The 57671-nt window shown below is 40.3% G+C and carries 54 protein-coding genes and 2 tRNA genes (2 of these 56 running past the window's edge); 19 read left to right on the top strand and 37 right to left on the bottom strand.

The window, feature by feature from the left end:
- Nucleotides 1–662, top strand: the 3' portion of a protein-coding gene (locus DBR40_RS01870; protein WP_124558103.1) for a fumarate reductase/succinate dehydrogenase flavoprotein subunit. It extends 1318 nt beyond the left edge of the window; 662 of the gene's 1980 nt are visible here — the last part of the coding sequence; the start codon falls outside the window, past its left edge; it ends in the stop codon at nucleotides 660–662.
- Between the two features lie 66 nt (nucleotides 663–728).
- A complete protein-coding gene (locus DBR40_RS01865; RefSeq protein ID WP_124558102.1) occupies nucleotides 729–1499 on the top strand; it encodes a succinate dehydrogenase/fumarate reductase iron-sulfur subunit in 771 nt (256 codons plus the stop codon).
- A 510-nt stretch (nucleotides 1500–2009) separates the two neighbouring features.
- Here the strand turns inward: DBR40_RS01865 and DBR40_RS01860 are convergent.
- The 9 genes from DBR40_RS01860 to DBR40_RS01820 form a co-directional block, all read right to left on the bottom strand.
- Nucleotides 2010–2708, bottom strand: a complete 699-nt coding sequence (locus DBR40_RS01860; RefSeq protein WP_124558101.1) for a TonB family protein — start codon at nucleotides 2706–2708, stop codon at nucleotides 2010–2012.
- Nucleotides 2709–2902: 194 nt separating this feature from the next.
- Nucleotides 2903–3637, bottom strand: coding sequence for an energy transducer TonB (locus tag DBR40_RS26960; protein ID WP_124558100.1), 735 nt, complete (start codon nucleotides 3635–3637; stop codon nucleotides 2903–2905).
- A 26-nt stretch (nucleotides 3638–3663) separates the two neighbouring features.
- On the bottom strand, nucleotides 3664–4305 hold the full coding sequence (locus DBR40_RS01850; RefSeq protein ID WP_124558099.1) for a TonB-dependent receptor plug domain-containing protein: 642 nt from the start codon (nucleotides 4303–4305) through the stop codon (nucleotides 3664–3666).
- A 17-nt stretch (nucleotides 4306–4322) separates the two neighbouring features.
- The gene (locus DBR40_RS01845) at nucleotides 4323–6311 is read right to left on the bottom strand and encodes a M56 family metallopeptidase (protein ID WP_124558098.1); all 1989 of its coding nucleotides are present in this window, start codon (nucleotides 6309–6311) and stop codon (nucleotides 4323–4325) included.
- Entirely contained in the window at nucleotides 6308–6685 is a 378-nt protein-coding gene (locus DBR40_RS01840) for a BlaI/MecI/CopY family transcriptional regulator (RefSeq protein ID WP_039472733.1), read from the bottom strand. Before DBR40_RS01840 ends, DBR40_RS01845 begins: the two co-directional genes overlap by 4 nt.
- Nucleotides 6686–6874: 189 nt before the next feature.
- On the bottom strand, nucleotides 6875–7516 hold the full coding sequence (locus tag DBR40_RS01835) for a response regulator transcription factor (protein WP_124558097.1): 642 nt from the start codon (nucleotides 7514–7516) through the stop codon (nucleotides 6875–6877).
- A gap of 4 nt (nucleotides 7517–7520) precedes the next feature.
- The gene (locus tag DBR40_RS01830; RefSeq protein WP_158673976.1) at nucleotides 7521–8174 is read right to left on the bottom strand and encodes a sensor histidine kinase; all 654 of its coding nucleotides are present in this window, start codon (nucleotides 8172–8174) and stop codon (nucleotides 7521–7523) included.
- 104 nt (nucleotides 8175–8278) lie between these two features.
- Nucleotides 8279–8974 (bottom strand): hypothetical protein, encoded by a 696-nt coding sequence (locus tag DBR40_RS01825; protein ID WP_124558095.1) that lies wholly within the window; start codon nucleotides 8972–8974, stop codon nucleotides 8279–8281.
- Nucleotides 8975–8977: 3 nt separating this feature from the next.
- Nucleotides 8978–9454 carry a hypothetical protein gene (locus tag DBR40_RS01820; protein ID WP_124558094.1) on the bottom strand — a complete coding sequence of 159 codons (477 nt, stop codon included), beginning with the start codon at nucleotides 9452–9454 and terminating at the stop codon, nucleotides 8978–8980.
- Between the two features lie 426 nt (nucleotides 9455–9880).
- Between DBR40_RS01820 and DBR40_RS01815 the strand changes: the two genes are divergently transcribed.
- The gene (locus DBR40_RS01815; RefSeq protein WP_124558093.1) at nucleotides 9881–10111 is read left to right on the top strand and encodes a response regulator transcription factor; all 231 of its coding nucleotides are present in this window, start codon (nucleotides 9881–9883) and stop codon (nucleotides 10109–10111) included.
- Nucleotides 10112–10210: 99 nt separating this feature from the next.
- Here DBR40_RS01815 and DBR40_RS01810 read toward each other — a convergent pair whose 3' ends face one another.
- From DBR40_RS01810 to DBR40_RS01795, 4 genes are all read right to left on the bottom strand, one after another.
- Nucleotides 10211–11779 (bottom strand): M28 family metallopeptidase, encoded by a 1569-nt coding sequence (locus DBR40_RS01810; RefSeq protein ID WP_233603761.1) that lies wholly within the window; start codon nucleotides 11777–11779, stop codon nucleotides 10211–10213.
- A 273-nt stretch (nucleotides 11780–12052) separates the two neighbouring features.
- Nucleotides 12053–12850 carry an ABC transporter permease gene (locus tag DBR40_RS01805; protein ID WP_124558092.1) on the bottom strand — a complete coding sequence of 266 codons (798 nt, stop codon included), beginning with the start codon at nucleotides 12848–12850 and terminating at the stop codon, nucleotides 12053–12055.
- A 1-nt stretch (nucleotide 12851) separates the two neighbouring features.
- The gene (locus DBR40_RS01800) at nucleotides 12852–13760 is read right to left on the bottom strand and encodes an ABC transporter ATP-binding protein (protein WP_124558091.1); all 909 of its coding nucleotides are present in this window, start codon (nucleotides 13758–13760) and stop codon (nucleotides 12852–12854) included.
- 5 nt (nucleotides 13761–13765) lie between these two features.
- Nucleotides 13766–14023 carry a hypothetical protein gene (locus DBR40_RS01795; protein ID WP_124558090.1) on the bottom strand — a complete coding sequence of 86 codons (258 nt, stop codon included), beginning with the start codon at nucleotides 14021–14023 and terminating at the stop codon, nucleotides 13766–13768.
- A gap of 260 nt (nucleotides 14024–14283) precedes the next feature.
- Between DBR40_RS01795 and DBR40_RS01790 the strand changes: the two genes are divergently transcribed.
- Together DBR40_RS01790 and DBR40_RS01785 are read left to right on the top strand one after the other, a co-directional pair.
- A complete protein-coding gene (locus tag DBR40_RS01790) occupies nucleotides 14284–15318 on the top strand; it encodes a sensor histidine kinase (RefSeq protein ID WP_233603760.1) in 1035 nt (344 codons plus the stop codon).
- 59 nt (nucleotides 15319–15377) lie between these two features.
- The gene (locus tag DBR40_RS01785) at nucleotides 15378–16127 is read left to right on the top strand and encodes a LytR/AlgR family response regulator transcription factor (protein WP_124558089.1); all 750 of its coding nucleotides are present in this window, start codon (nucleotides 15378–15380) and stop codon (nucleotides 16125–16127) included.
- Between the two features lie 107 nt (nucleotides 16128–16234).
- Here DBR40_RS01785 and DBR40_RS01780 read toward each other — a convergent pair whose 3' ends face one another.
- The 4 genes from DBR40_RS01780 to DBR40_RS01765 are packed head-to-tail and all read right to left on the bottom strand — an operon-like array spanning nucleotide 16235 to nucleotide 22613.
- Complete coding sequence (locus DBR40_RS01780; RefSeq protein WP_124558088.1) at nucleotides 16235–17002, bottom strand: lysophospholipid acyltransferase family protein; 768 nt, start codon at nucleotides 17000–17002, stop codon at nucleotides 16235–16237.
- Between the two features lie 58 nt (nucleotides 17003–17060).
- Entirely contained in the window at nucleotides 17061–17615 is a 555-nt protein-coding gene (locus tag DBR40_RS01775; RefSeq protein WP_124558087.1) for an NUDIX domain-containing protein, read from the bottom strand.
- A 27-nt stretch (nucleotides 17616–17642) separates the two neighbouring features.
- Nucleotides 17643–20072: an outer membrane beta-barrel protein gene (locus DBR40_RS01770; RefSeq protein ID WP_124558086.1), complete on the bottom strand. Its 2430-nt coding sequence runs from the start codon at nucleotides 20070–20072 to the stop codon at nucleotides 17643–17645.
- Nucleotides 20073–20126: 54 nt separating this feature from the next.
- Complete coding sequence (locus DBR40_RS01765) at nucleotides 20127–22613, bottom strand: outer membrane beta-barrel family protein (protein WP_124558085.1); 2487 nt, start codon at nucleotides 22611–22613, stop codon at nucleotides 20127–20129.
- Between the two features lie 241 nt (nucleotides 22614–22854).
- Here DBR40_RS01765 and DBR40_RS01760 point away from each other — a divergent pair, with 241 nt between their 5' ends.
- Together DBR40_RS01760 and DBR40_RS01755 are read left to right on the top strand one after the other, a co-directional pair.
- On the top strand, nucleotides 22855–23781 hold the full coding sequence (locus DBR40_RS01760; RefSeq protein WP_124558084.1) for an NAD(P)-dependent oxidoreductase: 927 nt from the start codon (nucleotides 22855–22857) through the stop codon (nucleotides 23779–23781).
- Between the two features lie 131 nt (nucleotides 23782–23912).
- Nucleotides 23913–24389 carry an OsmC family protein gene (locus tag DBR40_RS01755; protein WP_090769184.1) on the top strand — a complete coding sequence of 159 codons (477 nt, stop codon included), beginning with the start codon at nucleotides 23913–23915 and terminating at the stop codon, nucleotides 24387–24389.
- Nucleotides 24390–24601: 212 nt separating this feature from the next.
- Here the strand turns inward: DBR40_RS01755 and DBR40_RS01750 are convergent, their stop codons facing one another.
- The gene (locus tag DBR40_RS01750; RefSeq protein ID WP_124558083.1) at nucleotides 24602–26482 is read right to left on the bottom strand and encodes a M1 family metallopeptidase; all 1881 of its coding nucleotides are present in this window, start codon (nucleotides 26480–26482) and stop codon (nucleotides 24602–24604) included.
- Nucleotides 26483–26784: 302 nt separating this feature from the next.
- Between DBR40_RS01750 and greA the strand changes: the two genes are divergently transcribed.
- Both greA and DBR40_RS01740 read left to right on the top strand, forming a co-directional pair.
- Nucleotides 26785–27258 carry a transcription elongation factor GreA gene (gene greA / locus DBR40_RS01745; RefSeq protein WP_047798983.1) on the top strand — a complete coding sequence of 158 codons (474 nt, stop codon included), beginning with the start codon at nucleotides 26785–26787 and terminating at the stop codon, nucleotides 27256–27258.
- Between the two features lie 77 nt (nucleotides 27259–27335).
- On the top strand, nucleotides 27336–27734 hold the full coding sequence (locus tag DBR40_RS01740) for an HIT family protein (RefSeq protein WP_124558082.1): 399 nt from the start codon (nucleotides 27336–27338) through the stop codon (nucleotides 27732–27734).
- 63 nt (nucleotides 27735–27797) lie between these two features.
- Here DBR40_RS01740 and DBR40_RS01735 read toward each other — a convergent pair whose 3' ends face one another.
- A complete protein-coding gene (locus tag DBR40_RS01735; protein ID WP_124558081.1) occupies nucleotides 27798–28667 on the bottom strand; it encodes a hypothetical protein in 870 nt (289 codons plus the stop codon).
- A gap of 173 nt (nucleotides 28668–28840) precedes the next feature.
- Here DBR40_RS01735 and DBR40_RS01730 point away from each other — a divergent pair, with 173 nt between their 5' ends.
- Both DBR40_RS01730 and DBR40_RS01725 read left to right on the top strand, forming a co-directional pair.
- Nucleotides 28841–29479, top strand: coding sequence for an RNA polymerase sigma factor (locus DBR40_RS01730; RefSeq protein ID WP_233603758.1), 639 nt, complete (start codon nucleotides 28841–28843; stop codon nucleotides 29477–29479).
- Complete coding sequence (locus DBR40_RS01725; protein ID WP_124558080.1) at nucleotides 29476–30651, top strand: hypothetical protein; 1176 nt, start codon at nucleotides 29476–29478, stop codon at nucleotides 30649–30651. The genes DBR40_RS01730 and DBR40_RS01725 overlap by 4 nt, the downstream gene beginning before the upstream one ends.
- A gap of 7 nt (nucleotides 30652–30658) precedes the next feature.
- Here DBR40_RS01725 and DBR40_RS01720 read toward each other — a convergent pair whose 3' ends face one another.
- The 5 genes from DBR40_RS01720 to DBR40_RS01700 all read right to left on the bottom strand — a co-directional run bounded on the left by DBR40_RS01720 (nucleotide 30659) and on the right by DBR40_RS01700 (nucleotide 35107).
- Complete coding sequence (locus DBR40_RS01720; RefSeq protein WP_124558079.1) at nucleotides 30659–31537, bottom strand: pirin family protein; 879 nt, start codon at nucleotides 31535–31537, stop codon at nucleotides 30659–30661.
- Nucleotides 31538–32446: 909 nt separating this feature from the next.
- On the bottom strand, nucleotides 32447–33547 hold the full coding sequence (locus DBR40_RS01715) for an NADH:flavin oxidoreductase (protein ID WP_124558078.1): 1101 nt from the start codon (nucleotides 33545–33547) through the stop codon (nucleotides 32447–32449).
- 10 nt (nucleotides 33548–33557) lie between these two features.
- The gene (locus tag DBR40_RS01710) at nucleotides 33558–33860 is read right to left on the bottom strand and encodes an ArsR/SmtB family transcription factor (RefSeq protein WP_124558077.1); all 303 of its coding nucleotides are present in this window, start codon (nucleotides 33858–33860) and stop codon (nucleotides 33558–33560) included.
- Between the two features lie 299 nt (nucleotides 33861–34159).
- Nucleotides 34160–34645, bottom strand: coding sequence for a hypothetical protein (locus tag DBR40_RS26820; RefSeq protein ID WP_233603756.1), 486 nt, complete (start codon nucleotides 34643–34645; stop codon nucleotides 34160–34162).
- A 69-nt stretch (nucleotides 34646–34714) separates the two neighbouring features.
- The gene (locus DBR40_RS01700) at nucleotides 34715–35107 is read right to left on the bottom strand and encodes a winged helix-turn-helix transcriptional regulator (RefSeq protein ID WP_124558076.1); all 393 of its coding nucleotides are present in this window, start codon (nucleotides 35105–35107) and stop codon (nucleotides 34715–34717) included.
- A 96-nt stretch (nucleotides 35108–35203) separates the two neighbouring features.
- On the opposite strand from DBR40_RS01700, the gene DBR40_RS01695 reads away from it, so the two are divergent.
- Together DBR40_RS01695 and DBR40_RS01690 are read left to right on the top strand one after the other, a co-directional pair.
- The gene (locus DBR40_RS01695) at nucleotides 35204–35578 is read left to right on the top strand and encodes a DoxX family protein (protein ID WP_233603755.1); all 375 of its coding nucleotides are present in this window, start codon (nucleotides 35204–35206) and stop codon (nucleotides 35576–35578) included.
- A 143-nt stretch (nucleotides 35579–35721) separates the two neighbouring features.
- Entirely contained in the window at nucleotides 35722–37419 is a 1698-nt protein-coding gene (locus DBR40_RS01690; RefSeq protein ID WP_124558075.1) for an arylsulfatase, read from the top strand.
- A gap of 62 nt (nucleotides 37420–37481) precedes the next feature.
- On the opposite strand, the gene DBR40_RS26815 is transcribed toward DBR40_RS01690, so the two are convergent.
- Entirely contained in the window at nucleotides 37482–37658 is a 177-nt protein-coding gene (locus DBR40_RS26815; RefSeq protein ID WP_166208445.1) for a hypothetical protein, read from the bottom strand.
- Nucleotides 37659–37813: 155 nt separating this feature from the next.
- Between DBR40_RS26815 and DBR40_RS01685 the strand changes: the two genes are divergently transcribed.
- The gene (locus DBR40_RS01685; protein ID WP_124558074.1) at nucleotides 37814–38686 is read left to right on the top strand and encodes an oxidoreductase; all 873 of its coding nucleotides are present in this window, start codon (nucleotides 37814–37816) and stop codon (nucleotides 38684–38686) included.
- A 109-nt stretch (nucleotides 38687–38795) separates the two neighbouring features.
- Nucleotides 38796–39602, top strand: a complete 807-nt coding sequence (locus DBR40_RS01680; protein WP_124558073.1) for a helix-turn-helix domain-containing protein — start codon at nucleotides 38796–38798, stop codon at nucleotides 39600–39602.
- Here the strand turns inward: DBR40_RS01680 and DBR40_RS01675 are convergent.
- From DBR40_RS01675 to DBR40_RS01655, 5 genes are all read right to left on the bottom strand, one after another.
- Complete coding sequence (locus DBR40_RS01675) at nucleotides 39595–40791, bottom strand: gliding motility-associated C-terminal domain-containing protein (protein ID WP_124558072.1); 1197 nt, start codon at nucleotides 40789–40791, stop codon at nucleotides 39595–39597. The genes DBR40_RS01680 and DBR40_RS01675 overlap by 8 nt on opposite strands.
- A gap of 199 nt (nucleotides 40792–40990) precedes the next feature.
- Nucleotides 40991–41215 carry a CDGSH iron-sulfur domain-containing protein gene (locus tag DBR40_RS01670; protein ID WP_039472820.1) on the bottom strand — a complete coding sequence of 75 codons (225 nt, stop codon included), beginning with the start codon at nucleotides 41213–41215 and terminating at the stop codon, nucleotides 40991–40993.
- A gap of 59 nt (nucleotides 41216–41274) precedes the next feature.
- Nucleotides 41275–41985, bottom strand: a complete 711-nt coding sequence (locus DBR40_RS01665; protein ID WP_124558071.1) for a GNAT family N-acetyltransferase — start codon at nucleotides 41983–41985, stop codon at nucleotides 41275–41277.
- 68 nt (nucleotides 41986–42053) lie between these two features.
- Nucleotides 42054–42836 carry an alpha/beta fold hydrolase gene (locus tag DBR40_RS01660; RefSeq protein WP_158673975.1) on the bottom strand — a complete coding sequence of 261 codons (783 nt, stop codon included), beginning with the start codon at nucleotides 42834–42836 and terminating at the stop codon, nucleotides 42054–42056.
- A gap of 146 nt (nucleotides 42837–42982) precedes the next feature.
- Entirely contained in the window at nucleotides 42983–43273 is a 291-nt protein-coding gene (locus DBR40_RS01655; RefSeq protein ID WP_124558069.1) for a LytR/AlgR family response regulator transcription factor, read from the bottom strand.
- 335 nt (nucleotides 43274–43608) lie between these two features.
- Between DBR40_RS01655 and DBR40_RS01650 the strand changes: the two genes are divergently transcribed.
- Nucleotides 43609–43926, top strand: a complete 318-nt coding sequence (locus tag DBR40_RS01650) for a hypothetical protein (RefSeq protein ID WP_124558068.1) — start codon at nucleotides 43609–43611, stop codon at nucleotides 43924–43926.
- A gap of 178 nt (nucleotides 43927–44104) precedes the next feature.
- Here DBR40_RS01650 and DBR40_RS01645 read toward each other — a convergent pair whose 3' ends face one another.
- The 3 genes from DBR40_RS01645 to DBR40_RS27235 form a co-directional block, all read right to left on the bottom strand.
- Nucleotides 44105–45328, bottom strand: a complete 1224-nt coding sequence (locus DBR40_RS01645) for an efflux RND transporter periplasmic adaptor subunit (RefSeq protein WP_124558067.1) — start codon at nucleotides 45326–45328, stop codon at nucleotides 44105–44107.
- A gap of 8 nt (nucleotides 45329–45336) precedes the next feature.
- Nucleotides 45337–49722, bottom strand: a complete 4386-nt coding sequence (locus DBR40_RS01640) for a CusA/CzcA family heavy metal efflux RND transporter (protein ID WP_124558066.1) — start codon at nucleotides 49720–49722, stop codon at nucleotides 45337–45339.
- A gap of 95 nt (nucleotides 49723–49817) precedes the next feature.
- On the bottom strand, nucleotides 49818–50141 hold the full coding sequence (locus DBR40_RS27235; RefSeq protein WP_410522632.1) for a DUF6660 family protein: 324 nt from the start codon (nucleotides 50139–50141) through the stop codon (nucleotides 49818–49820).
- A gap of 359 nt (nucleotides 50142–50500) precedes the next feature.
- Between DBR40_RS27235 and DBR40_RS01635 the strand changes: the two genes are divergently transcribed.
- Together DBR40_RS01635 and DBR40_RS01630 are read left to right on the top strand one after the other, a co-directional pair.
- The gene (locus DBR40_RS01635) at nucleotides 50501–50869 is read left to right on the top strand and encodes a hypothetical protein (protein ID WP_124558065.1); all 369 of its coding nucleotides are present in this window, start codon (nucleotides 50501–50503) and stop codon (nucleotides 50867–50869) included.
- A 162-nt stretch (nucleotides 50870–51031) separates the two neighbouring features.
- The gene (locus tag DBR40_RS01630) at nucleotides 51032–51748 is read left to right on the top strand and encodes a DUF92 domain-containing protein (RefSeq protein ID WP_124558064.1); all 717 of its coding nucleotides are present in this window, start codon (nucleotides 51032–51034) and stop codon (nucleotides 51746–51748) included.
- Between the two features lie 41 nt (nucleotides 51749–51789).
- On the opposite strand, the gene DBR40_RS01625 is transcribed toward DBR40_RS01630, so the two are convergent.
- The 4 genes from DBR40_RS01625 to DBR40_RS01610 form a co-directional block, all read right to left on the bottom strand.
- Complete coding sequence (locus DBR40_RS01625) at nucleotides 51790–53457, bottom strand: alpha/beta fold hydrolase (protein WP_124558063.1); 1668 nt, start codon at nucleotides 53455–53457, stop codon at nucleotides 51790–51792.
- Nucleotides 53458–53534: 77 nt separating this feature from the next.
- Entirely contained in the window at nucleotides 53535–53954 is a 420-nt protein-coding gene (locus DBR40_RS26955; protein WP_233603772.1) for a hypothetical protein, read from the bottom strand.
- Between the two features lie 384 nt (nucleotides 53955–54338).
- A tRNA-Glu gene (locus tag DBR40_RS01615) sits at nucleotides 54339–54410 on the bottom strand.
- Nucleotides 54411–54439: 29 nt separating this feature from the next.
- Nucleotides 54440–54515: transfer RNA gene (locus DBR40_RS01610), tRNA-Met, on the bottom strand.
- A gap of 1433 nt (nucleotides 54516–55948) precedes the next feature.
- On the opposite strand from DBR40_RS01610, the gene DBR40_RS01605 reads away from it, so the two are divergent.
- Nucleotides 55949–57671, top strand: partial view of a PKD domain-containing protein gene (locus DBR40_RS01605; RefSeq protein ID WP_124558061.1) — the 5' end (the start) only. Its footprint extends 2189 nt past the window's final position; 1723 of the gene's 3912 nt are visible here — the first part of the coding sequence; its start codon is at nucleotides 55949–55951; its stop codon lies off the right edge, out of view.

The following is a 57671-nucleotide window of genomic DNA, read 5'->3' as shown; positions in this document are numbered from 1 at the left end:
CGGGTTTATATTGCACCGGAGAGGCTAACTTTTCTGATCACGGTGCTAATCGCTTAGGTGCATCGGCTTTAATGCAAGGTTTAGCCGATGGTTATTTTGTTTTACCTTACACCATTGGTGCTTATTTATCAAAAGAAATTTCTACCAAAGCTATTCCGACCGATCACCCTGCGTTTGTAGAGGCCGAAGAAAGAGCTGTAGGCATTTTAAATACCCTGATCAACATTAAGGGAACAAAATCTGTAGATCATTTCCACAAACGTTTAGGTAATATCATGTGGGAAAAATGCGGTATGGCCCGTAACGAGAAAGGTTTAAACGAAGCAATTCAGGAAATCAGGGCTTTACGCACCGAATTCTGGAGTAACGTTCGTGTACCTGGAACAGTTGATGAGTTAAACACTGAGTTGGAGAAAGCTGGCCGCGTTGCCGATTTTATCGAATTAGGTGAGTTAATGTGTATCGATGCATTAAACCGTAACGAGAGTTGTGGTGGTCACTTCCGCGAAGAATACCAAACGGAAGAGGGTGAGGCATTACGTGATGATGAAAACTACGCATACGTTGCCGCATGGGAATTTAAAGAAGGTGTAAATTTCGAGCTTCATAAAGAAGAATTGAAGTTTGAAAATATTAAAGTAGCACAAAGAAGTTATAAATAGCAGAGTGCATAGGGCAAAGTGTTGTAAAACACTTTGCCCTATGCTCCCCGCCTAAATCTCAATATCATGAGTACAGGAAATATGAACTTAACGCTAAAAGTTTGGCGTCAAAAAAATAACAATGCCAAAGGTGCTTTGGTTGATTATAAATTATCCGGTATTTCGCCAGATATGTCTTTCTTGGAGATGTTCGATGTGTTAAACGAAGATCTGATTAATAAAGGCGAAGAACCAGTGGTGTTCGATCACGATTGTCGCGAAGGTATTTGCGGAATGTGTTCGATGTTCATCAATGGTCGTCCACACGGACCAAAAGATCTGGTAACTACCTGCCAGTTGCACATGCGTTCTTTTAAAGATGGAGATACCATTGTGGTTGAGCCATGGAGAGCCGCGGCTTTTCCGGTAGTAAAAGATTTAACGGTAGATCGTTCTGCATTTGACAGGGTTATTGCTGCTGGTGGCTTTATTTCGGTAAATACCGGTAATGCACAAGATGCCAATAACCTGCCTATTCCTAAAATGCAGGCTGATGCGGCTTTCGAGGCGGCAGCTTGTATCGGTTGTGGTGCTTGTGTAGCTACTTGTAAAAATGCCTCTGCAATGCTTTTCGTATCGGCAAAGGTTTCTCAACTGGCATTGTTACCACAAGGTCAGCCAGAGCGTTATCGCCGTGTACAAAGCATGGTAGCGCAAATGGATGCCGAAGGTTTTGGTAACTGTACCAATACCGGTGCCTGCGAAGCAGAATGCCCTAAAGGAATTTCTTTAGAAAATATTGCCCGTATGAACCGCGACTTTGCTTCTTCGAAATTCATTTCAGAAGAAACAGTTTAAAAATATACTGTGCATCCAGTTTAACAGCTGGATTGTTAAGCCTCCACCTAGTGGGGGCTTTTTAGTTTAAAACGCTGGTATAAGCCACGTCCTTTTTATGCGCTTTGTCATTTAATAAATTGCTTTTAGAAGGTAAACCTGATTAAAAACATGATAAAACTGGTTAAATCGAAAATAATAATAATACAAATCCTAGTCGTTTTTTAACCAGCGGTAAAACTGAATTTAGCTATCGATTTAACATTTATGTGGTGTATTGAAAACATACGAAACGAGAAACCTTAAAATCGAAAGCTAGGGCAACAAACAGTCGACAAAATAAAAGTTTGCGAAACTGACAATAATTCTATGTATGCATATTAAAGTTTTGCCTAAATGGAAATTTTATTCTGTAATATTTGCATATACATTAAAGTTTTTCTAAATTTATTGCTCCGAGACAGGAGAGAAAACATAAAACCCCGGCAATTTTTTGCTGGGGTTTTGTGTTTTTTAGGTTAGGAATGGTAATTAGTTAAGTGCGAAATTAACGTTGATGTTGTATTTTACACGTACCGGTACACCAAACTGAATACCTGGATTCCATTTCGGTGAACCTGAAATAACCCTTATGGCTTCTTCGTTAATGTCGGCGCTAACTCCGCGCATTATTTTTACGTTGCTTAACTCACCATCTTTTTCTACAATGAACGATAAAAATACCCTTCCCTGAATCTTATTCCTTGCCGATTCTTTTGGGTATTTGATATTAGCGCTTAAATACTGATAAAAAGCTTTTAAACCGCCCGGAAATTCAGGTTGTTTCTCTATGCTAACGAAGTCGAATGTTCCTTTGGCAATCGAATCTCTCGAGGGGTTGACAGTTTGGCCTGCCTTCATTACCATATCGGGTTTTGTTGCAATATTAAGCTTAGCTATCTTTTCTTTAAGGGCAATATTTTCGGCGGTATTTTGTTTTGCCCTGGTAAATACAATGAGCAGGCCATTGTTATCGTTAATTCCAAACAGGGCAGTTTTATTTCTGTCTTTTAAAATGGTTGCAGATTCAATGTCTTCTTTTTTAAATTTACGCAAGGTATCCATGCCGTTTAATAATAGTTTGCCATCCAAAATAACGGATGGTTTAGCGGTAACGGGACTTACCTCCTGCGCTTGCAGGGCAGAAAAAAGGGTTAAAAGACTGAGCAGTGTAAATAGATATTTTTTCATGCCCAAATATAGTATTTACTAAATTCAGACTTGCGGCCTGACGCGAAGCAGCCGATTTTTATGAGTGGTTTTTTGCCTTTTCTATCAGGTACCGATAAAATTAACTTAAATTTAATGAAGGCACTACGTGGCATAATGTATAAAAAATCTCCAGTCATGTAACAACTGGAGATTTGCTCATCAATAATATTTAATTAACTAAGCGTAAAATTGATGTTCATCACATATTTGCTGCGCACAGGAATTCCTTTATCTAGCCCGGGATTCCAGCGCGGCGATGATTTCATTACTCTGATCGCTTCTTCATCGGTTTCTTTACTCAGGCTTTTTATTACGGTTATATTGGATAGGCTACCATCTTCTTCTACATTGAATGAGAGCATCACTTTTCCCTGCACATTATTTTTTGGGGCTACTTTAGGATACTTAATGTTTTTGGCCAGATAACGGTATAAATTAGTCAATCCACCTTGGTATTCAGGTGTTTTAGTGTCCGACTGCTGAAGGCTTGCTGTTTTAGTATTGCCAGCTTTGGCAAGGTCGAAATTTATAGCCATGTTGTACTTTACACGTACTAGTTTCCCATCCTGCATGGCTGGGTTCCATTTTGGCGACTGTTTAAACAACCGGATGGCTTCTGCATTGGTTTCCGGGCTTAAGCCCCGTATAACTACAATGTCTGTTAATTTGCCATCCTTTTCTACTACAAATGAAAGAAACACCTTGCCCTGGGTTTTGTTCTTTTTGGCAACTTCGGGGTACTTTATTTCTTTTTTAATGTATTCGTAGAATTTGGCAATACCGCCAGGGTAGGCAGGCTGCTTTTGTACCGATACAAAATCGTATACTTTCTGGTCTTTATTTTGCGCATTTGCCGAATTAATGAACATAGCACAGCCCAGTAGGGCTATAATCATTAGCTTTCTCATTGTTTTTTAATTAAAAGGTTAATTATTTAATTCTTTTCGGAGAGCGGTTTTGCATTTTTTGTTGTAATAATAATTACGCCATTTTTTGCCTTATCGCCATAAAGTTTTTTGGCAGCAGCATCTTTTAAAACCTCAACAGATTTAATACTATCCTGATCTATAGTGATGTTCCTATCTGTTTCTTTACCATCTACAATGTATAAAGGAGATGATGCACCATTTTTTAGCTTAATGCCAAGTTTTGAAATAGAAAAGCCCGATCCATTAGAGGCGACTGGCTGTGCAATACCAGGGCGGACAGTGAGACCATAAACTTTTCCTTTCAGGTTTGAATTCATATTACTATCTAAGGCAGTTAGGCTATTTCTCTCTTTCGAACCTTTTGTTTTAATTTCTATCACACCAGCAAAGCCGTCAGCTCCATAGGTAGAAATAGCACTATTGTCTTTTAGTATATTTATCGATTCAATATTGTCTGGCTCCAACGCAATCTGGTTAATATCTCTGCTAAATTGCTTATTGCCATCAATTACAATCAGTGGTTGTTTCGCGTCAGATATTGCATTACCACGAATTTTAATCGTTACGTTCTTAGTACTGTCTGCTTTTTGGGCAAAGGCTGCCATGGTTAAACCCATTATAGCCGTAAATACAATTGTTTTTTTCATGTCAGTCAGTTTTTTAGTTAGAATTTTTGTCTCACATCAAAAAACGGAACAGCTCTGTCAATGGTGAGTTCTTTCTGATCTGGTTTTTTGAAAAGACTGTTTTTTGGACTTTTAGTTGTAATAACGATGGCTCCGGCTTTGGCGGCACTTCCATAAAGCAATGTTGCCGCCTGATCTTTTAATACCTCAATAGATTCGATATTATTTGGATTAAGGGTGTTAAAAGAGCTATTATCGGCTAATCTTACACCGTCTACAACAATTACACCGTTAAAGTTTAGTTCATTTTTAAATTTAACAGTCGTTGCATCAGAATTTACGGTTTTTGCGGGCTTTGTTTCACCGTCGCTAAGTGTAAAATTAACATTAATGTTATATTTTACCCGCACAGGTACACCATTCTGAATGCCTGGATACCATTTTGGCGATTCTTTAATAACCCTCAGGGCTTCTTCATCGGTACCACTACCCAGGCCTCTTGTAATCTGTACATCGCTTAATGAGCCATTTTTTTCTACCACAAATGATAAAAATACTTTCCCCTGTACGTTTCGCTCTTGTGCCAGCGTAGGATATTTAATTGCACCACTTAAATATTTATAAAATTTGACTATCCCGCCCGGAAATTCAGGCTGTTTTTCTATTGAAACGAAATCGTAAACCTTTTTATCCTGATCGGGTTCCAGATTTACTTCTGGCTCGGCAGGAGTAGGCAGATACGCCATCACCATGATTTTGTTTAGGTTGGTATAGCCAGCTGGCTTAGGCAACACTTTGTTTTTAAACTGTTCTGAAGACTCTGGAATATTAAAGCCAACGGTTAGTGCATATTTCCCGTCAGCTATTTTTTTATAGTCCTTGTACGATAAAATGGATTTCATTACCTCTTCGTCGCAGCCAGAACCGAGCTCCACATTAGAAGAGATATTTATAATCCTCCCGTTTTTTATACTGAATTTTACCTGGGCGTTGCCCTGCACCTCGTTGCTGTTAGCTATGGCAGGGTATTTAATGTTTTTGGATAAGAACTGGTAAAAACCATTCCAGTTCGCATCGGCTTTACCTTCAACAGAAACTTTGTGTACTACTGGTGTTTCAGCAGGTGTTTCGGTTACCATTTGCTGTACAATTTCTATTGGTTTTTCTAATGGAATGCGATCTGTAATGGAGATTAACTTCTCGTTTTTACGTACCGTAGCCGAAGAAAATACAATAAGAAGTGCAAACAAAGGGATAAAAATTCCATACTTCATAATGGCGATCTTTTTAGACCGTTCTTTATGAAGCATGAAAATTCTTTTTTTGATCAGCGATTTATCTAAAAAATTGTTGGTTAAAGCATTGGGCAAAATGCCGAAAGATTTGCTGAGCAGCAGCATCGCATATTCGGCTTTATCGCCTTGGTACGCTGCTGCCAGCTCGTCTGCCAAAAACTCGTGTATATTTTTAATCGCTTTTTTATAGAGGTATATAATGGGGTTTAACCAGGTAATGATCCCTAAAATTTCAAAAAACAAAATATCAACGGTATGCCATTGCTTAATGTGTGCCTGCTCATGAATATCAATTACATCCATTTGAGGCAAATTCTGATCGATAATTTTTTTGCCGAAGAAAGAGAAAGCCACTCCGGCTTTTCCTGGTACCAACATTTTTTTCACCGCCAGTAAGTTAAATACCAATCTACCTAAGAAAAACAGGATACCTGCACAATAGATATAAACAAATACATTTGCCCAAATGAGGCCGTTGTTGCGCTCTGTTACTACTGTGGCTTGTTGCAATACGGCTTCCCAGTTAACTGTAGTATAAACCTGCTGGGCAGCTTTATGTTCGGTAAGCCACTCTAAACGAATAAATGGGATACATAACGAAAGCACGCCTGCAGATACCAGATAGATACGGTTTAAGGTAAAATAGGTCTCCTTATCCAGCAGTAGTTTATAAACACCGTAAAAAACAACCAAGTATAGGTTTACCTGCAATAGGTAGTGGGCAAAACTCATTTTGGTTTGTGTTTAATGTTATTGATCATTTTTAAAATCTCATCAACATCACTTAAATCCAGTTTTTCTTCTTTAACAAAGAAAGAGAACATACTCTCTACTGAATTTTCGAAGTAATTGCCCAGCAATTTTTCTGTTGCATGGCGCTTATACTCTTCTCTGCTCACTAAGGGATAATACTGATGTGCTTTCCCGAACGCCTCATGGCCAATAAATCCTTTGGTTTCCAGGATTCTGATAATGGTTGAAACGGTGTTGTAAGCCGGCTTAGGAAGCGGTAGTTCATCAATTACTTCTTTGACGAATGCTTTTTCCAGTTGCCATAAAACCTGCATAATCTGCTCTTCGGCTTTAGTTAAATCTTTAATTTCCATCATGGTAATAATAATAAGGACGGGCAAAATAATTTGCTTAAACTAAAGTTAAAACTAATTGGTTAGTTATCCAAATTTTATTTGATAAATATTAGAAAAAAATAAAGGGCATCCTGATCGGATTAGCTTACTAAAGTAAAGGCTGAAAATTAGGCAGGAGAATAAGCTTTTGTAGTAGTTTGATTTTGGTTAGATGCTAATCAGACTGTTTTTTATGCCATATACTACCAGTCCGGTGCGCGATTTGATATTGAGCTTGGCAAAAAGTGATTCGCGGTAATTATCAACCGTTCGCGGACTCACGTTCATAATATCGGCAATTTCTTTATACGTAAGTTCGGTACTGCAATGCTGTAAAAAGGTAAGTTCTCTTGCCCAAAAAATAGGTTTTGCATCGGTGTCTTTCAGTGCAACCAAGAGCCTGCCCGATACGAGCTCGTTTACAAAGAAGCCTTTTTCTACAATTACTTTAATCGCAGCAAATAGATCCGATGGAGTAGATTCTTTAAGCATATAGCCACCAGCGCCGGCTTTAAGCATACCTATAATTGCTTTTTCATCTTCGAGCATGCTCAGGGCAAGTACATGCACCTTTGGGAAATTAGTTTTAACCCATTTAGTTGCTGCAAAACCATCCATAACCGGCATGTTAATATCCATTAGCACCAGTTGAACATCGGGATGATGGTTAATTTTAGATTGAAGATCGATTCCGTTTATGGCCTCAAACTTTACTTCTATTTCATCAAATTCTTCCAATAAACTGGCCAACCCTGAGCGAAAAAGGGTGTGGTCATCAACGATAGCAATAGCGATACTAGGATTCTGCATATAATTAAGGATAGGGGATTTCTATTGAAGTTGAAGTACCCTCTCCTGGTGCCGAATTTAGTGTTAATTTTCCATTGATCATCTCAATTCTTTTATAAATAGAATTAAGGCCCATTCCCGATTTCTTTGCTTTAATTTCATCGGGATTAAAACCAACACCATTTTCTTGTACAATCAGGCTGAGTTTGCCTGTTTTAAGATGCGCATCGATCTGTATCTGGGTAGCCTGCGCGTGTTTAATAATGTTGTTAATAATTTCCTGAAGTAAACGGAGAATAATCAGGTCTTTATCTGGTGAGCTGTAACCCGAATCCGATAGGGTATTGTTAACCTTAATGGTATAGGCTCCGCTCTTGCTTAGCCAGCTAATTTCCTGGTCGATAGCATGGCCAATACCGTTTTCTACCAGCTGCTCGCCATGTAAAAGTTTAGCCAGTTCTCTCAGTTCTTTAATGGATTTGTTAACCAGCTCGAGCGAATTTTCTATTTTCTTTTTGGCTTTAACTTCATCGGATAAATTTACCGAGTTAAGGGTAAGCGTAGTAAGACTGAGCAGCTGACCCACATTATCGTGCAGTTCAGTAGCAATGCTCTGCATGGTTTGGTCTTGTACCTCAACACGGGCCTGCAGCATTTCGGCTTCGAATTTCTGCTGCATATTCTGCTTTTCGAGAAAATGATTTTTTTTATGCTTGTTATATGATCTGATATAAAGCAATAAAAATATTGGCATCAAAAGAAATACTAATGATGCCAGTAATATTAATGAGATAACTTCCGTTGTCGAGCTCTGCATACAAATGAATAGGCCCAAAAGGCGTAGAGAAAAAAGTTAAGTGTTGTGTAAATGATGATTCGTGCGTTAAGTTTTCCTAAATAAACATGTTGCACCAGGTCATCAAAGAAATTGGCTAAGGTACTCCCGAAATAAAAAATCAGTGTTCCGCCAACCCACCAAAAGGCGGGATGATTCCTTAAATCGATGTAGTTTTCATCTTTTAATAACAGATAAAAATACATTAAGCCATAAATAACAAAAATTACCGACGCTAAACTTATGGTAAAAGTATTATATACATTTAAATCATATAAATAAACAAATACGGCATAAGTGATCATAGTGCCAATATAAATACCAATCAGCCAGTTTTTTATCTTAATATACTGGCTGAGGAAAACATAAAACGCATAGGTAATGTAAGATATTTCTATTATGATATATACATTAAATACGGCTATATTGGTATGGTATATTTTAGCAGAATATCGTGCTATAATTTGAGTTAATACCACAAGAAACAGGTAAAGGTTGGTAATTTTCCAAAACCTTGTTTTATCCCGATATAAAAAGTACAGGCCAAAAGCCAGACTTAAGTAATAAGGATAAGCATTAAATTTTGGGGTACACAGCTTTAATACCTGATGTAAATCTAATTCTCCGGCAATTTTTGCTACCATATTTTATTCTGGTCCCGATAACGGGCTTTTTTCATCGCACTGTGTTGGGCATAATTCTGCTCTGTTTTCAGGATCGGTTGGTGGGGTGTCACATAACTTGCCATCATGTGATTTATAAGCATATCCTTTCTCTACAAAGTAATCTGTTCCTGGTTTACCATCAATATTTTTAGTAATTACCAATAATACGGTATTCATATCAACATAGCTGTCTGGAATTTTATCGCCGTATTCTAGTTTGTTGATTTGACTGATAATATCGCTGGTATACCGGCCAAAATAGATCCTGATACCATCGCCATCCAGTTCTGCCATTTTTTTAATTAACGATGTCATTTGAGCTGCCGGATACCAGGCTGCTTTGGTGTAAATACCACTTTCTGCATTCTGACTTTTGCGGAATGCTGCGGTCATTTGTTTGGCAATTTCTACTGGTACAGTATTGTCCGTACCGTCTTTAGTTTCTTTGTCTTTGATCATAAAATTTGTTGATTTAATATTTCAAATATAATCAAATGATGATATGCGCGATGGAGGAGTTACTTAAAAAGTTAAAAACAGTATAAATACTAATACAATTCGAGGTCAAGCTGTGTTTGTCAGTGCATTATTGAACGATTGATGAACAGCTTGGCGGGTACATTCCTTAAAAGAGTATTTTGATGTCTCAATACCGTAAAAATACCCTATTAATAAGGGCGTTTTGCACAAGCGCCCAATTGTCGCCTACCACTACTTTTGGTATTACAATAACAACCGAATAAATTGTTGTTGCCAGGTATTAAGGTTGTCTATCCTCATAAGCCATTTTTTAAACCTATTTTAAAAAGAGTCTGTTGAAGATAAGATCTAGTTACCTGGGAAATAATAAACCATGATTTCATTAAACCTTTAATTCTTTTAAAAATGATAAATAATATCCTACTTCAGGAAAATCATAACGCAATAAGCGAAAGAGAAGTTGAAATAGTACATCTGTTATCAATGGGTTACAACAGTAAAGAAATTGGCGAAATGCTTTTTATAAGCGAGCATACCGTTAATACACATAGAAGAAATATGGTGAGGAAACTCGATTTAAGAAATTCGTACCAATTGATTGTATGGGCATTTAAAGAAAGAATATTATCCCTTTAGGGGCTAAGACATACACAACCTCTCAAATAAATAATAAAGCCTGCATTTGATCCCTAAAGTCAAATAAGCAGGCTTTTGTTTTATGCTGTTTTTTACCCTTTATGGCCTTGCCGGCTGTGGTGCGGGAAGCTCTTTTCTTGGGATTTGTGCTTCGCGTTGTGAGGTGTTATAAACGAAAGAAGCAATAATGGTTGCAGCTTGTTTCAGGTCGTCTTCCACCAGTCTGTCATAAGTATCCATATTGCTATGGTGTGTACGGGTATTGTAATCGGCAGGGTCCTGGATAAACTGAAACCCCGGGATGCCTACAGCATCAAAGGCCTGGTGATCGGTACCGCCAGTATTGTTAATGGTAACAGTAGTTGCGCCCAAATCGTTAAATGGATTTAACCAGTTTTGAAAAATAGGCCCAGCTGCTGCATTGCCCTGTAAATAAACACCGCGTATTTTTCCGGTTCCGTTATCGAGATTGTAATAGGCTGATATTTTTTTCTGATCGGGGGTTAATACCATTGTTTTTGGATCGCCGAAATGTTTGGCCACATAACCTCTCGAACCAAATAAACCCTGCTCTTCCGAACTCCACAGGGCAATACGGATAGTGCGTTTAGGCTTAAAATTGATTGCTTTTAAAATGCGCATAGCTTCCATCATTACGGCAGAGCCGGCAGCGTTATCGGTAGCACCAGTTGCGGCATGCCACGAATCGAAATGGCCACCAATCATTACCACTTCATCTTTTAATTTTTTATCGGTACCTGGTATCTCTGCAATTACGTTGTAGCCTTTCGGATCCTGATCATAAAAAGAGGTTTTAATATCTGCTTCAACTTCTACTGGTTTGCCTGCGCGTAAAAGACGTAATATATGTAAAAAATCTTCTGCTGCTACTTCCAGTTCAGGCGATACGGGTTTAGCATCTAAAGCGTAAGACGCTCCATTACTTGTAAAAAAGGTTCCTTGTCCGCCACGGGCATAAGTTAAGATCAATCCAACTTTTTCTTCAACCAACATGGCATTCATGGCAGCACGTACTTCGCGCATTTTCATCATTTGTGCCATTCTATCGGCCATTGGTCCGCCAGCAGGCCGTTGTCTTGGGCCTGCAGCCTGGGGTTTTGCAGCGGCCATTTGGGCCAAAGTAGAATCGGCATAGCGTGCAAAATCGGCCTTGGTACCACTGGTTAAAGGGGCGCCTTGATCCATCATGATGATTTTGCCTGCCAGTTTGCCTTTATATTTAGCTAAGTCGGCAACGCTATCAGCTTTGATTAAGATTACTTCCGATTTAATTGGTCCGTTTGTGCCAGGCGTCCAGGCTTTGGGCGAGGCAATAATGGCATGGTAGAAAGGAAGTGTGGTGGCCGCATAATATTTGTCGATTTGCCAGCCTTTACCGAAGGTTCCCCAGGCCTCGAGGTGCGCATTTTTGAGCCCCCAGTCGGTTAATTGTTTAACCGCCCAATCTTGTGCCTTTTTTAAACCCGGAGAATTGGATAAGCGCGGACCGCTTACGTCGGTTAAATTGAAGGCAATGTCCATTGCTTTCGAATTTTCCAGACCTTCTTTCCTGATTTTTTGAACTATGGCTGCATCAGGGGTATCTTGTGCAAAGGCCGAGAAGCAAAAGCCAAGGGCCAGTGCTGTAGTGGTAAATCTTTTGATCATTAGAATAATTTGTTAGGTGATTTTAACTTAAAAATACATTTAAAAGCCCTTCAAATCGTTTTACAATGAGATTTTTACACGGAAGACGTGGTGTTTTGTGAAATTCTGGAATGGGAACTTATTTTTTTGACAGAACATGGGTGAAATAAACCAAATCCGATAGCTATCAGATGAAATGAAAAGCACGCATCCCGATATTTCTTCGGGAGCGGACTTGTAATGTTAAGCAGGACTAACGCTAAAGTGAATTGCTGAAATTGCTTTTCGAATGTACTATTTAATGCTCTTTTTGCTCACAATGAAATAACCGACGATAAACAGGATAAGCGCGTAAATTAAGCTGGTCCATATTTCTTGTGTAAAAACAGGAAAATCTAAAGGATCAACTCCTTTTTTTATTTTAGTTACCTTTAAGGATAGGGTTGGCAGGCAATAAGGGATTAAGTAAGCATATTTCCAACCTACATTGGCGGTAATAATGCCCATAATAGTGCCAACAAAGCCTATCCCCATGGGTTTAAGAAAATCGGCCCATACTAAACTAAGGATAAACTGCAGCGATAAAATGCCTAGTGATGATAGGAATAATTTGGTGTAAGCATTGATTAAAATACCCGATGGATCGTATTGATTGAAGTTGTATTTAGGTACAAGTACTTGAAGCAAATGACCAAAACCATAGGTAAGTACGGCAAATAAAAACAACGAGATAAATATTAATCCTACTGCGTACAGGTATTTCGCGGCATAAATAGAAAGCTTGTTTAAAGGTTGTGCAAACAGGGTTTTCCAGGTATCGTTTTTATGTTCGATATTATTTACCGAAAAAGCCATAAATATGACATAGAATGGCATGACCAACATACCCATTACACCAAGTGCTGCACCACTGTACTGTGCCCACAACACCATTGGAGGGTAGTGAAAGTTTAAAATCTTTTCTGAACTGGAGTAAAAACCAAAAGTAATGAGTCCACAAATGATTAACGGTAGCAATATAGCTGCCCAAAAAGCGAGGGTTTTCTTCGATTTGTAAAATTCGGATACTAACGAGATGTATAAAGAGCGCATATTAGTTGTTGTTGGTAATATCGAGGAATAAATTTTCGAGGTCTTTTCGCTGTTGATATAAGCTGCTAACCATAAAGCCATTTTGCACCAGCAAGGTATTTAATGCTGCACTATGCTGAGCCGAAGTAAAAGGAATTGTGATCTTTTTATCGGTTTGGTTTACAATTTCGTAGCCCGACTTTAATAGCAGAGCGCTTGCTCTTTCGATATCGTTTACATCGATTTCGAGCACGGGCTTGCTTAGTAAATGAAGTTCATCGATAGTGCCTTGAAATAACAATTGCCCTTTGTTTATAATGCCAACATGGGTGGCTGTTCTTTCTATTTCGGCCAGCAAATGGCTCGAAACCAGAATTGTTTTATGGTGTTTTGCCGCAAGCTCTATCATGAGGTTACGCACTTCGATAATGCCGTTCGGATCGAGACCATTGGTAGGCTCATCGAGCAAAAGCAGTTCGGGATCTGAAACCAGCGCAAGAGCAATGCCCAGACGCTGTTTCATGCCTAGCGAATATTTGCTTGACTTTTTATCGGCAGCATCGGTTAAACCAACAAGGGCTAGCATTTCACTGGCCTTGCTTTTTCTTATACCGAGTAAAATACAGCGGTTTATTAAATTTTCTTTACCGCTTAAGTGGCCATAAATGGCAGGTTGCTCTACCAGAGCACCTACACGTTTTAATATGGCTATGCGGTTGTGGTTAATCTCCTTGCCGAAAATAAATACCTGGTCGGATGGCGATTGTAAGAGGTTTAGCAATATTTTAATGGTAGTGGTTTTACCGGCACCGTTGGGGCCTAAAAAACCGTAAATACTGCCTTTTGGTACTTGTAGCGAAAGATCTTTTACAATGGCCTGATTGCCGAAGTTAAAATTTAAGCCAACAGTTTCGATAGCGTAATTACTCATTATGCTTATTTAAAAATAGCTGATACTTGTTTTACAATTGTTGTAGAAGCTTTAGCAGGTTTTACAACAATGTCAGCATCGTTTCTGTTGGTGTTAAACGTAAGCGTTAAAATCATCAACATAAATACTGGAAATAATAAAAATAAAAATGGTGATGTGTTTGCTAACTTTTTCATGATCGATTGTTTTATTTGAGAGGCAGTGAAGCTGGCATCAGCAGTTACTGCTTGGTTGTTTAAGTTGATTGCTGATGTAGTTTTCATTTTGTTTTCGTTTTGATGATTCAAAGAAACTCAAGAAAAACAAGCTGCTAAAATGTATTATACCAAGTGTTCAAGATTCTAGATCAACAGTCAATTTTGGCGTTTGTCGATAAAATTTGACCATTGGGCCGTTGGTAGAAAAAAAATGCCCGTTGGTAGATTGTGTTCGGTTTAAATTGAAAGTTTATTTACTTTGGATGCATAAACTAAACATGAGCATTATCTAATCAATTTAGTTTATACTGATAAAACAGATTTTAATGAAACAAAGCAAAGGGCCTTTAATTTTACACTCCATATTCTGGATCGTTATTTTGATGTTTATTATTGCTGGTAACTTTTTTGACACCACTAAACACACCAATAATGATTATTTCATAAGCTATATTGTATATGGGATAATAAATGTTTCTACTTTTTATATTAATTACATCTTTTTAATTCCGGAGTTAATAAAAAAAAGGAAGAAATATTTTCTTTATGTTCTGGCATTCATGTTATTGATTGCTGTAGCTGTTATATGTAAAACAACAATAGCTGTTTTGTATCCGGAAGATGTGTTAACAATGATTACCGCAAAAGGTAAGAAAATAGAAACTTCGGTACATAGTTTTGTAATTATTGTAACCTTCTTATCAGGGTTTTTCCTGATCAGTAGTTGTATTATTAAATTTATTATCGATTGGTTCTCTAGTGAGCGGATTCAGCGCAACCTGGAAAGCGAGCGTCGCGAAATGGAACTTCAGTTTCTAAAATCGCAGTTAAACCCACATTTTCTATTCAACTCTTTAAATAATATTTACTCGCTGGCTTACCAGAAATCGGATAAAACTGCTGATGCCATTATGAAGCTCTCGGAAATTATGCGCTACATGATTTATGAAAGCAATACGCCAACAGTAGCTTTAAGCAAAGAGGTAGATTATTTAACCAACTATATCGAACTACAAAAAATCAGGTTTAAAGATGGCGCTTTCATTGAGCTTACGCTGAACGGAGAGATAGACGACCAGAAGATTGTACCCTTGATGTTGATTTCGTTTGTAGAGAACGCTTTTAAACATGGTGTGGTAAACGACCCATCAGAGCCGGTTAAAATAAATATTATTGCCAACCAGAAGATTTTGCATTTTAGTGTAATTAACAAAAAAAGCAATTTAAATAAAGATGCGCAGGGTGGGGTAGGTTTAACCAACGTAGAAAGACGTTTACAATTGGTTTATCCCGACAGATATAAATTAAATGTTGTAAATTCGGCTACGCATTACACCTGCGAACTGATGATTGATATATAACCGGAAACCATTTATAAACCGGATATACGTTAAATCGTGAATTAAAATAAAAATCTAAAATGAACCTAAACTGTATTGTTGTAGATGATGAGCCTTTAGCGCTTGATATTTTACAGGATTATATCTCGAAAGTACCCTTTTTAACAATGGTTAAAAGATGCGAAAACCCAATTGAGGCCTTGCAGATTGTGCAGGGTGGTGGGATTGACCTCGTATTTTTGGATATTCAAATGCCTGAATTAACGGGTATACAGTTTTTGAAGATTGCAGGCAACAAATGCCATTATATTCTAACTACCGCCTATCCGCAATATGCTTTAGAGAGTTACGATTTGAACGTTTCTGATTATCTGCTAAAGCCAATTGCTTTTGATCGTTTTTATAAAGCCGTAGAAAAAGTACACAACCAGGTTAAACCGGTAGAGGCCCCTGCAAGTGTGGCTCAGCCTTTAGTTACGCCAGCACCATTTTCGGGTACACCTAATCCGGTACAGGATTATATTTTTGTTAAAACAGAGCATAAAATCCAGAAGATTTACCTGCACGATATCCTTTATATCGAAGGGTTAAAAGATTATATCTCTATTTTTACCAAAGATGAGCGTGTAATTACTTTGCAGAGCATGAAAAAAATGGAGGAAGCTTTGCCACAGAGTCAGTTTATCCGTGTACACAAATCGTATATTGTTGCCGTTGATAAAATTGAGAGCATTGAACGTAGCCGTATTACCATCAACCAGAAAATTATTCCTGTTGGAGATACATACCGCGACGAATTTTTTAGGGTAATTGGTAATAAGAACATCTAGGTGTCAGTCCTGAGTCTTTAGTCTGAAGTCCAGAATCGGGGGGGACAAATAAGCTTTTGGCTCTTAAACCTTGATACCCTCTACCTGATACTTTTTTTTAATACGCTCTACTCTGCACCTGATACGATATTCTGCTCAAGCTCCTGCCCCAAAACTTTCCTGATCTCATTTTCGGCTTCCAAAGTAATCTCGTTGGCTGTTTTTCCTTCAGGTTCTATTGGTTTTAATACCGTCCATTTCAAGGCATTGCCTGTAGTTAGGGGGTACATGCCAAAGCGCACAATCTTCCATGAGTTTTCTATCGCAACCGGAACTACAAGCGCATTTGGTACAACCTTTAAAATGGTAGCGATACCGCCAAACTGAAAGGTCTTTACCTTGCCATCTTTAGCTCTGGTTCCTTCCGGAAAGATAACCGTGCTCCAGTTGTTTTCTTTCATGCGGCGACCAAGCTTTATGATTTCAGAAATGGCTTGTTTATTGTCTTTACGGTTAATATTGGCCCCTCCGCCTAAACGCAGGTTAATGGAAATAGAGGGAATGCCTTTGGTAAGCTCTATTTTGGAAATGAATTTGGCACTGTATTTTCTTAAAAACCAGATTAACGACGGAATATCGTACATGCTCTGGTGGTTTGCAGCAAAAATAATAGGCCTATCAGTAGGCAAATTGTAATCGTTTTTAAAGCTGATGGAGTTGAATAGCGATAGCTGGCTGTATGTTAAAAAGAAATTGAGCACGTCAACCGAAATTTTATGCGCCTTATAGCCAAGAAGCTTAAAGGATAACCATTGAATAGGGTGGAAGATACAAAGGAATAATCCGAAGAGGATATAGAAAATCGGGCTTAAAATATAGCCAAAAAGCTTGCTCATCTGGTTGATTTAATGGATGGCAAAGATAATAATAAATTATTCTGCTTTGATTATTCCATTACAATTCACCGTTTTGCATCATTATTTTGGCTTTTAAAATTGCGGCTACGCTTATCGAATCGGTTATTTCGGCATTGAGCACCATTTGGTAAGCTTCTTCAAACGGCAATTTTTTAAGCATCAGTTGTTCGGTTTCTTCAGGCATGGCAATACCTTGTATAAGACCGGTAGCCACATAAATAATGCTTAGTTCATCGCTAACCGAGTTGGAAAGGTATAATCTTTGAATTTCTTTCCAGTTTTGGGCGCTCATGCCCGTTTCTTCAAGCAATTCTCTTCTGGCGCTATCTAAAGGTGCCTCATGAAAAGGGTCACCACCTTCCGGAATTTCCCAGCTATAGGCTTTTATGGGGTAACGATATTGACCAACCAGCCAGGTGTTGTAATCCTCATCAAGCGGTAAAATCCCAATGGCGAGGTTTTTAAAATGCACTTCACCATAAATACCTTTTCCGCCCGATGGATTGATTACCTGATGCTCGGTTATGCGAATCCAGTTGTTATCGTATTTTACATCGCTTTGCAGCGTTTTCCAGGGATTAATCTCTTCCATACCGCAATATAAGCATATCCTATTAGCTTAGTGCGGTTTTGCCAGCGGTGGCGGCGGAATTTTATTTACCTTAATTTTAGTAAAACGGTAATTGAGACTAAAGGTGAAATTCTGGGTATTGTTGGTCGAATAATTCTCTACCCTGAAATTCTGACCTTCGTTAAAAAATGTATTGGTGCGGTTGCCTAAAATATCGTTAATGGTTACGCGCAGGTTTAACCTATTGCCTAAAAAGGCTTTACGGGCCGAGAAATTGGAAGTCATAGAGCCCTTGTTGCGGCCCTGCGCATTGGCATTGTTTGCGTAATTTAAATTCGATTCGAAAGCCGTTTTAAAGGGCAATTGCATTGAAAGGCCAATTGCAGCCCTAAAGCTAATTCCATCACGGTTTAAAGAGCTGTTTAGCTGCGATTTATAATTGCTTTGTATTACACTGAAATTTCCGTTGGCTGATATTTTGTTTGTTGGCCGGTAATTGCCAATTAAAATAAGCGATAGCGAATTGTTGGTACCTACATTATCGAAAGTGTTTTCAGATCGTGCCGTGTTTGATCCTGGAATTAAAGTAACGGTACGGTAACGTTCTATAACACCCTGGCTGGTAGAATACGATAACCTGGGGTTAAAAGACCATTTCTGGCCAAATGCTCCAAAATTGATATCGAACTGATGCGTATAAGCGGGCGATAAATTCGGATTTCCGTATGAAATGTTTAACGTATCTACATTGTTTACCTGAGGGTTTAATGTGTTTTCCCTCGGCCGGTTAATGCGGATGCTATAGGTAGCCCCGATGTTGTAGCGTTTGCGGTAAAAACGGTTTAAAGAGAGGTTAGGGAAAACACTTAAATAAGGTTTTACATTATAGTTATCGCCTGTAGATAAATCGAAGGCCACATCAGTAAGCTCGGCCCTTACACCTGTTTTTATGCCCCAGCCTACATTACGGTAATTATACGAAGCATAAGCGGCACCGATGTTTTCGTTGTATAAAAACTGGTTCGATAATTTGTTGTTGTGTATAAATTGTTGCGTGGCAAAATTAAAATTCTCGATCAGCAGGTCGTTATCATTTTTTCTATAGCTAAAAGCCAGGCCGGCTTCAATACGGTCGCGCTTTTTAAATATTGGTTTTTCGTAATCTAAAGTTACGTTTAGGCCATGGTTACCGGTGTTGTTATTGTTCTGCTGTAAGCTGGGCTTTAGCGTGCTTGTTTGGGCATAGGTAGTGTTGTAGCTGCGGAAATCGATATTCTTATTGGTGTTGAAATTTAAACCTAATGATATTTTTCCTCCGCTGGTATCGGTTTGCAAGTCGTAATCGGTATTAAAAATAAAATTGTTGCTGTTGCCGTTGCCGGTGTTGAGCTGATTACGCAGGCGGCTTTCTATTCGGGTTTCATCTAAATAATGAAGATCTGTTGAAGAATTGGAATTGGTATTGTTGAGGTTGTAATTGGTTGACAGGCGCAAACTCTGTTTAGGGCTAATGGTCCAGTCTAAGCCCAACCTGAAATTACCGCCATTGTTGTGGTTTTTGTAAGCACCGTATTGGTCGTAGTAAAAGGTTGTATCCGGAAAGAAATTCTCGCGGAAATTATGGCTATCGCCCTTGCTTACGTTATAACGGTAAGCCGCGCTACCATTAAGGGCGTAAGATTTACCCCGATAAGAGGCATTTGCATTGGTATTGCCATTTCCCTGCAAGCCACCTGCAATGCCAGCATTTCCGTTAAAGCCAACTTTAAACCCTTTTTTCATCACAATATTGATGATGCCTTCGCCATCGCCGCTGTATTTAGATGGTGGGTTGGTTAACACCTCTATCTTATCAATCGCATCTGAGGGGAGTACATTGAGCAGGTCGGCAATGTTAGAGGTCATATAGTCTGATGGTTTGCCATCTATAAACACCCTGGTATTTCTTTTGCCGGCTATGGTGGCGTTGCCATCAATATCAACCTGTACCATTGGTACGTTTTTAAGCACATCGGTTGCGGTACTGCCTTCGGCAAGCAGGGTAGAACCCACGTTATAGGTAACGCCATCAGCGCCAAATTCTATTGGTGGTTTTTGTACAGTAATGGTAACTTCCTGCAGCGAATTTTGCTCAGAGCTAAGTTTTAGCGCCCCCAGGTTTTTATCGTAATCTTTCTCGGTTAAGGCAATGCCATTTACTTTTAGCGGAGCATAACCTATAAAACTTACGCGAATGTTATAATTGCCCGGTTTTAGGTTTTTAATGCTGAACCGGCCATCTTCGTCGGTGGCAGAAGTAATAACCGGTTGCTCGGAGCCATCTATGTAAACGGAAATTACTGCTGAGGGAATGGGTAATCCACCAACTTCTTCAACCACTTTCCCGCTAATTATACCTTTTTCGGCCGCAAAGGCCGTAGAGGTGCCAAATAACAGGGCGAGAGATACAAAGCAAAGCCTAAGTAAAAGTTTTCCCAATAGCTGATAAATTAAAAAGGTGCTTAGTAAATTTACTAAGCACCTTTGGTAAAATTAAAACGATCCTTCATCAGGGCGGTTGTCCTGATCCTCTCTCTTTTGTTTTTTTGCACCCGTAAATGTTGTTTTTCCAAAACGGTAAGAGAAGGTTAAGTTACCCATTGTTCCCTGAAACTGACGCTCAAAATCAACAATGGTTGCTTTATCTTCGGTAGTCATGCTCCACCTTCTGGTATTAAACACATCCCTTACATTGAAGCTTAACGAAGCCTTTTTGTTCGGAAAATCGTATTTGGCGCCACCATCTACTCCATACATCGCATTACGCTTACCTTGTGCCATTACTTCAGCGGCGCGGTAATCGCCACGGAGCTGTAACGAAAGGTTTTTAACTACGGTTAAGTTCGCGGTAAGGTTCGCGTTCCAGCTAAAGCCACTGCTCGAAGGGATATCAAATCTGGCATCGCCAGCAAACTTAGCCTGGTAAAGGTTAACGTTAGTAGTAAAATTTAAGGCTTTAATTAAGTCGAAGCGACCGATTAACTCCACCCCGCTGTTAATCTGGTGCGATAAGTTTTGTGGCGTTGAAGTAATAATGCCGTTAACCGGTGTACTTCTCACCCTTTGGATCACATCATTGGTTTGACGGAAATACAGGCTTGAAGTTAAAGTTACTTTTTTCCAGTATTTGCTATAGCCCAGCTCAAATGAATGTACATCTTCAGGTATTAAATTAGGGTTACCACCTCTGTAATTTAATGGATCAGAAACATCTAAAAACGGGTTGGTATCCCATGGGCGCGGGCGGTTTACACGGCGCGTATAGCTTAACTGAAGCTGGTTTTCGCCTTTTAGCTTTTGTGTTAAGAAAACACTTGGGTATATTCTTTTGTAATGGATGTTACCTTCGCTGGTGGTTAATACATCGTTGGTATAACCTTCCAGGTGTGTGTCTAAGCGTGCATCTTCGCCCCTTAAACCTATCTGGTAACCAAAATCCTTAATCTGGTTCTGGTAGTTAAAATAAAGCGCATGTACCTGGTCTTTGCTGTCGAAACCATTAATCAATTTATTGTTGCGTATAAAAACATTGGTGCTGGTTGGGATCGAATCGGCGTATTGATCGTTGTTGCCTAAACGGATCTGGCTGCGGTAACCTACCTCAATTTTGCCTGCCTTACCAACTGGCAAAGCATAATCGGTTTGGATATTGTAATTGGTGTTATTACCGGTATTGAATACACGTTGCAAGCTTAACGTTTCGTTAATAGGCGTGCCGTTGCGGTTTGTAGTGGTAGTACTGTAGTTCTGGTCGTTGTTATTGGTACCGTACGAATAGCCAAAATTAAAGCTCAGCTCTTCTTTCGGTTTTTTAAACTTCTGCACAAAATCCAGGTTGGCATCGTAGCTGTTGCCATAACCATCAGTAGTGTTGGTTCTGTTACTCAATAAAACCGGAGCTTGCGAAATGTTTAATTGCCTGATATCGAGCACCTCGTTCCGGTCGTTTGCCCTGGAGTTAAAACCTCCTGATAAACTGATTACACTTTTTGGTGCCACGTAGTAATCAATACCCGCTTTTGCATTGTGGCCTTTATCTAACGATTTTGAAACGGTATTTTGACTTGCAAAACGCGTTGTAGCTGCTTCTGATTTGTAGGTAATATCTTGAAAACCACCACCAACACGGTTGCCATAGCGGTAGCTGTAGTTACCATAAATGTTTACTTTACTGTTTTGGAAACTTAAATTGGTATTGGCATTGTAGTTATCGCGGTTGCCGGCAGTTGCTGCAACCGAGCCGTTAAAGCCCAGTCTGGTATTTTTCTTTAGTACAATGTTAATGATACCTGATTGGCCCTCGGCATCGTATTTGGCCGATGGATTGGTAATTACTTCAACACTTTCAATTGAACTTGCGGGAATAGAAGCTAAAATCTGCGCCACATTACCACCGGCAATTAAAGAAGGTTTACCATCAATTAAAACTTTAACCCCGGTCGATCCGCGTAAGCTCACGTTACCATCCATATCGGTTGAAACTGAAGGTACGTTTTGCAATAAATCGCCGGCCGAACCACCTTCACTTACCAAACTCTGGTCTACTGAAAATATTTTCTTGTCAATTCCCATTTGCATGGCCGCTTTTTGACCGGTTACTGTAACCTCGCTCAGTACATTGCCTTTGGCAGCATTCATTTTAATTTCGCCGAAATTTAATGTACCTGTGGTGGCTGTAATGGCTACGTTATCGCGAACCATGGTTTGGTAGCCCACAAAGCTTATTTTAAAGGTGAAGTTTCCTTTAGGAATATCGGCCATTACAAATGCACCATTTACATCTGTTTGGGCTATTTTGGCATTTTTACCTGTCGATTTATCAATTAGAACTGCTGTTGCAAATGGAATGGTTTCTTGTGTTTTGGCATCTTTAAGTAACCCTGTAATTTTTGGTTTTCCGCCGGTTTGGGCAAAAAGATTAAATGTTAGGGTTAAAAGTAATAGGGTAATTTGTATTGTTCTCGAATGTAAGAGTCTCATTAAAAGTTAGTGTTTGTCGTGTATTTTTATAAAGGGAGACAAAGTAACGGCAAGGAAGTTTAATTATGGAGCCGTAACCATTTTATTACAGGCATTTTACAGTAATATTTTTGTTGGTTATTATTCGGTTTACAGTTAGCAATTGGCAGTTTTCAGTTTCGTGGAAAACAATGATGGAATAATACAATTGAACGATCTTCAAAATGTTACTTTTGTTCATCACATTGAGCATAAAAAACAGATGAAAAAGATACTAATTGTTGATGACCTGCACCCTGCATTTAAAGAGCAGGCTATTGCTATGGGGTATGAGGTTGATGATGAACCACAGATTACGCGTCAACAGACACTAGATAAAATAAAAGATTATACTGGTATTGCAGTTAGGACGAAATTTAGGATAGATGCCGAAATTTTTGCTGCTGCACCCAATTTAAAATTTGTAGCCAGGGCAGGAGCCGGTTTGGATAATATTGATGATAAAATCGCTTTCGAAAGAAATATCGAACTGATTAATGCGCCCGAAGGGAATTGCGATGCAGTAGGTGAACATGCTACAGGTTTGCTGCTCTCACTGATGAATAATTTCCGCAGGGCTGATATAGAAATTAGAAATGGCCAGTGGGACCGCGAAGGAAACCGGGGTTATGAACTGAAAGGCAAGAAGGTTGGCATTATTGGTTATGGTTTTATGGGGCAGAGCTTTGCTAAAAAACTTGCCGGTTTTGAGGTCGATGTAATGGCTTACGATAAATATAAAACAGGCTTTAGCGATGCCTTTGCCCGCGAGGTAAGCATGGAAGAAATTGTGAAACACAGTGATGTATTGAGCCTGCATATTCCGTTAACTGCCGAAACTAAACTAATGGTAGATGATGAATATTTCTTCCACTTTAAAAAGCCGATCTTCTTTATCAATACTGCCCGTGGCGAAATTGTAAAAATCGATGCTGTTTTAAATGCCATTAAAGCCGGTAAAATATTAGGCGCTGGCTTGGATGTATTGCAAACAGAGAAATTTCCGGCCCTGGGCGAACAGCCCTGGTATAATGAGTTAAAGCAGAACGATCAGGTAATTTTAACACCACACGTAGGCGGCTGGACATTCGATTCTTACCGTAAAATATCTGAAGTGCTGGCTGAGAAATTAAGCGGACTTACTTTTTAAAACCTGTAAAGTCTGTAATCCAATAACTGGAAGCATTATAAATTAACCTCGTAGCAAAAAACAGTTTATATTTTTTGCCTCAATTCAATCATAATGTTTAAATTGAGTTACAAAATCTAACTAAATTTATCATGCCGAAAGATCACTTATATTCAACTACAGTAACCTGGACGGGCAATAAAGGCTCCGGTACAATGGATTATCGCTCTTACGATCGCGATTATGTTATTTCAATAAAAGGTAAAGCTGATATTTCAGGTTCTTCAGATTCGGCCTTTTTGGGCGATAAATCTAAGTACAATCCCGAAGACTTATTACTGGCTTCAATATCGAGCTGCCACATGCTGTGGTATTTGCACCTTTGCTCAAAGAACGAAATTGTGGTAATCGATTATAAAGATGAAGCGGTAGGTACAATGGAAGAATCAGCAGATGGAAGTGGCAGGTTTAGGGAAGTTACCTTGCACCCGCAGGTTCTAATTGCCGATAAGGCACATTACGAACTGGCAGAAGCACTGCATAAAGAAGCCAATAAAATGTGTTTTATAGCCAATTCACTTAATTTTCCGGTGAAACACGAGGCTAGCTGCAAGGCAGAAAACGCTTAGAAGTTTTCAGTTGGCAGTTTACAGTTCGCTTTATGATGAATAATCGTCCTCGTTTGTAAGGAGGATGGGATGAGGATGGCGATTTTATCGCTCTAATCAGATATACACGCATTAAAAATGCGGATCTCGATAATCCCCGTTACAAACGGGGATTATTGTTAGATAAGTTTTCAGTTGGCAGTTATCCATAATCGCCAACTGAAAACTGTTAACTATTTAGTTGGCCAGGTATTATCAGCTGGAGTTGCATCTACGTAAATGCCATTATCCAATTTAACCGATTTTATCTTTTTAGCTGCATTAACCGTTACACTAACTTCTTTCTGGTTTGCTTTCCAAACGGCAGGCGTTTTATGGATGGTATCTGTTTTGCCATCCGTATAAGTAACCACAACATCAAATGGAATGGCAAAACCACCAACATTTTTCACTGTTATTGTTGCTTTGCCTGCAGCCGGACTAACTTTGGTAATCGCTAAATCGAGGTAGTTATTGGTGAAGAACCAGTTTTGGAAAAACCAGTTCAGGTTTTGCCCCGAGCCTGCATTCATCGAGTTGAAATAATCCCACGGAATAGGATGTTTACCATTCCAGTTGCTCATATAAGTATGTAACGCTTTTTTAAACAGTTCATCGCCCAGCATATCTTTCAGCGCCAGATAAGATAAAGATGCTTTACCGTAAGAGTTATTGCCGTAGCCTGCACCCGAAACCTGGTCAGACATCGAAATTACCGGTTGATCTTCTTCGGTAGATTTATCGTTAATGTATTTATCAACCCTGAAATTTTTGTAAAACTTATCGGCAGCTTCTTTGCCATGTTCGGCAATGCCAATCAGGTATTCGAAAGTGGTAGCCCAGCCTTCGTCCATGTAAGCGTAACGGGTTTCATTAATACCCATGTAAAAGGGGAAGTAAGTGTGTGCCACCTCATGGTCTTGCACCAGTTGCGCAAAAACAGGATCGCCAAATTGAGAATCGTTTACCATCATCGGGTATTCCATGTCGGCAAAACCTTGAAAAGCAATGGTTTTTACATAAGGATAAGGAATACCCGGCCAGTTGTTCGAAAACCAATCTAAAGCGTTCAAATTGTATTTAACCGAGTTTACAAAATCGGTACCGGTGGTTGGGTTATAAGCAGCTTGTGCACTAGCTCTACGGTTGGTCTTTTTATCTACAATTATGCTGGCACCATCCCATACGTAATGGTTGCTCAGGGCAAAAGTAACATCGGTAATGTGTTTTACTGCAAATTTCCAGGTATTCCAATCCTTTTGCGCGGTAACCTTCCTGTCTTTCATTTCCTGTTCGGTTGCAATGTGGATTACATCGTCGCCATTGTACGATTTTTTTAAACGTGCCGAAATTTCGGGTTGTAGTACCTCATCAGGGTTTAAGAAATCGCCGGTAGCATAAACCACATAGTTTTTAGGGGCTTTGATCGAGAATTCGTAATCGTTAAAATCGTTGTAAAACTCGGCCCTGTCGGTATGCGGAATGCGGTCCCAACCGTTATAATCGTCAAAAACCGAAATGCGGGGATAACTATAGGCTACAAAAAAAGAATTGGGATCGATCTGACCTTCTCTGCCACTTTCTTTCGAGAGGGGGTAATCCCATGTTATTTTAACAGTAATTTTTGATTTGGGTAGTAAAGGCTTTTTCAATTTTACATTGCCAACAGTTCCCCAGTCTTTGCTATTAACGGCATAGGTTTCGCCATCAACCGAAAAAGTGGAAATGTTTAACCCCGAGCTTAAAAAATCTTCGCTCACGGCACCGCCTCTTGGCGAAGTGGGTTTGTGCAGGTTATTTACAAAGCGGATGGCCAGGTTTCTTAACGTATCGGTACTGTTGTTGCTGTACAAAATTTCTTCCTGGCCACTAACTACCTTCGTTTCTGCATCTACCTTAATATCCATGTTGTATTTGCCATGGTTTTGCCAGTAATTGGGCCCTGGTTTTCCGCTGGCAGCACGTGTACCTTTTGCATAGGCTTCTTTAATATTCCGTGGCATATAAAGCTCTTGCGAAGAAGCTGCATAGCCGCCCAAGCCGATAAGCAGGGCTATAGAAAATAACTTTTTCATTTTTTACGAATAATTTTAAGCTAAAAATAAGACTAATGATTGAATTTTGAAGGAGTGTATGATTGAATTTCGAATGAATGTATGATTGGATGTTACTTTTCTGTTGGGAATTACACATCATATAAATTGGTTTATGCAAAAAAGATCCCTTGAAATCTAAAAATCAGTTAAATCTTAATCTTTTATTTGCTTTTGTAATTTCCACATTTTATCTTCGTTATAATTGAAGCAAGACTATGTAGCAAACCAACTATGTAGTCTTGTTTGTTTTTTATAGCGTTTGAATAAAAATTAATAGAGCAATGACAGAGGTAACATATTATACCCAAGAGGGGTTGGATAAATTGAAAGAAGAAGTACATTATCTAACTACAACCGGTCGTCAGCTTATATCTAAAGCAATTGCAGAAGCAAGGGATAAAGGTGATTTATCGGAGAATGCAGAGTACGATGCTGCCAAAGAGGCGCAGGGATTGCATGAAGCAAAAATATCGAAATTAAAGAATACGCTGGCAAATGCACGTTTAATTGATGAGTCGAAATTAGATTTGTCAAAAGTACTTGCCTTGTCGATCGTTAAAATAAAAAATGTTAAAAACGGCGCTACCATGACTTATCAGTTAGTGGCCGAGAGCGAGGCAGATTTAAAAACAGGAAAAATTTCTGTTAAATCGCCTATTGCGCAGGGTTTACTAGGTAAATCGGTTGGCGAATTTGCCGAAATTGAAGTGCCTGCAGGTAAAATGCAGTTCGAAGTGCTTGAAATCTCGAGATAAGTATATGGCGTATGGCGATAGGTGGGCAAACCGCTTCGCGCCATACGCTTAACGCTAACCTTTAACCCCTACACCTTATGACCATCTTTTCAAAAATCGTTGCAGGCGAAATCAGCGCACATGTTGTGGCCGAAACTGTAGAATATTTAGCTTTTTTAGATGTTTCGCCATTAACTGCAGGCCATGTATTGGTCATCCCTAAAATTGAGGTCGATTATATTTTCGATATGGATGAAGACCTGTATGTAGGGCTGTGGATGTTTGCCAAAATTGTTGCTAAGGGCGTAAAGATTGCCTTCCCTTGTAAAAAGGTTGGCGTTTCGGTAATTGGACTCGAAGTTCCTCACGCACATATTCATTTAATACCCATGAACAATGTTAGCGATATGAACTTCAGCAAAGAAAAACTGAGCCCAACAACAGAAGAACTGGCTGAGGCTGCTGAAAAAATTAAACAAGCTTTATTACAGGCATAAAAATAAAAAAGGTCGGCTGCGACAACGCCAGCCGACCATTCTACCTGCCTAACCCCAAATATTTTAAGGTGCCGGAGCAACTGTGGTTGTGGTAAACACATATGGCCAAACAGAACCCGGGGCAGCCGTTCCAGGTACTGTAATCCCTTTATTATCCCCTCTTTTTGCATCAGATGCAAAATAATACAATGGCCAGCCTTTATAAGTAAGTTGTTTTTTGCCGATTGCAGCTACAGTAATTACACCCAGATCGGTTTTTGCAATAACTGAGGGTGCAATAAGTACTTCAGATTGGTAAACCGGCCATATTCCTTCCTGAGTAGTGCCTTTCGTATAATTGTTAACGCCATTTTTATCCGGGGCAAAGGCATAAAGTGTTCTGCCAAATACATCAGTAAAATATTTAGTGTTACCGGTTCCTTCTACATAGGCATTGGTGTAGCTTTTGCCGTTAGCGCCAATCAGTTGTGCATTGGCTATCATTAACGAATAATCGGGTTTGGCCACAAACCAGATTCCGCCAACACCATCACCTTTTATTTCTCCTGCAGCTGCATCGCTGGCGTAGTAATACAAGGGATATCCGCGATAAGTGCTTTGCTTGCGGCCATCAGCACGGGTAACTTCGCCAACGTCGGCCTTGTTTAAATTAAGGTCGGTGCTTGCATCTGCCGAGTAGTACAAGGGCCAGGTTGTTTCGCAACCACCACTGCAGGTTGGCGTGCCCGCAACATCAGAAGCAAAAAAGTAAAGTGTTTTCCCGTCTTTATCTGTTAGTACCGTTCCGAATGTGGTACTGGTTGCCAGCTGTATGCCTTTTTTCTGTGGAACAGGTTCGGGAGTTGGTTCTTCGGCGCTGTTCTTTTTACAGGCCGTAATTACCAGGGCCATACATGTTAAGGCCAGCAGGTTTCTTTTTAAGTAGATTAGCATAAGATTTCGTTTTTAGTTTTAACTTTAATAAAATAATATGCTGCTATTACGCCGTGCCTTTGTAAATAGTTGCTTCTACCAACAAGATTTTTTGCTAAAACAGAAGAAATAAGAATAATTTCAAAAAAAAAATTTTTCGGGCAACCTTTTGTAAACTTATACCGTAATGTGTTTTGAAAGGAGAACATGTGACCGCTAGTAGCGATACCGAACATACGATACAAAAGCATATTCAGGGCTGTGTTAGAAATGATAGAGATAGTCAGAAAGCACTATATAAACATTTCTATAGCTTTGCTATGGGGATTTGTTTGCGTTACACCAACGATCGCCTGGATGCTGCCGGAATACTGAACGATGGCTTTTTTAAAGCTTTTAAAAATATTTCAAAATACGAAACGTCGAAAGCGTTTATGCCTTGGCTTGGGCGGATTATAACCAATACCGCTATAGATTTTTACCGTGCCAATTTAAAATTTGCCGATCATGTAGATATTCAGGAGCACGAAAATATTGTGCAGGTAAGTTCTGTGTACGATAAACTGGCTTATCACGATTTGCTGGCTTTGGTACAGAATTTAAGTCCGGCTTACCGAACCGTTTTTAACCTTTTTGCTATAGATGGTTATAGCCATGAAGAAATTGCCGAAATGTTAAATATATCGGTAGGAACATCGAAGTCGAACCTGTTTAAGGCCCGGCAAAAATTACAGGAAACGTTAAAAGCTACCGAAGCGAAAACTTACCAGGTAAGAAATTCGGAAGTAGATAGAAACCTTTTACAGGTGAAGTTAAACACAAATATGCAATGAAAGAGGGAAAAGATATAGATAAATTATTTAAGGATGGATTGGGAAACCCCGATCTGCCTTTTAATGATTTAGATTGGGATAATCTGGAGGAAAGATTGCATCCAAAACCAAAGCGGAGGGTGGTACCTGTGGTTTGGCTTGCTGCTGTAGCAGGAATTGCAGCCATGTTATTGATTGTGTTTTTATTAGTGAAACCATTAGACAATCAGCCTGATGCGAATAAAGTGGTGAAAACCGATAAAGGGGAAAAAAATAATCCTAAACCAGAAAATAATGCGGGTAAGGCTACCGAAACACCTTTAAAGCAAAATGATGGGATGGTAAATAAAGATTCGGCTGTGGTAGCCACGAATGAAGCCGGAAGAAGTCATTTAGTAGAAAAAAATATATTAACTGATACAGATGCACCAAAATTAGCTTTTGTGGAGCCTGCTAATACCAACCTGTTGGCCAATAAGGTTTATCAGCCAGCGCTTAGCACTGCAATTGATCCGGTAACTTTTAAAGATCAAAATCTGATTGCCAGTGTAGCAATAGGTAAACCACAGCCCTTTAAGGAGCCTGTTTTGAATAAAAAACCGCGATTGGTGCTGAGTATTTTAGCGGCGCCTGATTTAACCAGCGTTCAAAAATCGGGTACGAGTAATTTGAGTGGCGGTTTTGGGGTAGAGGCTACTTATATTTTAAGCAAAAAGCTCAGCGTAACCACAGGGGCTACCTATGCCAAGAAAATTTACGATTCGGACTTTAGCTTGTATAGACCCAATACCAATTACGTTTTTAAAATTATACCATCAAATATCCATGCCAATTGCGATGTGATTGATATTCCGTTAAATGTTAACTATAAAGTTTTTGGCAACAGCCGCAATGCCATATCGGTAAGTACAGGGCTTTCGAGTTACCTCATGTTAAAAGAGAAATACAGCTATAGCTACGATGGTGCTTACCAGGGACCTCAAGAATATGAGGTAAGAGGTCGTAATCAGCATTATTTGGGTATTGCCAACATTGGTGTAGAGTTTCAACACAAAATCAACAACAATTTAAGCATCAGCGCAAAACCTTTCATGAAAATCCCATTAACCGATATCGGTTATGGCAATTCGAGGTTATCATCAACCGGCGTAGCAGTTTCGGTAAATATGAATTTATTCGGAAAAGGGAACTAAGCCTGGTTTATCTTTTTTGCTCGGGTAGGGGCACAAAGCCAGTTTCGCCTGGTACAGGTTTAAAACTTTGCTCCAGCCATTTTTGCTTTGCCTTTTCTATCAGTTCTTTATCCGATGCCACGAAATTCCAGTAAATAAAACGTTCTTCGGGGAAAGGCTCGCCACCAAAAATGTAAACCGTTGTGTTTTCGTGCATGGTAAACTCGCAGAGTTTGGCATCGTTGGCAATTAAAATCTGCCTCGGCTCAAAAATGTGGCCATCGCTTTCTATAGCGCCTTCTAAAATGTAAAGGGCACTTTCGCCAAAAAGATAATCGCCAATGTTTACCTTTTTACGGCTTGTGCTTTTTAATTCAAGGAAATACAGCGGACTGTAAACCGGAACCGGCGATTTACGACCAAAAGCCTCACCGGCAATTAACTTCACAGCAATACCATCTTGTTCCCATGCCGGGATATCGTTTTCTTCCACGTGGAAAAACTCCGGATCCATCTGTTCCAGATCTTTTGGTAATGCCACCCAAATTTGCAAGCCATGCAACATTTTATCGGTATGGCGCAAATATTCTGGTGTCCGTTCCGAGTGTACAATACCACTTCCTGAAGTCATCCAGTTTACCTGACCAGGTTTAATTATCACGTCAGAACCCAAACTATCTTTGTGGGTAATTTCGCCTTCAAACAAAAATGTGAGGGTAGAAAGACCAATGTGTGGGTGTGGAGGAACATCGAGGTTTTCATGGTCGCTCATTGCCGCAGGGCCCATGTGGTCGATAAAGGAAAATGGACCAACCATTCTCTTCTCTCTGAAAGGCAGTAATCTGCCAACCATAAAATTCCCAATATTGGCCGGGCGTTCTTCGATAATAAGTTTAATGTTCGACATGATGATGCTGGTTTTTGATGAGGTGAATTTACTGAAAAACAGTGAAAGTTGGAGGATAATTAGACCTGTCTCGTATTAGTCGAATTCATTTTATTGCACTGATTAATGAATGATGCTTAAATAACGTCATTGATAGCGCAACATCTTTAAAAGATTAAATCCCATCCCCTTAAATGCCCTTAGGCGTCTAAGGTGGTGAACATGTTCATCATTAAGATTAAGGCCATTAAGAGATAAAGCTACAATGATTAGTAACAGCCCATTCGATGTCGTCATTGCGAGGTACGAAGCGATCTTACTCTGATGGGTGGGAAAAAGCATCGATTCAATCTCAACTAGCGATCGTTGTTAGATAGCCTGTCTGCTGAAGGCAGGCTTTGTCGTTCCTCCTCGCAATGACGATTTTCTATTGGGGCTGTCATCCTAAGCCGGTCGAAGGATCTTCCGCATCATCTCTTATACCCAATGCCAAGGTGAAGCGGTTAAGCGTATACCTGCTCCACCATTCCCATACCTTTTATCCGGCCAACCTTAACCCACCAACCGAAAGCGTGCTAAACCTGTGGTATAGGCAAGAGCCAGCAGTACTTAATTTTTACCGGCGTAAGCGAAGCAATCCTCTACATGGGACGAAGCAGTACACAGGTAAGCCTGGCTAAAAGGTGGCCTTAACGTGGAGTAAATGTGGAGTAAATGTGGAATAAAGGAGGGGAGGTGTGATGTTTTTGGGTTTTTAAATTAACAAGTTGAAAAATTGGGTCATCGTCCCTTTGTATAAACCAATATAGAAAAATTATGGCTATCCAAAATGGAATTATTAAAATTGATGGGTAACTAAGACCATAGCATTAAAACAAAAACACCCCTTTCGAGGTGCTTTTTAAACTTAAAAAGAAAAAATAAAGATTGTTATACCAATTGCATCAAGGCTTCTTTGCTAAAGCCTTTCAGCTCTTCGGTGCGGTTGTTTTTAATTTTCTCAACCCAATTCGGATCGGCTAAAAGCGGGCGGCCAACGGCTACCAGGTCAAAATCGCCCCGATCCATCCGGCGTACCAATTCATCTAAAGAACTGGGTTGTGAGCTTTGGCCTGCAAATGCGCCAAAGAAATCGCCATCTAAACCAACCGAACCAACTGAAATAGTTGCTTTACCGGTTAATTTTTTAGCCCAGCCCGCGAAGTTAAGGTCAGAACCTTCAAATTCGGGCTCCCAGAAACGGCGCTGCGAACAGTGAAAAATATCGATGCCGGCATCAGCCAAAGGCGTTAACCATTGCTCCATTTCCTGCTCGTTTTTGGCCAGTTTAAAATCGTATGCAGCAGGTTTAAATTGCGATAAACGAATAATTACAGCAAAATCTTCGCCTACTCTTTTGCGTACTTCTTTAATTACTTCTACACCAAAACGGGTACGTTCGGCTAAGGTTTTACCACCGTAAATGTCGGTACGGTTATTTGTGCCGTCCCAAAAAAACTGGTCGATTAAATATTGGTGGGCACCATGTATTTCAACGGTATCAAAACCAATAGCTTTCGCATCGGCAGCAGCCTGTCCGAAAGCGGCAATCGTATCGGCAATGGCAGCGTCCGTCATTGGTACTCCGTTTTCGAATCCCGGACTGTTAAAAGATGACGGGCCTTCAAATGGAGCACTTGGTAGCCAGCCAGAAGCATGATTTGCATGAATACCCTGGTGCCAGATTTGTGGACCCATTTGTCCGCCTGCACCATGTACACTTTTAATTACATTTTCCCATCCGGCAAGAGCTTCGGTTCCATAAAAATGAGGAATATTTGGATCTGCAGACGAAGAGGGCCTGTTAATTACCGTTCCTTCTGATAGAATTAAACCTACTTCGCCAGCTGCTCTTTTGGTATAATAAGTAGCTACATCAGCTGTGGGTACGCCGTCAGGAGAAAATGAGCGGGTCATAGGAGCCATTACGATCCTGTTTTTAGTATTTAATGTTTTAAGGCTAAATGGCCTGAATAAACTATCTGTGTTCATGTATTGTAGATTATAATTCTGAATTGATGATTTGACTTAACTTCTCTATACCTTCCTTATTGCGCTTGTAATATGTCCATTGCCCAACACGGGTGGCACATACCAAATCGGCACGTTGTAAAATAGAAAGGTATTCGGAAATGGTACTTTGAGATAAGCCTGCCTTATATTGAATTTGCCCTACACAAACACCAACATTTTCGAAATCGGCGTTAGGCTGTTCGGGGAAATTTTTCTCGGGCTCTTTAAGCCAGTTTAAAATTTGTAAACGGGTTTTATTAGAAAGTGCTTTAAATATCTCTACCTGATCCATGACGCAAATGTATATCGACTTTTCCCGATATGCCAATTAAAAGAATGAAATTTACAATTGTATGTTTGATTCAGGGTTTTTTAACCGCAAAGTGCGCAGAGCAGGGAGAAAACAATGCAATTCCTTTTTGCACCAAATTTTCGGTCTTCCGACTCCTGACCTCCGACTATACCAGTCGAAATTGTGGTAAAAAAAGAACGGGGATAAATCATACCGACCTATCCCCGTCATCTAAATTAACGCTCTCATATATATAAACAACCAAAAGGGCGATTTATTATATAACACTTAAAATATTTTTATTTTTTTGCTACGGGCTTTTTTGCTGCTGCTTTTGGTTTCTTGGTTTCTTCCTCAGTTTCTTTTGCCGGGGTAGCTTTTTTCGCAGCTGGTGCCTTAGCTTTTTTAGGTGCTGCTTTTTCGCTTTCTGTAGCAGTTTCTTTCTTTTTAGCTGGCGCTTTAGCTTTTTTAACTTCAGCAACCGGCTCAGCAACAATTTCTTCTTTTACTTCAGCCGCTTTAGGTGTTGCTGTATTTTGTAAATAAATTGCCAGTAGCTGTTTTAAATAAACATCTGGTTTGGGCATGTTAATTACGGTACCCGGTTCTTTATCCTGCGCTTGTTTGGTATAGGCCGATTTAATTTTGCCCCAATCTTTTGAGTAAAGTTTGATGAACATTTCTAAAAACTGTTCATCTGTATATTTTTTAGGCAACCTCCCCAGCACTGCCTGAATTTTTTCTTCTTTTCTATGTAATATCGCCATCGATTTTATTTTCTGCAAAGATAGCCGAATTTTATCATATTCAGGTTTTTGCTTTTTTAGGTCCAAAAGGGTTCAGCTGAACGAGGCTTAGGCGCTTTTCTCTTCCAGGCTTGTTTCTTTCCTTCTGTTTTTTACCAAACGTTCGCGGTGCTGCATTCCCCATTCCCTCAGTTCGTTAATTACACTATCGAGGGTTCCGCTGTACTCGGTCAACTCGTAGGTTACCGTTACAGGCGTGGTGTGGAACACTTTCCTGATCACAAACTCATTCAATTCGAGTTCTTTTAGTTCTTTGGAGAGGATTTTTGGCGTAATTTCTCCCAACGATTTCTGAATTTCGTTAAAACGGAGTGGCCGGTCCTGCAAACTCAAAATCAAAGGGAGTTTCCATTTACCGTTCAATACATACAGTGCATCTTTAATGGCGTTCATGCTGGCGGTGCATGCAGATTTATCGTGGTGTTTATCTTTTGGTCCCATAGGGCAAAGTTACACGCTTTCCTAAATGATACCACTATCCTTTGGGAAAGTAGTATCTTTTTGATAGCAAAAGTAGCTAGGTTTGCCTCAAAAAAGATGATGAACACAAAAGCAATTCAGATTACGTATTGGATATCAACAGCATTGGTTTCGTTGATGATGGTTTTTTCGGCTTATTCCTATTTTGCCAACCCAGAGGTTAAGCAGGGTTTTCAGCATGTGGGTTTTCCCGATTATTTTAGGGTAGAATTAGGGATTGCGAAGTTGCTGGGTGCAATTGTTTTGCTGGTACCTATTAAAGGTTTGATTAAAGAATGGGCTTATGCCGGTTTTACAATTGTATTTGTTTCGGCCTGTATTGCGCATCTGGCCTCGGGCGATACCATTGGTCATACCAGTGCACCACTGATCTTTTTAGCCGTTTTGGCAGTATCCTACTTTACCTATCATAAAAGTAAAAAAGCGAATTAGCCGCATTTATTGGCTTAAGCGGTTTCATTTATGCTTTGCGTTGAAACTGCTTAAGTTCATCTATTAAAACGGTTTAGTTTGCATTGCAACAAATTAATGATGAAATATAAACTCCCAGGTTTTTATTTTATTTTGGGTTTGATATGAAAATCTATACTAAATATTCGGCCCTTGCTTTATTTGCTTCGATGGCTTTTTTTACTGCATTTAAGGATGACGGTAAAGCGCCGGAAAAGACGCTTAAGGCAGACGAAAGGCCCAACATCATTGTAATTCTGGCCGATGATTTGGGTTTCTCGGATATTGGCTGTTATGGTGGCGAAATTAAAACACCAAATATCGATTACCTGGCCGCTCAGGGCGTTCGTTTCAGAAATTTCTATAATACTTCGCGTTGTTGCCCCACACGGGCGGCCTTATTAACCGGGCTTTACAACCACAACGCTGGCATAGGCGAAATGACCCAGGACCGTAATATTGAAGGCTATCGCGGTGCCATAACCAAAAATACAGTTACCCTTGCCGAGGTTTTAAGGGATGCAGGTTACCGCACGGCTATGTCGGGCAAATGGCACGTTGCTAACACCGTTGAGCAACCCACGCCTCAGGCGCAACAAGATTGGTTGAACCATAAAACCAGTTTCCCGCTGTTTTCGCCAATTGATCAATACCCTACCAACAGGGGTTTCGAAAAGTTTTTTGGTACACTTTGGGGCGTAGTCGATTTTTTTGACCCTTTTAGCCTGGTAAGTGGTACCACCCCGATAACAACAGTACCCAAAGATTATTACCATACCGACGCGATTAACGATACGGCATCTACCTACATCCGCGAATTTAGTAAAGGCGATAAGCCATTTTTCCTGTATGTAGCCGAAAATGCACCGCATTGGCCATTACAGGCAAAGCCCGAAGATATTGCCAAATATAAAGATACCTATAAAGTGGGCTGGGATGCCATCCGTGCAGCCCGGTATAAAAGAATGGTAGCCATGGGATTAATTGATCCTAAAACGGCACCACTTTCGCCAAGAAAAAGTAACGATAACTGGGAAAATAACCCTACCAAACAATTTGATGAAATGGCCATGGCCGTACATGCAGCCATGATCGACAGGATGGATCAGGGGATTGGCAGGATTATTAAAACTTTAAAGGAAACCAACCAGCTAGACAATACGCTGATTGTGTTTTTAAGTGATAATGGGGCAAGTCCGGAAGATGCCATGCGTTATGGCCCCGGTTTCGATCGCCCAAGCCAAACCCGCTCTGGCGAAAAAATTGCTTATCCCATTTATAAAAAGGTAATGCCGGGTCCGCAAACCAGTTATACTTCTATCGGACCTATTTGGGCCAATGTGGCCAATACGCCCTATCAGTTGGCTAAGGCACAAGCTTACGAAGGTGGTGTACATACCCCAATGATTGCTTTCTGGCCTAAAGGTATTACGGCTAAAAAAGGCAGTTACAGCGATCAGGTTGGTCATGTAATGGATTTTATGCGCACGTTTACAGCGCTTGGAAAGGCAAAATACCCCACCCATTATAAGGGCAACACCATCAAGCCCATGCAGGGCGAAAGCTTGGTACCAGCATTAAAAGGGAAGCAGGCCGTGGGGCACGATATGTTGTTTAACGAACATTTTAATGCACGCTATGTACGCGCAGGAGATTGGAAGCTGGTTAACCTTGCCGGCGATTCGACCTGGCATTTGTACAACATTAAAAATGATAAAACTGAATTAAAAGATATGGCAGCTCAAAACCCCGATCGCGTAAAAGTATTGAATGACAAATGGCAGGCCTGGGCAAAAGAAAACCATGTGTCGCCAAAGAATTAGCCTTTAAGCTTTAACTTTAAATGGTTTACCGGGCTGAAAAGCGCTGACCCGAATTTACAGGCTTAGTCTTTCCAGCCTTTTTTCATTTTCTTATAAGCTTTTTTGCTGATTTTAGATTTCTTTTTAGATCTCGATTTCCCTTTCTTTTTTCGAGCATTAATGTTGTTCACTAACGAATTTTTAACGCCGAGCTTATTTTTCTTAGCCTTCTTTTTTGCCTTTTTCTTTGCTTTTGCCATCTCCTATTCTAATTGCTGTGTTTGTTTAACATCAAATCAGAAAGAAAAGTTCCGATAAAATATATTGAGCTTTTTAACAAAGTAAGTTGAGCTGTATAGCAAAGCGCTGCGGCTATAATCGCTATACCTTTGAGTTAAATAAAAATAGAAAGCATATGAAAATTTGGTTTATAACAGGTAGTGCCCGCGGTTTGGGCCGTAACCTAACAGAAGTAGTTTTGGCCCATGGTGATAAAGTTGCCGCAACTGCGCGAAATACAGCTGCCTTACAGGATCTGGTAGTTAAATATCCGGGGCAGGTTTTTCCGATCGAGCTTGATGTTACCGATTATGATCAGGTGCATTTGGCAGTAGAATCGGCAGTGGAGCATTTTGGCCAGATTGATGTACTGGTGAACAATGCGGGGTTCGGTATTGTAGGCGCTGCCGAAGCATTTACAGATGAGCAGGTGAGAAGTCAGCTGGAAACCAACCTGTACGCACCCATTGAAATAACCCGCGCTGTTTTACCTTTTATGCGCAGGCAACGTTCGGGACGGATTTTACAAATCAGCTCGATAGGTGGTCGTGTGGGTAACGCTGGTATTGGTATTTATCAGGCGGCCAAATTCGGGTTGAGTGGCTTTAGCGAGGTGTTGGCCAAAGAAGTAATCGATTTCGGGATTTATGTAACCAGTGTAGAGCCCGGTGGTTTCAGGACAGATTGGGCAGGCGATTCGATGACCTATGCACCGCATATTGAAGGTTATGAAAAAGTAGAGCAACGTGCCGAATATTTTAAAAACGGCGGATTTGTACCCATGGGCGATCCGGCCAAGGCAGCCAAAGTGATGCTGGATTTGGTAGATAGTACTGAACCGCCTGTGCATTTGGTTTTAGGTAGCGAAGCCATTGGCATGTTAAAAAATGCCGATGAAGCGCGTACTGCCGAAATGGAAAAATGGATGGCCGTGAGTGTATCAACTGATCATGATGAGGCCGATAATTTCCTTACTTCTAATTTGGGCAAAACCTTTTTGAAAAAGTAAATGCAGCTGAATAGAGCATGGCTATGGCGCAATAGCTGTGTTCTATTTAGCTACTTTATAATAGCTGCTAAGCTGCAATTGCAGCTTTTTATTTTATAAATTTGATTACATGCAAGAAAATAAAAAGCCCAATATCCTCTATTCCTGTTATTCGCGAAAAAACAGCGAGGGCGAGCAGTTTATTGCTCAGCATAATTTTGGGTTCATGATTTCGGGTAGCTCGGAGCATTTTATAGGAGGCGAAAAATTTGTTTTCAAACCGGGCGATTTCCGTTTTTTTAAAAGGAACCAGCTTACCCGCTGGACTAAATTTCCACCCGCAGGTGGCGAATACCGCTCTATTTCTATTTCGATAGATCAGGATACTTTGCACAGCATTAGCGAAGAGTATAACCTTACAGCTACAGGCCCCGATAACGGGCAGGGGGCGATGCTACTGGAACCGAATAACCTGCTAAAGCACTATATCGATTCTTTAGTGCCTTACCTGGATGGCAGCAATGAATTTAATAAAGGTTTAACCAATTTGAAGGTAAAGGAAGCGGTGATGGTATTGCTCGAAACCAATCCGGGCTTAAAAAATGTGCTGTTCGATTTTTCTGAACCGGGTAAGCTTGACCTGGAGGCCTATATGAACGAGCATTATAAGTTTAATATAGATATTAAACGTTTTGCCTATTTAACCGGCAGGAGTCTAGCTGCTTTTAAGCGCGATTTCCAGAAAATTTTTAATACCGCGCCAAACCGTTGGTTACAGCAAAAGCGCCTAGCCGATGCCCATTACCTGATCAGGGAAAAAGGCTGGAAATCATCTGATGTATATCTGGAAGTTGGTTTTAAAGATTTGTCGCATTTTTCTTTCGCTTTTAAAAAGGCTTATGGTGTTGCACCATCGAGGATTGGAGCAGCTATCTGAAAAGTGTAACGCTGCCTGATAGTTTCTTTGTGCCACCATTTGCAGTAATCAGATAAAAATAGGTGCCAACAGGTATGGTTTTGCCTGCTAAAGTGCCATCCCAGGGAATAGCATAGCCTCTTGATTGAAATATAATACTTCCGTTCCGGTTAAAAACCTGTACTAAATCGGTATTGCCAATTGCTTTTATCTGCCAGTAATCATTCACCCCATCGCCATTTGGCGAAAAGGAATTGGGTAACAGTATTTCACAATCGTTTCTAACGGCTACGCGGATAAAGTTAGAATAGGCTATGGCATTAGCCAGGCAAGATCCTGAACCAAAAGCCTGACAGCTTATTACATCCTCGTCTTTTAGCATAGTGCTTGTAAATGTACTTCCGATTTGGTTGGTCTGCTGGTCATTTACAAACCATTTGATAACAGCCTCTGTGTTAGAATTGCCTCGGGTTTGTGCCGTAAAGGTAACAGCTGAACCTGCGCAGGAAGCATCGGTTGTATTGGCTGCAATTTCTACACTAAAGGCGGTGTAAGGTGTAACTTCAACAATAATTTGATTGGATTGGGCGGAAAGCGGAATACAATAATCGTTGTTGGTTACCACCAGCGAAATTCTGTCGCCGTTGGTCAGGCTGTTTGTAGTGTAGGTGGCGTTATTATTAGCAACGTCTACGTCGTTAATCAACCATATATAACTGGGGTTGGCACCTGCGTTATCGGTTGCGGCATGAAAAGATACGGTAGAACCTTCACAGATGTAAACAGTTGATGTGCTGACAATGGCATAGGGTTTCTGCAGGTTAGATACCGTTAGCAGTTGGGTAGCCGTTTCGACTCCGTTGCTTGCGGTTATTGTTGCTGCCCCAGGCCCGTAAAAGTGTATTTTTCCGTTAATGATATCGGCTACATCAGGCTCGCTCGATGTATAGGTTATGGGTAGGCTGCTGGTGGCCATCGGGTCAAAATCAGGATCACATATTCTTTTGGGGGGAATGGGTGGAAACCTTATGGCCCTTAAACCAGAACTTTCACAAGTTTTAATGGCATTGAAAGGCAGAGGATGAGCTGCAGCAAAGGTGTTTACTTCGTAATGAACAAGGGAAAGTTCACGGGCAGTTAAGCATTTAGATGAGAGTACTGTCGCAATAAAAAAACAGAACAGTTTGAGGGCGTTTGCTTGAGGCTTCACGTAATTTAGATCGGCAATATAATAGGGCTAAAGTAGGTAAATATCAATGCCGGCAATTAAAATTACTGTAAACAAAAAAACACCATTCTGTTAAGACTGGTGTTTTTTGTTAAGATTCTATGAATGGCTAAATTGAGTCGGTAAACTGATGAAGACTATTAGAAACAAAAAAAGCATCAAATTGATGCTTTAAAATAAGTTAAACTTTTTTAGGAGGAAGATCGAAGGCAATTGCCTCATGCTCAAAATGGTCTTTATGTGAACCATCGCAAAAAGGTTTATTTTTAGAAAGGCCGCAACGGCAGATCGATACTACTTCTCTGCCCTGTAAGCCATAAGTATTTCCGTTTCTATCTACAATTTCGAAATCGCCTTCTATTTTAACGGATCCATTATTGTTAATGGTAAGTTTTGTTTTAGACATGTGTTTTGTTCGTTTCCTGCAAAACTAAAACATACTTACCGCAATCTCAGATCTGATTTCTATTTAGAAACATTCTCTGGTTCTCCTCCCTGTTCTTTTCTGATCACATAAGCCGTCATCTCCGTCCTGATTTTAAAACCGAGTTTTTGGTATAATTTAATGGCACCCAGATTGTCGTTTTTAACGTGTAAAAAAGGTATTTCGGCACGGTTAAGTATTCTTTTAATCTGCTCCTGTAAAATTTTAAGAGCATAACCCTTTCCCAAATGATCGGGATGGGTACAAACCGCACTTACTTCGCGGTAAGGAGTGGGGAAGAAGCGGTGACCAGCCATGGCAATCAATTGGTTTTCGGCAAATATGCCTATGTAGTTACCCAATTCGATGGTTTTGGCTAAAAACGGTCCCGGTTTGGTAAGCTCAACCAGGGCCGACATTTCGGTTACGTGGCTTTGATCAAGGTCAGTAAGCCCTCCGTTTGTGCTTTCGGGCATGTTTACTCCTTCATAAACCAGTTGAAACATATCAATTTGCATGTGTAAAGTCCAAAGGGCTGGTATGGTTAATGGCGCTTTAGAAAAGACTACAAACAAACTGTCGGCTTCGCTGATTTTGTAAAGTGTTTGCAGGTTTTCTGCCGAATTATCTTTTAAGCCTGCAAATGCAGCAATATCTTTCTGGTAGTATTTAACCCCCTCAACACCTTTTGCAAAATGAGCGTGCGCCGATGTTAAGGCATGGTAAATGGGATTATCAAGCAGGTGTTCCATGCTGCAAAGATATTCAATAGGCAATTAAAATCCTGCTTTGCAGTGGCAACTCAGGGCCTTGCTGTGTACTATGAATGTAAAAATGATTCGATTAAACCGGCAGTAAATTCGAGTGTTTTAGGGTTGATATCAGGCGCACAGATTTCCCCAATCATACTGCCATGTATGCCGGGTAAAATGGTTAAGCGCGAATTTTCAATCAATCGCGACATTTTAACCAGATGTTCCGGCGTAATTACATCACGATCGGCCAGCATGAGTAAAGCATCTGCTTTAATGCCTGCAATTTCATCATCACTCAGATCAATGTAGTGTAGCATGCGCTGTTTATCTTTCTCAAACATATTCTGCAGCCCGGCAGGGTCGGGGTTCAGTTCCAGATATGATTTTTTAAGTCCTTCTGGCATGTGCGCTAAAGTAGCGTCTCCGAAGCCATCGTAAAAACCGGCTATTAGTCCTGTTTTCTGGTAATTGGCCGAAATAACAATAATTTTATTCACTACAATGGGGTAGCGTACAGCAATGTGCAGGGTGGTGGTACCACCATTGCTAAACCCCAGGAAATTGGCTTTAGCGATATCGAGCTGCTCAAGCAGGGTAACCACATCGTTTGCATCCTGCTCAAAAGATTCGGGCGCATCGCGATCACCGGTACGACCATGTGCCTGTAGTTCAACAGCAATAAGTTTGTTGTTTTGGGCCAGATAGGGGATAAAGTTGCCAAAGTTGGATGGTATGGTAGAACCGCCGCCGTGGATCAATACCAAAGGAATTTCGCCTTTGCCATAAATCTCGTAATACATACTGATCCCGTTAACGGATTTTGTGCCAGTTGTTTTTTCAATTTCCATATCTATATTATTTTGCTTTATCCTTTTTCGCCCCTTGCCAGTGGCCATTTATTTTATAAATTTAGCATAAGTAAGCCATTAAATTATAACACTGTTCCGGATATTGTTAAAAAATATATTACCCGCATCTGCCAATCGCTAATGCGTTACCAGCAATTCATCCTTTTGTTTAAATCTGCTTTGTAGGCGTCAGAAACAGGGATCAGGTTATTGTTAATTACCAGCGTTTTGCCCTCTACCTTATCAATTTTACTAATGTTAATGATAAATGACCGGTGCACACGCAGAAAAATATCAACGGGTAATTTCTTTTCTATGGTTTTAAGGGAAGAGTGGATGGTATGATCTTGTTCGTCGACATTTATTTTTACATAATCGCCTAAGGCCTCGAGGTAGTTGATGTCTCTGATTTTAAGTTTGCACACTGCATTTGACATTAGGTTGTGCAAGCACTATAAGGCAAATTACGCCACAGTGAGTAAGCTGCTTTTAAGGCATCTTCGTGCACAGCTGCAAGCCAACGTCATTTCACAAAATATTCACGTTATTGCCTGGGTTTTAGCGGGTACCGTAATCACGAGCGTTTTTCGAAAGATATTGCTGAAGATATTTCTCTGCCAAGAGCCACCGCAAAGATTTAAGATTACACCAAACACAGCCCTCTGCTAAGCCGGTTAGTAGCAATAACGATGTTAATAAAAATAAAATCTCATACCCAGAGACTTAAAAAAAAGCGGTTTGAAGATCCATTTAAGGATGATAAATTTGCCGGATGACAGTTACGGTACTCGCTATATTAGACACAGAGTTCAGGCAAGAGCCTGCCCTGGCAAAGATCATGAACAACAGGTTACAGCGGGTAGCGAAAGAACTTAAAGAGATTCACCTCTCAGCACTGCTTGATAAGCGGACAGTACCTGAGAACCTTATCGTACATATCAGTTATACCACCAGGTACAAAATACGTTATCGCATAGTAAATAAAGTTCCCAACATTATAGCATATTTCGTAGCAGAGCAATGCAGCAGACTGGGCTATATACTTTGGAAGGAAGTCCTTTCAGAACAAGGCTCATATTATCGTTTATAAAAGCTATCCACCAGGTGCTGTAACCTTCTGGAGTACAGCTTGCCATCTGGCTATTACTCCTATTTTCAGTGTGCACTTTTTTATTTCCGGGTAGATTTATTTCTTATAAAATAAGGTGTTCTCACTCAAGAGAACACCTTATTTTGATTAAATGAAATGCCACCAGGGCGCAATAAGATTATTCCTCCTCACTATTTTTCATCTTGGAGAGCAAATCGTAGGTTCCTTTCAGCACTACTTTGCCTGAGAAATCCCTGCCAGCGGGCATGTTTACTTCCAGATAACCACCCTCTGAAATTCCTGCGCTTACTGCTACCATTTCGAAATTATAGGAAGGACCGGTATTTTCTGCCCCCTGATTTTGATTCTGGGCAGTTTTACCTTTATTGTCAGCTTCGTTCTTTACGAAAATGTATTTTTTACCTTCGAAATCTACTACAGCGGCTACAGGTAGTGTCATTACTTTTACAGAACCGGTTTCAATAAATGCTTTAAGGTAAGTGCCTGGAATAAAAGCTGTACTACCCTGAGCGATGGCATGAACAGTTACGGTTTTGTCGGCATTAATTTCTCCACCTACCAGTTGTACTACAGCACTGCGCTGGGTTGAATCGTTGGTAAGAGAAAAAATCACTTTCTGGCCTTTCTTTACCATTTGAGCATCTTTCTCAAAAACATTCAGTTCAACATGTAGGTTCGCGCTGTTCACAATTTCGAACATCACATCATTCGGTGCTACAAACTTGCCGGTATTTACGTTCACTTTGGTTACATAGCCAGTAATTGGGGCATAAATATTAATCTGGCTCCTGATATTTCCGGCATTGAGCGATGAAGGGTTGATATTGATCAGCTGCAAACGCGCTTTCAGGGCACTTACCCTAGCGAGGTTCCCCTGATAAGCAGCTTTTGCCTGTTGAAGTGTTTTCTGTGCATTTACATTCTGCTGTGCCAGGGTTAATTGCCGTTTGTATTCGGCATCAGTGAGCTCAAGCTGGCTTTTGCTTTCCAGGTAGTCTTGCTGCAGCTGTACATACTCCTGGTTCTGCAATATCGCAATCACCTGGCCTTTACTTACCTTAATTCCCTGAAGCAGCGGTGTAGATTTGACGATACCACCCATTTGGGTGGTAATACTGATCAGGTTTTGAGGAGGGACATCGATAAATCCGTTTACTTTAAGCATGCCGCTTAGGGAACGAAGTTCGGGGCTGCCCAATGCTATACCAACTGCTTTATATTGCGATGCAGTTAATTCGACAGCATTACTTTCCGCTGCAGTACTGTCTGCCTGGATCTCTGTAGCAGCAGCATCTTTTTCCTTATTACCACAAGAAGAAAGCGAGATGGCTAGAACAGCGATGCAGGAGATTCGGTTAAGGACTTTAATTACTTTTTTCATTTGATATCTTATTTGCCTTTTAGGTACTGTAATGTGAATATGGATTGATTATATTGATTAATAGCCGCCAGGTAGTTAAAGCGGATATCTGAGTAGGTGCGAATGGCCTGCAGGTATTCAATATAGCCGATTTCGCCAGCCTGAAAAGCAATCTGGGCCTGCTTTAAGATCAGGTTTACATTGGGCAGGGCGCTATCTTTATAGTAAGCTATACTTTTTGAATTTTTGAGCATATCCTGATAAGCCTGTTCATAGCGCCCCCTTAAATCGGATTGGGATAATAGAAACTCACTTTCGGCAAGCTGCTTATCTATTTTGGCCGCCTTGATCCGTGAAGAGAATGGTTTAAAAAACAAAGGAACTGAGATGCCTGCGGATATACCCTGGAAACGCTTGCCGCCACCGTAATAAATATCCTGGCCGTTTATGTTCTGAAGTCCAATAAACGATTGGTTAAAATAACCGATATTAAAATCGGGGCCTGAACGCGAACGTTCTACTCTGATGGCTTTATCGGCGATATCAATTTGCTGGCGTAGCAGCAAAAGAGTTGGATTTTCTGTTGTTACTTTATCACCCTGCTCAGCCAACCAAAGGATTTGCTTAAAATCAGTGTTTACCAGAATAACCTCTTCTTTGGTATTCAACAGGCGTTTAAGTTCGGCAGAATAAGCCAGTATATCGGCCTTGTTTTTACTCATCTGGTTGCGAACTTCGTTATACTGTGTTTCAGCAGTGGTTTTCTCCAGCAGGTTAGTCTCGCCGGCCTTATAGCGCAATGATGCCGCTTTTAAGAAATTGCTGTACACACTATCCTGACTAATGTACAGCCTTTCCAATGCCTTAAAATATGCTAACTGTGTATAAACGCTCCGTACCTGATAGCTCAGCTCCTGTTGGGTAACGCTTAATCCGATTTCTGCATTTTTGATCTGGGCATCGTAAAGATTCCGCTGGCTTGTGAATAAACCGGGATAAGGAATATTCTGGGTAGCAGAGAAGTTATTATCCCTTTTGATGGTATTGATCTGACCGTATTGGACATCAATATTGGTTTTACCTAAATCAGTTGAACTGCCCTTAAGTGCCTGTTGCTTGCTAATTTGTAAGGCAGCGGATTTGACAGCCTGATTACTGCCAATGGCTATATTTACTGCCTGTTCCATGCTCATGCCCCGGGCTGGAGCAGTTTGTGCCTGAGCTGAGTTTGAGAAAGTGCATATGCCGACAAATAGCAGCAGAGTTAAAATGGCTGGTGGAGCTGCAGTTTTCTTTCTGCTTTTAAAGCCCTCGAAATAAGTGTATAACACGGGTAAAACAATTAAAGTTAAAATAGTAGAGGTAATTAGCCCGCCAATTACAACTGTAGCCAGCGGTTTTTGTACCTCCGCACCTGCAGCGCTTGAAATGGCCATTGGCAGGAAACCCAGCGAGGCTACTGTCGCAGTCATTAATACCGGACGTAGCCGAATAGCCGTGCCTTCGAGCACAATGTCTCTAATGCTGTATTTGTTCATTTTTTTTAGCCGGTTGAATTCGGTAATTAGCACAATACCATTAAGTACGGCCACACCAAAAAGTGCAATAAAACCTACGCCTGCAGAAATGCTGAACGGCATTCCCCTTAAAAGCAACCCCAGGATACCACCAATGGCGGCCATAGGAATGGCTGAGAAAATAAGCACCGATTGTTTTACTGAACCAAAAGAGAAGTAAAGCAGGAGCAGGATCAGCAGCAAGGCCACCGGAACGGCAATTGATAGCCTGGCCGTTGCCTCTTTAAGGTTTTCAAACTGGCCTCCGTAAGTGATGTAATATCCAGCAGGTAGTTTAATTTGCTCGTTGATCTTCGCTTCAATTTCGCTTACCACGCTCTGGATATCCCGCCCCCGAACATTTAAGCCTACAATAATTCTTCTTTTAGTATCTTCTCTCTGAATCTGGTTAGGGCCAACCTTAAATTCAACATCAGCCAGCTGATCTAAAGGAACCTGATTGCCATTGGGAGCAGAAACATATACATTTTTCACATCATCAATCCCTTTACGGTTGGCCTGAGACAATCGAACGGTGATATCATAACGCTGTTCGCCTTCGTAAACCAGTCCGGCCGATTGACCTGCAAATGCGGTATTCAAAGCCTGATTTACTGTTTCTACGCTCAGGCCATACTGCGCAATCCGGTCACGGTTAATTTTTACTACAATTTGTGGTAGCCCGGTGGCCTGTTCCAGGTATAAATCTTTTGCTCCCTGAACACCTGAAACGATTTTACCTATTTTCTGTGAAAGAGCGGTCAGTGTTTCTAGATCGTCACCGAAAACCTTGATCCCGATATCCTGCCTAACACCCGAGATCAGCTCATTGGAACGGAGTTGGATAGGCTGAGAAAATCCGAAGCTTACCCCGGGAACTTCTTCTAACGCTTTGCTCATCAGCTCGGCCAGTTCTTCCCTATCATGAGTGGTTGTCCATTCTTTTTTGTTCTTTAATACGATAGTTAAATCGCAGGCTTCCATCGGCATTGGATCTGTTGGGATTTCAGCAGCCCCCACTTTACCAATTACTTCTTTTACTTCGGGGAATTTCTCTACCAGTATTTTTGAGGCCTGGTTAACTTTATCAATGGTTTGAGAGAGCGAACTACCAGTTAGTAGCCTGGTTTCTACAGCAAAATCCCCCTCTTCCAGGGTTGGAATAAATTCTCCGCCCATTCTGGTGAAGATAAACGCGCTGATGGCCAGCAGCAGTACCGAGGCGATGACAACAAGTTTCCTATGATTAAGTGCACCTTTAATCATAGGCGTATACCTTCTCTGGAAAAAATCCATCATGCGGTCAGAAAAGTTCCGTTTATGTGCAACTTTCTTGCTCAGCAAGAGCGAGGATACCATGGGCACATAAGTTAATGATAATATAAATGCACCGATAATGGCAAAAGATACCGTTTGTGCCATAGGGCCAAACATTTTTCCTTCAATGCCAACCAAAGCCAGGATTGGCAGGTAAACAATGAGGATAATAATCTGGCCAAATGCTGCGGCGCTCATCATGCGAACAGCTGATTTCTCTACTTGAGCATCCATTTCAGGTTGTGTGTATGCCCGACCTAATTTATTCCCGGATAGGATGTGCATGGTAGCCTCCACAATAATTACCGCCCCGTCTACAATGAGACCGAAATCAATAGCCCCGAGGCTCATCAGGTTGCCTGATACCCCAAAAAGGTTCATCATTGAAATGGCAAAGAGCATCGCCAGTGGAATTACGGAGGCTACAACTAGCCCAGCACGGAAATTCCCAAGAAAAAGTACCAGTACAAAAATAACAATCAGTGCCCCCTCGATTAGGTTTTTAGCTACAGTACCCATGGCGCGGTCTACCAGTGCGCTCCTGTCGAGAAAAGGCTCGATGGTAACGCCTTGTGGCAGGGTTTTGTTAATGCGGGCGATTTTAGCCTTCACCTGCTTTACCACATTATTGGCATTCGCCCCTTTGAGCATCATTACAATACCGCCCACTGCTTCACCCTCACCTTGTTTTGTAGCCCGGGTTAAGGCGCCATAACGGATCGAATTTCCAATTTGAACCGTCGCAATATCACGGATTAGCACAGGAATGCCATTGGTATTATTCTTTACTACAATTTTGTTGATGTCCTCCAGGTTCTCGACCAAGCCCTCACTTCTGATGAAATAAGCATTTGGCTTTTTATCTATATAGGCACCTCCTGTATTCTGGTTGTTCTTTTCCAAAGCAGAAAAAACATCGCTTATACTTAAGTTTAAACTTCGGAGTTTATCGGGATCAAGGGCGATTTCATACTGTTTAAGCAAACCGCCAAAACTGTTTACCTCGGCAATACCAGGTGTGCCAAGAAGCTGCCTCCTTACAATCCAGTCCTGGATACTTCGAAGTTCACGGGCATTGAATTTATTTTCAAATCCGGGTTTAGCATGTACAACATATTGATAGATTTCCCCAAGACCTGTTGATATTGGTGAGATTTCAGGATTTCCCAATCCCTGGGGGATGTTGTTCCTGGCCTCGGAAAGCTTTTCGTTTACCTGCTGCCGAGCCCAGTAAATATCCACATCATCATGAAATACGATGGTTACTACCGAAAGACCAAAGCGTGAAATAGAGCGTACCTGCTCAATTTCCGGAATGGTGGACATGGTTTGCTCAACAGGATAAGAAATAAGCCTTTCTACCTCCTGGGTAGCTAGCGAAGGACTTAATGTGATTACCTGAACCTGGTTATTGGTGATATCAGGAACGGCATCGATGGGTAGTTTTTTAAGGGAATAGATTCCCCATGCAATCAGCCCCAAAGTAAACAAGGCAATAATGAGCTTGTTCTTAATGGAGAACTGAATAATATTTTGAAGCATTATTCTTTCAATTAAGTTTAAAACAAAAAATAGCAATGCAGGACGATGCTACACCAATCTTATTGGGACGCACTCCGACATCGAAAAAAATTGAATTAACCTAATTTAGGCGGTTGCCAAACGGATAGGGGTAAAGAGGTCACCTGGCTAGGTGCTAAAATCTGATAATCTGAAATTACCTGTGGAAATATTATGGCAATTGAAATTGGTTTTGAAACCTCGCTCATCACACTGCAGCAGGAACACATACAGAATGGCGAGCATAGATCGTTAACATCTGTTTTTGAGGAATGGGAAACCTCTTGTGCTGTTGGCGCGTTAACCCGCTGCTGAGAACTGCCCAAAGCAAATACATCTCTGCATGGCATGCAGCTGAGTATAATGATTAGAAGTCCTAAAAACAAACTGGTGTGTTTCACGCTATTTTTTTTTCAAAAGTAAATAAAATATTTAAATAACAAATTTTAAAACATGAACCATTATGGGTTTGTAGTCGGTTGATTGTCAAATATTTCAAGATGTAGCAAAATGAAAACCAATGTTCATCAGGCAGCAAAAACGATAGGTTGAGGTATTGTGAGGATGGATAAATATTGAACACTGAAAAATATTGATTATGCTTGACGGGAATAAATTTTCTAGCGTTATATTTGTTTTCTGGTTAACTTAGACTTTAGTTTAAGTATGCAAGCTAGAACATGGTTAACACTTATGAGGATTATAAACAGAAAATATGCAGACGTTCAATGGGTGGTTTAATCAATAAATTATTTGACAAATGAAACTGAAAATCGTACCAATACTACTGCTGATATTAATTGCCGGATGTAAAAAAACTAAAGTTTCCTATGATAAAAATACAGTAGCCTGTGGAATAAAAAATCCTTTGGAGAATTTACCCTGGCTTAAAAGTGAATTTCAGGATATTGCCGGTTTCCCTGAAACAAATGGCATAGTGCTTTATGAATTTAATGGCAAGGAAATTATTGATATTTACAAATCGTACTACAGTAGTTTAAATGGCCGGCAGTTTTATTGTGATGGCCAGCAAGTAAAGTTCGACTCAGGAAAAGATCTTCAGGACTACATTCAGATGAGGAAGAAAGTCTCTATATTATTTGGCCAAAAGTTCGCACTATCACAATAAACAAAAGGCTTAGCTACTTTTTCAATATTAAATCCTTTGTGCAATTCTGTTGCCAAATGGCCTGATTGCTGATTGCGCACTTTAAAATATTAAATATAGTGGGCCTGGTCAAAGTCCCAATATTTTCAATGTGCATAAGTATAATTCAGATATATTTGTAACATGTTAAATAGCGGCATCTTTCTGCCTGTCATCATCATTTGTGGTATGGCCTATAGCATTCTGGCCAAAAAACTGACCGTTATGGCCGCTGTTACCGGTGCAATAGTGGCACTTATTATTTTTAGCGCCTCAGGTTACACCGGGCTTGCCATGATGACCACCTTTTTTATCCTAGGTTCTGTAGCAACTTCATGGCAGCAATCAAAAAAACAACCTTTTGCCACCGGAGAAGAAACGAAGAAAGGTCGTAGTGCTTTACAGGTGTTGGCCAATGCTGGAGCTGCGGCGATTGCGGCTGTGCTAGCTTTAAGTTATCCGGGGCTTGGTTATTTAATGCTTCCGATAATAGCGGCATCTTTTGCCTCGGCTACAGCAGATACACTCTCCTCCGAGCTGGGTATGGTTTACGGAAGACGGTTTTTCAATATTGTTTCCTTCAGGCCCGAACCTTGCGGGATGGATGGAGTTATCAGCCTGGAGGGCACCCTGATCGGTGTTGCCGGTAGCTGTATTATCGCCAGTATTTATGCAGTTGGATCAGGGTGGAGCATTAGCTTTTTCTTTATTGTACTAGCAGGAACATTGGGTAACCTTACTGATTCTGTATTGGGGGCTTTGCTGGAGCGCAAGGGGATAATCGGAAATGATACAGTCAATTTTTTAAATACCTTAACAGCGGCGCTGGCGATGTTGTTGTTTGGAATATTTTATCTTTAAGATTCCCGTATATCTTCTAATGAAAGCCTTTGTATTATCGATCATTTCTTGAAGGAAGGATTCAAAAATTCGAGAATAACCTTATTGAGTAAATCTGGTTTTTCAAAGGGTACATAATGTGTGGCATTGGGAATGATTTGTAACTGAGATTTACCAATGTGTGCCGCAATGAGTCTGGTATGCTCAGGTTTAATCACATCGTCACTTCCTGCAATTACCAACACGGGATTGACGATTTGTTGCAATTGCTTTGTGGTAATATTGGGCTGCTCCAGCATCAGGCTGATTAACCGGGGGCTCTTTGGCGGGTTTTGTGCCGTCAACAGATTCTTAAAGGAGGCCAGCAAACTATCAGCTATGCCCGAAGGATAGAGGTTTGCACCGATGGTTACCATATTATCTACCAACTCTGGATGGGTAAGATTAAAGCTCAGGGCAGTATTACCGCCATCGCTCCAGCCTACCAGGTTCACTTTTTTTAGTTCCATTGCAGTAAGCACTTTATGGAGGTCGTCGGCAAATTTATCGTAACTATAAGCCGCCGTAGATAGGTCGGTACTTCTACCTTGTCCACGCGTATCGATAGCAATTACCCGAAAATGTTTTGCAAAAACAGGAATCTGGCGGTAGAAATCTGCTATACTTCCGTTGTTGCCATGCAAGAGCACCAGAGGTTCACCTTTACCATACTCCTCAGTATAAATTCTGGCATCTCCCAGATCAATGTATCTGCCTTTTTTATTTTTACCATATCCACTTTCCAAAGCCCCCTGTTTATAACGGTAGTAATTAGCTAGCGTCGTTATCTCCGGCTTTTCATCTATTAAAGGTTTATCGGTTAGCTGCAATTTCTTTCCTTCCTTGCTGTACTTAATATCAAGATTGGCAATGAAGGTTCCGGCATTGCCTTCCCAATTCCCCTGACTTTGATATCGGAACAGCAAGTCTTTAGCTATCGTTTTCTTTGCCGAAACACCAAAAACAAAATTGTTGTTACTATCTGGTGCATAGTTTACCAGTTGTAGTGTTATCGCAATCTTATCCAATCCATCAAAATTGAGCTGATGAGGGGCAAGATCTATATGCTGCCAACCCGTAGAGCTTGCCTTATAGGTAATATGTTTACGTAAAACATTACTGTCGGGCAAATTATCCTTTACCGTGTAAATGTTAAGCTTTAAGGTAATAGAAGAGAACTTTGAGCTAGGCATGATATAGAAGTTGTAAGCTTTAAGCAAGGTTCGATCGTATATTTCAAAGATATTTCCTTGCTCTATACTAGGAACGTTTTGGTCAAACATTTTAGAAAAAGTTATCATGGGCCTGGACTGTTGCCCTACGATCCGCTCTTTCAGCTTCGCTGCTTTAATAACAACTTCGCCCATATCAAATACCTTTTCCTGGAGTGTAATTACCATTCCCGATTTGGATTCATTTGCCTGAAGATGCCGATCAATAAAACCCGTGGCACTGAATATCACACTGCTGCTGGCCAGACTGTCTGGGATAACCAGTTTAAAGATTCCATCCTCGCTTGCAACGGTGGCAACCTTACTGTTTTTGATGCCTATTGAACAATATGGGACCGGATGTTGTTGGGAATCTTTCACACTGCCGGTTAAAATACGCTGTGCCTTAACATTGAATAATACGAATAATGCTGCTACTGTTAAAAATAGCCTTTTAAAAGAGGAAGGGATATTGCTCATATACAGCAAAGACGGTACAGTGGCCTGAACGGTTGCACGTTCATCTTAATTTTTTGCCTGCCAGGCATAGTAGCCCTTTAGAGTAGCCTAGATCTCAATGTGAGAATAGTAAGATATTTATCGATCCGCCTTTTATTTTGCTGTTGCAAAAGGACAGGATAGATGTTCATCAAGAGGTTAACCAAGGTAATAACCAGTGCAAAAAGGTAAAGGCCTTTGAAGATTTTAATGAATATAAAAACGTTCATAAATCCTGATGCCAGCAGATGGTTGAGCTCCGCTGCGGTCATTTCTTTTCTATATTCATTTAACTCACTTGCCTTGATTTTTTTCTTCATGGAAAGCTTGGGGTTGAAAAATTTAAAGAAAGAATGCAGCAGAATATATTTAAATACGTTTAAGCCAAATAGTTTGTTAAGCTTTTCATTTTTAATAAAGTTAAGGTGCGTTAAGGGCTGGTAAAATGTCGTTTTTGCCAGAAAAGCATTCAATAGCATACCTACAATCCAGGAAATAAAAGCAATAGCAAAGCTGAAAGTTATTTGTTTGATGAGCATAGTTGTCGGTTTCTTTCTTTTGTCTCCCCTCAAGGGATCATGGCAGCTAATATAACCTTTATGCTGAAATTTAAGCGTTGAGAATCAGATTTCGGCCATCAATCTACTTATCAATACCAGCTGCGCAAGAATTAAATAACAGGCCTTAAAACTAGTTAAAGGAAGAAGAATAGTGTTATGATGGTATTACCTGACCAAAAGTGAAATATTTTCTGGTTGTTCCAGTTACACAATTTTGGTTGTGTTTAGATAACTGCTTTAAGAGTTTGATTTAAATAAAAAAACCTGCAAATGTTTAATTTGCAGGTTTTTTATTGATTTTCGTAGCCCGTAGGGGAATCGAACCCCTGTTTCCAGAATGAAAATCTGGCGTCCTCACCCCTAGACGAACGGGCCATTAAAATTAAGAGTGTCTTTCAACTCTTTGGTAGCGGGGACACGACTCGAACGTGCGACCTTCGGGTTATGAGCCCGACGAGCTACCAACTGCTCCACCCCGCACTCTATTTTTCGCCTCAAATATCCGTTTGAGGGAGTGCAAAAGTAGGCTTTATTTTCGAATTTCCAAATCCTTTAAAAGAATATTTCCATTAAAAATTAAACTTTCCACCATGAAGTATTTAGTATTGGTGCATAAGTTTTTTAAAATGAATGGGTTAGTGTGTGTCTGTATGATGAAAATATTTTTAACTTTTTTATGTTAATCTACTTTTTGTAAAAAGATTTGGATAGTTCACAATTGCTTTGTTTCTTTGTTTAAAATGAATCTAAATAAGGATAATGGTTTTCTCTCTTGTTCTTAGGCCATAGATTTTTTGCATTTCGATATAATTTTTGGTTAGTTATGTTGATTAAAAGTCCTGTTTGCCCGCATCGTCATCGGATGCGGGTAAATCAGGCGCTAAGTTTCGGTGAAATTAATCCTAGAATAATCGTATCCCACAAATAAAGGATAATCTGCACGTTAAGCTTGTATGTTTTAAATTGTATAAATACCTGATAATAGATTGGATTTGAAATTCTTTAATGCTCAAATCATATCTAATGAAACGAATCTCATTATCCTTGAAACAGTGTATTGCCAGAAACTATATTGGTAAGACGGTAAAAAGCTTTATGTAATTTGGAAAGGTGGCTCTGCAGATGAACCATTTTATGATTGGGTTATTCAAAACTGGCAAACGGTGGCGAGTGTTGTCATCAGTAAAGGATCAGAATAAATTTAGATTAATTGTCAATTAAAGCGCTTTCAGGCGGAAAATCTGAGCGCTCTTTTTTTTGCTGAGTAGGTATTTCGACAAAAGTGGCCAGCCATTTCGCGTTTAAGCTGCATACGGATTGTTTTTTAAATTTAGTCTTGCAGACATTTGCTAACTGTCGATGCGAAAATCAATTCCATTATTTCCGTTCTATTTATGTTGATTTTTTTTGATAATACTCTTGTTGTCAGTAGATTGTATGTGATTTGTTTTTATTGAGATGGCTTCTAAGCTTTCTCTTTATTTTAGGCTGCTCGTAATTACTGATAAAAGACTTTGACTCTTGTTAGTAATAATGCAATACTTTTGTAAGAGCCCAGAAATAGGGTTTTCGTCAGATAAATCGAATGGTTGGTGTAAAATTTTTCCAAGAAGCAAACACATGACACACTTTAGGTTAATCAAAATTAACCCAAAATATGGTATCTAAAAATTACGCCTCAAGTCCAAGCTCCGTTGGAAATTCTAATGCCAATTTTATTAGGCTAAAATACTACGATTTCCATATCTCTAATTCCCTCTAATAGTCATTCAATAAATTTCTGGTTTTTGCCTCAAGTGTGCACTTCCCTCATGGATTGGGTAAATAGCTCCTGGATAAGGGGGCCTTTCGTCAGTTACCAGAAATGTCAGACCGAATAAGAATAATATATCACAGACACCTAATAAACTCTCATGAAGAATAACATTTCTAAATTACTTGTTTTTCTAATTATGCTGTTGCTAAAGAACAACAATCTCTTTGCGCAACTTCCATTGGCATCAGTTAACAATTTAACCGGTGCAGGCTCAGTGAATATGCCGCTTTACGAATTGCGTAGCGGGAAAATTTCGATGCCGATAAGTTTAAATTACACCGGAAGCGGTATCAAGGTTAAGGAAGCGGAGGGAACCGGTGGTCTGGGTTGGAACCTGCAAGCAGGAGGAGGAATTTACCGGCAGTTGAGGGGATTGCCTGACGAGTCTTTGAAAGACAATATGGGTAATCAGCGTTTGGGGTGGCTGAATAATACAAATGGTTCGAAGATTAATTCGTTTAACATAAACAACGATAACAACCAGTCGACCTGCACAGATGAGTCGAATGACTTGGCTTACTTAAATAGTAATTTCTCGGATCTTTCCGATACCGAACCAGATATCTTTATAGTAAATGCACCCGGGCTAAGCTGTAAACTGGTGTTTGATGCCGATCATAATGTGAGGACAATACCTTACCAGGATATAAAGGTGAGCTATGAATATGAAACAAGTGTTCCAACCCATTATAGCAGTTATGGCCGGATTAAAAGCTTCGTAATCACAACTGCTTCAGGCACCAAATATACTTTTGCAGCATTGCAGACCTCGACAAAGCACACATTATCGTCAAGCCCTGGCTCAATAAGTTTTTTTAAGCGTGAGTACCAGCAGTTTCAGAATGGATTGGAATATGTTAGTGCCTGGAATATAAGCAGTATTAAAGATATTGGAGGTGCTGGATTTGATTTTTTCTATGGTGAGTCTTCTTTCTCTGCTGGGACAGATCGTTTAGCGCTTTCGCAGGGTACGAGCACAACAACAATGTACCCTTTTACCATCTCCAACTGGACAAACCAGACCCAGCTTTCCAGGATAACCTATGGAGGTTGGGATGATGTTGCTTTCAATCAAGGGCTGGAATTTCATTACCGTTCAGCACCAACGTCTGGTGCCCCGCTTATTGATTCTATCACGGGCATGGGAAAGAAGTATTTTTTTAGTTACTACAGCTATAAAACAAATAATAACAGTTTTGCAAACAAGACATTGCTTGAAAGGATTTGGGTTAATAATAAACAAGATCTTTATTTTACCTACAACGGTATCAGTAATGACGGTGGGGTTTTGAATCTCCCTGATTCCAATTCTAAGGCGATTGATGTATGGGGTTACTATAATGGAAGTTCGGAAAGCTCCCTTCTTCCTCAGGTTTATATTAATCCTTCAGATCCTTCCCGCGAGCATTACCGAAATATAGCTGGAGGAGCATCGGGCACTTATAATTATACGGTTTCAGGCGCAACAAGGGGTGTTAATCAGACTGCAATGATGGCTGGTACGCTTTCTAGTATTTATGCCTATGAAAACGGGGGTAGTACTTCGTTCGAATATGAACCGAATGATTACTTTGATGCAACGGCAGGCACTGTGATACAAGGAGGAGGTTTGAGAGTAAAAAAGCTAACCATAAGTGATGGAGTTAATCCCTCAGGAAATATTGTAACCAACTATAGTTATCTCAACCCTGTAGCAGGTTTATCTAGTGGAAAACCAGTGAGTGTACCATTGTTATCTTTTACCACACCTTTTTATGGTTCTGGTACTACAGAATATATGCTTCAGAATTCAGTTATCCGCTTAGAGGAAAATATTTCTC

The organism is Pedobacter sp. KBW01, from assembly GCF_003852395.1.
Taxonomy (GTDB): domain Bacteria; phylum Bacteroidota; class Bacteroidia; order Sphingobacteriales; family Sphingobacteriaceae; genus Pedobacter.
Note: the sequence above shows the minus strand (reverse complement) of the source record. Positions and strands in the feature narration are given on the sequence as shown.

Coding starts and splice junctions, on each gene's coding strand:
- DBR40_RS01865 (WP_124558102.1), top strand. CDS start 729: ATGAGTACAGGAAATATGAACTTAACGCTAAAAGTTTGGCGTCAAAAA.
- DBR40_RS01860 (WP_124558101.1), bottom strand. CDS start 2,708: ATGAAAAAATATCTATTTACACTGCTCAGTCTTTTAACCCTTTTTTCT.
- DBR40_RS26960 (WP_124558100.1), bottom strand. CDS start 3,637: ATGAGAAAGCTAATGATTATAGCCCTACTGGGCTGTGCTATGTTCATT.
- DBR40_RS01850 (WP_124558099.1), bottom strand. CDS start 4,305: ATGAAAAAAACAATTGTATTTACGGCTATAATGGGTTTAACCATGGCA.
- DBR40_RS01845 (WP_124558098.1), bottom strand. CDS start 6,311: ATGAGTTTTGCCCACTACCTATTGCAGGTAAACCTATACTTGGTTGTT.
- DBR40_RS01840 (WP_039472733.1), bottom strand. CDS start 6,685: ATGGAAATTAAAGATTTAACTAAAGCCGAAGAGCAGATTATGCAGGTT.
- DBR40_RS01835 (WP_124558097.1), bottom strand. CDS start 7,516: ATGCAGAATCCTAGTATCGCTATTGCTATCGTTGATGACCACACCCTT.
- DBR40_RS01830 (WP_158673976.1), bottom strand. CDS start 8,174: ATGCAGCAGAAATTCGAAGCCGAAATGCTGCAGGCCCGTGTTGAGGTA.
- DBR40_RS01825 (WP_124558095.1), bottom strand. CDS start 8,974: ATGGTAGCAAAAATTGCCGGAGAATTAGATTTACATCAGGTATTAAAG.
- DBR40_RS01820 (WP_124558094.1), bottom strand. CDS start 9,454: ATGATCAAAGACAAAGAAACTAAAGACGGTACGGACAATACTGTACCA.
- DBR40_RS01815 (WP_124558093.1), top strand. CDS start 9,881: ATGATAAATAATATCCTACTTCAGGAAAATCATAACGCAATAAGCGAA.
- DBR40_RS01810 (WP_233603761.1), bottom strand. CDS start 11,779: ATGATCAAAAGATTTACCACTACAGCACTGGCCCTTGGCTTTTGCTTC.
- DBR40_RS01805 (WP_124558092.1), bottom strand. CDS start 12,850: ATGCGCTCTTTATACATCTCGTTAGTATCCGAATTTTACAAATCGAAG.
- DBR40_RS01800 (WP_124558091.1), bottom strand. CDS start 13,760: ATGAGTAATTACGCTATCGAAACTGTTGGCTTAAATTTTAACTTCGGC.
- DBR40_RS01795 (WP_124558090.1), bottom strand. CDS start 14,023: ATGAAAACTACATCAGCAATCAACTTAAACAACCAAGCAGTAACTGCT.
- DBR40_RS01790 (WP_233603760.1), top strand. CDS start 14,284: ATGAAACAAAGCAAAGGGCCTTTAATTTTACACTCCATATTCTGGATC.
- DBR40_RS01785 (WP_124558089.1), top strand. CDS start 15,378: ATGAACCTAAACTGTATTGTTGTAGATGATGAGCCTTTAGCGCTTGAT.
- DBR40_RS01780 (WP_124558088.1), bottom strand. CDS start 17,002: ATGAGCAAGCTTTTTGGCTATATTTTAAGCCCGATTTTCTATATCCTC.
- DBR40_RS01775 (WP_124558087.1), bottom strand. CDS start 17,615: ATGGAAGAGATTAATCCCTGGAAAACGCTGCAAAGCGATGTAAAATAC.
- DBR40_RS01765 (WP_124558085.1), bottom strand. CDS start 22,613: ATGAGACTCTTACATTCGAGAACAATACAAATTACCCTATTACTTTTA.
- DBR40_RS01760 (WP_124558084.1), top strand. CDS start 22,855: ATGAAAAAGATACTAATTGTTGATGACCTGCACCCTGCATTTAAAGAG.
- DBR40_RS01755 (WP_090769184.1), top strand. CDS start 23,913: ATGCCGAAAGATCACTTATATTCAACTACAGTAACCTGGACGGGCAAT.
- DBR40_RS01750 (WP_124558083.1), bottom strand. CDS start 26,482: ATGAAAAAGTTATTTTCTATAGCCCTGCTTATCGGCTTGGGCGGCTAT.
- greA (WP_047798983.1), top strand. CDS start 26,785: ATGACAGAGGTAACATATTATACCCAAGAGGGGTTGGATAAATTGAAA.
- DBR40_RS01740 (WP_124558082.1), top strand. CDS start 27,336: ATGACCATCTTTTCAAAAATCGTTGCAGGCGAAATCAGCGCACATGTT.
- DBR40_RS01735 (WP_124558081.1), bottom strand. CDS start 28,667: ATGCTAATCTACTTAAAAAGAAACCTGCTGGCCTTAACATGTATGGCC.
- DBR40_RS01725 (WP_124558080.1), top strand. CDS start 29,476: ATGAAAGAGGGAAAAGATATAGATAAATTATTTAAGGATGGATTGGGA.
- DBR40_RS01720 (WP_124558079.1), bottom strand. CDS start 31,537: ATGTCGAACATTAAACTTATTATCGAAGAACGCCCGGCCAATATTGGG.
- DBR40_RS01715 (WP_124558078.1), bottom strand. CDS start 33,547: ATGAACACAGATAGTTTATTCAGGCCATTTAGCCTTAAAACATTAAAT.
- DBR40_RS01710 (WP_124558077.1), bottom strand. CDS start 33,860: ATGGATCAGGTAGAGATATTTAAAGCACTTTCTAATAAAACCCGTTTA.
- DBR40_RS01700 (WP_124558076.1), bottom strand. CDS start 35,107: ATGGGACCAAAAGATAAACACCACGATAAATCTGCATGCACCGCCAGC.
- DBR40_RS01695 (WP_233603755.1), top strand. CDS start 35,204: ATGATGAACACAAAAGCAATTCAGATTACGTATTGGATATCAACAGCA.
- DBR40_RS01690 (WP_124558075.1), top strand. CDS start 35,722: ATGAAAATCTATACTAAATATTCGGCCCTTGCTTTATTTGCTTCGATG.
- DBR40_RS26815 (WP_166208445.1), bottom strand. CDS start 37,658: ATGGCAAAAGCAAAGAAAAAGGCAAAAAAGAAGGCTAAGAAAAATAAG.
- DBR40_RS01685 (WP_124558074.1), top strand. CDS start 37,814: ATGAAAATTTGGTTTATAACAGGTAGTGCCCGCGGTTTGGGCCGTAAC.
- DBR40_RS01680 (WP_124558073.1), top strand. CDS start 38,796: ATGCAAGAAAATAAAAAGCCCAATATCCTCTATTCCTGTTATTCGCGA.
- DBR40_RS01670 (WP_039472820.1), bottom strand. CDS start 41,215: ATGTCTAAAACAAAACTTACCATTAACAATAATGGATCCGTTAAAATA.
- DBR40_RS01665 (WP_124558071.1), bottom strand. CDS start 41,985: ATGGAACACCTGCTTGATAATCCCATTTACCATGCCTTAACATCGGCG.
- DBR40_RS01660 (WP_158673975.1), bottom strand. CDS start 42,836: ATGGAAATTGAAAAAACAACTGGCACAAAATCCGTTAACGGGATCAGT.
- DBR40_RS01655 (WP_124558069.1), bottom strand. CDS start 43,273: ATGTCAAATGCAGTGTGCAAACTTAAAATCAGAGACATCAACTACCTC.
- DBR40_RS01650 (WP_124558068.1), top strand. CDS start 43,609: ATGACAGTTACGGTACTCGCTATATTAGACACAGAGTTCAGGCAAGAG.
- DBR40_RS01645 (WP_124558067.1), bottom strand. CDS start 45,328: ATGAAAAAAGTAATTAAAGTCCTTAACCGAATCTCCTGCATCGCTGTT.
- DBR40_RS01640 (WP_124558066.1), bottom strand. CDS start 49,722: ATGCTTCAAAATATTATTCAGTTCTCCATTAAGAACAAGCTCATTATT.
- DBR40_RS01635 (WP_124558065.1), top strand. CDS start 50,501: ATGAAACTGAAAATCGTACCAATACTACTGCTGATATTAATTGCCGGA.
- DBR40_RS01630 (WP_124558064.1), top strand. CDS start 51,032: ATGTTAAATAGCGGCATCTTTCTGCCTGTCATCATCATTTGTGGTATG.
- DBR40_RS01625 (WP_124558063.1), bottom strand. CDS start 53,457: ATGAGCAATATCCCTTCCTCTTTTAAAAGGCTATTTTTAACAGTAGCA.
- DBR40_RS26955 (WP_233603772.1), bottom strand. CDS start 53,954: ATGCTATTGAATGCTTTTCTGGCAAAAACGACATTTTACCAGCCCTTA.